The sequence below is a fragment of the Ruegeria sp. CK3 genome (assembly GCF_056536565.1).
Genome location: NZ_JBQFPV010000007.1, coordinates 1 through 57671, shown reverse-complemented (window position 1 = coordinate 57671; position 57671 = coordinate 1). Strand labels below are relative to the sequence as shown.

The window sequence follows — 57671 nt, the reverse complement described above, 5'->3', positions numbered from 1 at the left end:
CCGAATTTGAATAATCCCACTTCTTTGAATGTAATATGACGACAAATCAGAAGCGTATGACGGCAGTATCGATCCCTCCGGCAAAGGTTGAGGTACATGAGTGTCCGGATGCACCGACGCGTCTGGTCGTTCCCCAGAATGCAGAGCGAATAGCCCTAGGCGAGATAATACATAGTTTGTATCGGCGGGCGGAAAGACTCTCAAATTGCAACCATAAGAATAGTCCTTGAGGGACCAATGACGAGCACAACACATGCAGATCGGATTGGATTCTGCTTTACCAAAACACTTCGTGAGATCCTCACGGAGACCACAGAGCGCTTTCGAAAGATCGCCCACACTAAGGTTCGGAAACGATCGTGCTTGCTGTGTTGTGCAATGGCTCTGTTCCTGGCTGCCTGCGGTGGCAACATCGTTTCAAACAGCGGTGTCTACTATAACCAAGGTCTTGAAGGTTCATACAATAGCGTCCTGCTGACAAACATTGTGCGTTCGGCCAAAGGGCGGCCAACCTATTTCTCAGCGGTAGGTGACTATTCAAAAAGCGCCGACAACAGCCTCGGCCTATCGACTGATCTCGATGCCAGTATCAATGACCTCAACTCAACCGATGTGGGTCTGGGAATTGACGCGGGTCCCGATCAGTCTCGCAACGCAAACGTTTCTTCCCTTGAGACCGAGCAGTTTACGCAGGCCATCCTAACACCGCTTAGTCGCAAATTGTTTTTCTTGCTGGCTGAGGGGCAGGCGCGAGATCGGCTTGATCTACTCACGACGTTGACAGTCAAATGGATTGCAGTTCCCAGAAGCACCATTGCAAACCTGCAGAGACAGGCGTCGAACGAATGTGCAGGGAACACGGTAACCTTTCCCATCGCACTGAAAGCCATGTGCCAACAATTGCCTGTCGTGATCGCAAATGGGAACTGTGCAGGCTCGCTCACATCTGGTGGCGGCCAAATCGTGGTTCGAAGCGATCCTACGAACGCCTGCCAGCACGCACGCCTTCGCGCGCTGGTTGAGCCTATCACTATTTTGCAGCCTGCCTTGTTGCGTTCCAATTCAGGGAATTCTGTGACGTTGCTGGCCTTGGAACAATCCGCAGCTTCACCAATCTCAGCAAAGGAGGTGCGCAAAAAAGCAGCCTCCGATGCAAGCAAAAGCGGCGACGCAAAAACCCGATCGCCGACCCGCAATCAGGACCTCTTGATTTTTGGTAGCGGCAGCTCATTCGCGCTGCGCTCACCAAAAGAGATAATCCAATACTTGGGTGAGATCGTGAAAGCTGACTATCTGAATGAGGCGGTCCCCATGCTTACAGGGCCTAGGGGCGGTGACATCCCTGTTTTCGAGTTACTCCATGATGACCGCATCAGATCAGACGCAAAGATCTACGAAATTGATGGCGAACCATACGCCCTGGATGAACCAGAGCTTGGCAAACATTCGACTAGCTTTTCGTATCCTTCCCTAGCCATTTTGAAAGAAGTCATCAGTCTCAACACTTCGCAGAGCGTGCTACCCAAGAGCCCAAATATTTTGGTTCAATAGAGATTCCTACTCCCAGACAAAATTGCGGAATAGAAAGCCCATTTTTGTGCGATTGCAGCGAAAGCACAGTTTTCCGCAGAAGAGCGCAATATTCAGCACGAAAAGCTGTTCGCCGACTACAGGCGTGCGCTGTGTGGCGCCAGGCCTGAGAGGGTTTGCATACCGATGTGCGATTTCTATTAGCCGACCCCAATCCTCTGACTAACTGATGCGTTGCGATAAAAACTGGTGATGTTTGGCGAATGCACTGCCGCTGGAAGATCGCCGTTCGTCAGCGTAGCCCAGCCGAGAGCAAATCAATGCTCGCCGCCTGAGTCTTGAACGCCATAGTGCGACCGAGAATATGGGGCAGTGATTGCAGTGTTTATGAATGCCACATTCTGTATTTGTAAGAGAATGCTGGTCGGATAGGTCAGAGCTAATTGTCGCGATTCAATGACTTATTGAAATCTCGCGCATCAAGAGGGTCAAAGATTCGTGACGTTCCGGAAGGACTGACGCTGGGTTGGAGTGGCAAGAAGTGTGAGAAAACCGCACGTATACACGCGGGAGAAACCGCTTTGTTAAGCATGGAGACAACACGCTGTGCTAACCCCTTGACTGGCCCAACACGAGATGCGAGCGGGTCGGGATAATGGGAAGGGCATTCCGTTCACTGCAGCTTCTGAATTGGACAATGCCAGGGTCGGGTTGAGCGCGTTTTTTGCGCGTCGACCCCCAGCCCAACCCAATAGTCAATGCGAGCCACGTACCCCGCGCGGATCTTTCAAACCTATTGAAAATAGCGGGCCTACTCTTTGGGCCAAAGCAACAGTGTGTAGGCGACTCGTAGCCCCGGATTTTGGTAAGTGAGAATCTGCACTAAATTAACCATAGGGGAAAGGAACCGTAGCGTTACACCTCTACAGTTAACTAGCGGATTTCAAAGCGGATAGGGAACACGAGAAATGGAACCATACGCTTCAGAATAAAGGCAACTTTGGCGATCTGAGCTATCAGGAAGCATTGACAAGGTTTGATGCGGGATATGCTTCGACGAAGTCAAGTAACGATCTTGCCGACCTATGTATTGGCCAAACGGCCTCGGGCAATGTGAATACCTCCGACCCAAAGACTCTCCAGGGTAGATTTTGGACACCACCAACCGTTGAGCGAAGGCTACCGGTGCATCTCAGAATGAAGTGAGTGTGAAATGAGACACTTGGACATTGATGGCCGTTTCGCCCTCAATATCATCGCCATTCTATAGCTGGAGAATTCACGCATTTGGACGATGAAACCATGACCACAGACTATTACGACCTTATCGAGGCAGCAATTGTGGATGACGCTAACCAACTCGACAAGGTCCTATCACGAATTGATGTTAATGCGACCGATGATGATGGCTGGACAGCATTGCATATTGCCGCACGACAAGGCAGTTTGAATGCACTTAAGTGTTTGCTCAAGCAGCCAAATATCGACGTAAACTCCACGAACCGATGGAAAAGCACCCCCCTTATGCTTGCGGCGGGTGTTGGTAATGCAGCAACCGTTGAACATCTGCTGCGGCATCCATTGACGCAAATCAACCTGCAAGCTGAGTACTATAGGCGCACCGCTCTAATTGAAGCCTGCGCAAAGGGTTACCTAGCTGTCGTCAAATTGCTTATCACCCACGGTGCCGATGTGAACGTGATGGACAAAACCGGCCGAAACTCTGCGCTCATCGAAGCCATAAAGAACCGGCATATCCAATGCACAGTCTTTCTCCTGCGCACTGGCTTGATAGACTTTGCTGAGCGTGACCTGCGGGTTCAGGCACTAATCTGGGCGGGTAGCTTTCAAAGCACTGAGATCCGAACGGAGCTAAATACTGCTATTGAGCGGTTCTTCGCAAGGCGGTCACCGATGGGCTGACTCCCACGATGGGTCACTCGGGGATTCTGCCTCAAAGAATTGGCGATTGACGCGCTTGGGTTTAGCGCGTGGATGTCTTTCAACCCCGACAATGAGAAAACCAGCGCTCTGCGTGACTTTTATGGATTAACACTCCACGCGCACAAACTATTCCTTTATGGGAGCTTGTGGAACTGGAAGCACCTGCGGTCCGCTTAGCTAAGTAAGCCTTCTACGCCCCCGCACTGCTACCGGTTAGCCTGGTGTTCTTTCTGCAGCGTCGCCGGCAACCGAGAGAGGCTTTGGCGTGAAGTCCACTCTTACGCGATCAACCCAATGTGCTTGGTACGGGCCGATGTCAAACAGCCACCGCCCTAGCCAACACGCTCCTTGCAACGGCTCTACCTCGAACAAACAAGCCCCCACCGAGAGTTGCCGACGCAACAGCTTTCAGTTCACGATCTTGCACGGCATTCGCATCCCCGCCCCCGCATACGCCGGTCAGGGTAATCCCGGAAAAACTCTTTAGAAGGCCCACCTAAGTGCTGCACGAACGAAGGGGCCCTGAGCGTTGCTGCCGATCTCTTGCTCTGCTGCTAGCTCAAGCCGGACGCCTTGCGACAAGTTCTGCTCATAGCCAAGCCCTATGCTGGCGCCTGTGAAGTCCATCGAGGCGACGGTCAGGGATTGCGTATCTGAGAACAGCGTGACATCGGCCTCGGTGTCCCCGAGCCCCCTGCGCAGCACTCCGCTGAGTTGGCCTTTCAACACACCACCGTTGTTGAGAACCTTGTTTGCCTCCAGTCCCAAACGCGCTTCGATGACTTCTGTCGTTGTGTCTCCAACAGTTGCATTCGCGTCCGAACCGGTTTCCGTATAACCATCATTTTTCTGACGAGTATAGCGTGTTTCGCCAAATGCTAGCAGGTCAAAGCTGTTGCTGAGATTGAACTCTTTCTCGACCCCGATATGCGCTGTGACGACAGTGCTGTCGTAGTTGGCCTTTGCGTCTGAACTCCCAGAAATCTGGCGGGTGCTATCCGTGGAAAGCCAACCAAACCCGAAACCAGCATCGACTGTGAATGAGCCGAACCGGCGTTCGACCGCAGCATCAAGATAGAACCCATTGGTATCGAAGTCAGTTGAGTTACTGTCCCCATTCGCATAGAACACACCCATTCCGACAGCATAGGCAAGGCCGCTATCGCACCGTGTCGAAAACCCGGCGCTGCCATCAAACACCGTGAGATTGGTGTCATTGCCAGGCGCCGTCTCAAACTGGTTGTATTCGGCGTCGATCACGACAAAAGGTCTTAGCCCAAGGGTCGGCGCACCAGACCCTCCAATCTCCTGCGGCACGTCCAGAGGATCATTGCAGTCCAGTACAAGACGACTGTTGCCGATGGTGCTACCGTAAAAGGCTACAACATCATCAGGGGTAACGACATCACCAGCAAACACAGTCGCATAGATTGGAAATGCTCCGCCCTCATCTTCGACAAACCAGGACCAGCGCTCGTCAGATACCAATTTCGTGAACGTGCCGCCATCTGGATTTGCGTCTTCAAAATAGAAGATCGCGCTCTCGCCCTGCGCGTCCAGGTTGACATCGTGATCCTCAACACGGATCAGACCGGTCACCTTGTCTTTGGAGTCGATATTGAGCGTCCCGGATCCTCCGCCCAGGTAGATGGCATAGGCTGTGCCGGTACTGGAGAAGGCCGAGATCGTGCCGACATCGGTGATCACGCCATTAAAATCGGTGAAGAAGATACCAAAGGCATTTGCGGCCCCACCTCCTCCGGTAGCGGTTGCAGACGCGGTGATCACCCCCGTGTTCGAAAACGTTCCATCCATATCTCCAAGAACGACAACGCCGTAGGAAAGCGCAGTTCCAAAGATGCCGTCCGTTGTCGTAGCAACTTCAACCGTGCCGGAGTTAAGAAAATCTCCGGTCAAGTCTCCCGCGAAATAGTAGGGACTCGCAACCGCCGATGCATTTGCATTTGTCTGAGCACTCACACGCCCATGGTTGATGACAAGGCCCTCTACAGCTGTGAGAAAATAATGACCAAATGCCCCCCCACTTCGGGCGCGTGTTGCAGAAGTATTTTTTGCACTGATATCCCCAGCGTTTTCAATCACCGCTGTAGAGCTTACGAGAGAGTTAAATCGTATGCCGGCAGCACTGAGGTCACCGCCAAGATCGGGCTCGTTTCTTACTTCTGCGCTGATTGTGCCGGTGTTTCCCACAACTCCGGCAACTTCCCCAGCTAATTCAATGCCTGTCGAAGCTGAAAACGTAGTAAAACTCGGCGCTGACTTGTTGACACTAAGTATTGAAATGTTTCCTGTGTTCAGTATCTGACCAGTCTGCAACAGAGCACCATTCAGGAGCAAAGCCTTGGCTTCGATTCGCGAAAGTTCATCCGACTTCGAAATGATGCCGTTGTTGGTGAAAATGCTGGAATAGTCCGGGTCGATCTCAACTGCCGTGCTAGTGGTTGTGTCATCTACTTCACCTGTGTCGGTGATGGTCACGTCCTCATCCGTCATGATCACTAGCGGTGTCGTCTGAGGTGTATCAACAATCGTCTGAGCACCAGCCGCTCCAACAGCAATCGTTGTAAAGAACACTGAAGACAGAAATACCGACGGCGCAATACTGGCTACAGCCCCCTTCAATTTCACCAAACGCCCACCACGCACCGCATTCCTACGCGTGCGTCCTGCTTCACAAGTTACCAACTCTCAATACCTCAAACCTAGCTCTTGTTGGTTCGGCTTCGCTCCGAGGGAAGCGCATAGCCAAACGCGCGTGGCCTAAGTTACTGAGAGCAAGACACTAAAACGACCTTTGAGCGTCTCATGAGATTGGTCAAATGTCTCATTCGTTACCGCAGATCTATCAAAAGAGAGGCTCTGTCGGCGTGCCTCGCAAGCTTTGGGTCAAGGTTGATAGACCGGCGTGATCGGCTGCTTGTTGATTTTAAATGTTCAACGAGCAGGTTTCAGAACGGTCTCAAAGAAAGGCTATCCCTTCCCCAAGGACATCGTTCTATTTGCTGATTTCCTCTAGCTCCGACACGAGACGTCACGCGGGGCCCTGGAAGAGGTCATTGTTGGACGGGGCTTTGAACTCGATCACGCTGCCCTGAAAAAACTGGGCGAAACGCAAGCTTCGCATAAGCGCGGAAATCCAGTTCGGGATATCCTGTAGGTTGCACACTTCAAATCGGATCGATTGACCAGCCGAGACCTGTATGGGGTCAAAAGCCGGTAGCCAATCCCAGGCGACGCAGGCATCGGAAAGGATCGAGCTGAGGTGTTTGGCTTTGAAAGCCATATCCGTGATCCGCTTTGTTGAGACGTCAACGAAGTCTTTTTTGGGATGGGTCAAACATCGATTTCTTTCCTCCTTCCAGAATGGAAAACCGACTGAAAAGGAAAGCCACTATTGCCCTTGGTTGCGAGGATCGGGCCGTAGCCTATGGCGGCCTTCTGTGTTGGCTCCAGCGACGTCGTGTACGGAAATAATTACGAGCTCGTGGTTAGGATAGGCGTTGCGCACTCGCCGAACTGCCAGTTCCTCTGAAAGGGCGCGTACCACGTGCTTGCACCGCGCTAGGCCCTCAGCCTTGAAGGTAACTTCAAATAAAGATCTTGTGGAGCTCATAAAATTCAACTTTCAGAAGATTGAAGGCCCAAAAAGACGTTGGGCAAAAGGGGAATCATCTATGACACCGACGGAACCTGTTGACGGTTACAAGTCGCGATTCCCGGCGATAAAAGGAGGTTGAAAAAACACGCCATAGTTGAAATCAGACTAACAGCAAAGAACCTCCCCGAAGTAGAGAAGCTTTCTGTGCCTTCGTTTCATTTAGGGCTTTGTGTATCTCAATTCGAAGTACTGGGACGTCTCCAGCAGCGTCTTCGGCGATGAACGGAATATGCCAATCATTCTGAGACCAACATACCGCCCTCCTTTGTGACGTCTCCGGGGATCGGAGGTACCGAGAAGATTTCCTTCGGCGTTCGTTGGACCTGAGTAGCAAACAGGGGTCGAGTGCGGCTGAGTGCTAGATCCCCCGTTAAGCGTTTTTCACCTTCATTTGCCGCCAGCGATACTCCCCAGTGAGGATGATGTGAGCCCAGCCAAGAGGCGATATGTGCGATAAGAGATATCCTGGCGTTTTCAAACCGCCCTTTTTCCGCTGCGCAACCGCCATGCCAAGCTGTTTTGTGTTCCAGTAAATTATGATGGCGGTGAGCAGGTTGAGGCCAGCGATCCGAAAGTGTTGGCCTTCAGTTGTACGGTCCCGGATTTCTCCCTGCCGCCCGATCCGCAAGGCGCTTTTCAAAGCATGATGTGCCTCACCTTTGTTGAGACCGATCTGGGCACGGCGCTGCATGTCTGTGTCGAGCAGCCACTCGATGATGAACAGTGTACGTTCGATGCGTCCGATTTCGCGCAGCGCGACGGCCAGATCATGTTGCCGTGGCCGCGCCGCCAGTTTCTTCAGGAGTTGACTGGGTTGCATCCTGCCTGAGAGCATCGTCGCAATGCAGCGCAGCACATCTGGCCAGTTTGCGATAATCGTATTTTCTCGGATTGTGTCGCCCACCAAACCCCTTAGTTCAGTCGGAACACTGCGCCGGTCAAAGACATGCAGCCGTTTGGAGGGCAAATCCCTGATGCGCGGGATAAACAGATACCCGAGAAGCGAGGTTGCAGCAAAAACGAGATCTGTGAAGCCACCCGTGTCGGCATATTGTTCTTTGATCCGTTTGCCGGTCGGGTTCATCAACAAGCCGTCCAGAATATATGGGGCCTCGTTCACCGTGGCAGGGATAACCTGCGTGGCAAAGGGGCCGTATTGATCTGATACATGGGTATAGGCTTTCAAGCCCGGCTCATGGCCATACTTCGCATTGATCAGATTCATCGCTTCACCCTGTCGCGTGGTGGGGAAGAATTGCCCATCACTGGAAGCGGTTTCGCCGGCACCCCAGTATTTTGCCATTGGTAACTGTGCCTGAGCTTCGACTACGATGGCCAAGGCCCGATTGATGGCCTCGCTTTCGACATGGCAGTTCGAGAGCCGTGCCAACTGAGTAAAACTATGTGTGCTGCTGGCCCCGGCCATCTTGCTCAAGCCAAGATTCAGGCCCTCTGCCAAAATGACGTTAAGCAATCCGAGCCTGTCTTTGCACGGTGCCCCGGTGCGCAGATGGGTGAAGGCATCGGTGAACCCCGTGTCATTGTCTACGTCTATAAGGATATCCGTGATCCGTACCTCCGGCAGGCGGCGATAAAGATCAAGGATGAGGCTATCGGCTTCAGCAGGTACATCAGCTTCAAGCCGTTCGACGCGCAACCGGCCATCCTCAATAATGCCGCCGGGAAGGGTTCCGTTTTTGACTGCCACAGCAAGCCTATGCAGCCCGTCCTCAAGCCGTTGCTTACGATCTGAGATCCAGATTTTCGGCTCCAATGGCATCGACAAGCCCATAGTCTGCGCGGCCTCGACCGGAACCAAAGCCTGTTTCATATCAGAATAGCGGCGCGAGTGGGCAAGCCAGACATCCCCGGATCTGAAGGCGTCGCGCAGATGGAACAATACCGCAACGACCCACAAGCGGTCCCGGTTGGTTTCTGGATTCCTCAAGTGACTTCGCCATTTAGACTGTGGCTGAAGAAATGGCGCAGAGTGACTTGGAATAGCGCGTTTGTCACGGATCACACCGGTCGCCGCCAGAAGAGGCTCAGCCACACGGGCTCCCGTTATGTCCAACGCTTCCAGCATTCGCGGGGCATAGAGCTTGAACCGATGATATCCCTGCTCGACATAGGCCAGTGCATCCGCCTTGACGGTTTTGCCGAGTGCTCCGGCCGTCGCGACGAGTCGTTCCAGAACATCCCAGCCACAGGACGCATCTACGGCACTAGCGACAGCCATGTCATCGCCCTTGGCTACTAACAATGTCGCGCCCAAAGTCTCAAACCCGGCCAAGGTCGCCGCGATCTCCGATTGCGCCTCGGCAACACGGGCATCGCAAATCCTCTTTGCTTCCCGCCAGATCGAACCGACAATCCGGTCGTGGGTTTCGATGACGGTATCAGCGATGGCAGCTGACCATTCCACAACGCATGCGGCAAGAATGGCCAAACGGCGATCACTGGTGATGTCCCGCAGCCCATCTGTGAAATACCTTTCGCCCTGACGGCGCAATTGTGTGGCCCGATGCGCCGGAATGTCGTCCAGAACCGCAGATGACAAGGCAATTCCTTGCAGAAAATCTAACCGATCAAGCTGACGTTTCATATCGGCGGAGTTCTTACCGACCTCGAACTACCGCAACCAGATGAACCGGCTGACCCGACCGTCCACCTCTTCGGTCAGCAAGGCATCAAGGCGTGCGCGCATCTTGCTATCGAGACGCGCAACAATACGGGCATCGACCCGCCGCTCGGCATCAACCAGCGCATCCGCACAATGACGTTCTATTCTGGTTGGGCCGGGCAAGACGATCTGTCTCCGACGACATTCTTCCACAAACCCGCGCACCATGCCCTCACTGGATTGTGCGGCCTCGGCGTGTTGATCGAGCCAACGTTTCATCTTCTTTGCAGCTTTGCCCGTGAACATCTTGTACCCATAGATATTGCGCAAAACGTCAAGATGTTCGTAGCGGGTGTTTTCTCTGGCGGCGTAGGGAAGAAGATCGTCAGGCTTTAGGCCAATTTGGGCGGCAACAAAACGCAAGACAGGCTCAGGGATCACCTCACCTGCATTCAGCAAACGGCCCGGATACCGAAGAGCGCAGAGTTGGAGCGCAAAGCCAATCTGGTTTTTGGGCCGCCGCCGCGTGCGGATGTGCTCGATGTCTTCATCATCCAAGGTGTAGTGCTTCAACAGCGAAGCTTCATCGGTGGGAAGATCTAAAAGCGCCGCGCGTTGTCGCGCGGTCAGAACCGCTCGGTGTACCATTCAAAGCTATGTCCGTTAGAGGTCCGATGAACGGACGATTTTTCGTGACGCGCTCGTCCCAGCAAAACTGGCGCGGGAAGCGTCTCGTATAGATAGTACGATAAAAATTGCAATAAAGGGGCCATATTCGTACAGTTCGGCCATGAGCCCCACACTTATCGGATACGCCCGCTGCTCGACCAACGATCAGGATCTCACCGCCCAGAAACTGGCGTTGAATAATCTCGGCGTCGCTCCAGATCGCATCTACACCGACCACGGCCTGACCGGCACTAGCCGTGCCCGCCCCGGTTTGGATCAGGCAATAGCCGCCGTGCGTGAAGGCGACACGTTTGTCGTGCCCAAACTCGATCGGTTAGCCCGGTCCGTTCCTGATGCCCGCGCCATCGCAGATCAGCTCCAGGAGAAAGGTGTCAGGCTGGCGCTCGGCGCATCCGTCTATGATCCGACTGATCCTATGGGAAAGATGTTCTTCAACATCCTTGCTACCTTCGCCGAGTTCGAAGCCGATCTGATCCGCATGCGGACCCGTGAAGGCATGGCCATCGCGCGCGCCAAGGGCAAGCTGCGTGGAAAACAGCCCAAGCTGTCTGAGAAACAGCAAAAAGAACTCTGCCGGATGCATGGCACAGGGGAGTATTCTATAAGCGAACTGGCCGAGGTATTCTCTGTGTCACGGCCAACCGTATACAGGACCCTCAACCGGCACCAGACCTGACTTTCGCTGCGGGCTGTATGAACTCACCAGACGCGGACAGAACTGCCGTTCGCTGTGCTTGCCCGAATGTCTGCTTGCAACAGAACGATCGTTCTGTTACACTTTGAACATGCCACGCACGACGTCTTTCACTTCTGAACAGCTTTCCGACCGCGCACTCCAGCATTTCTGGGTAAACGGCTTCCATGCCTCGTCGATGGATGATCTGGTGAAAGCAACGGGGGTTAGCCGACACGGTATTTACAATAGTTTCGGCGGCAAAAAGGCGTTGTTTCTGGCTTGCTTTGACCGGTATCAGCAAAGCGTTGTGACCCCCGCCTTTGAAGTGGTGGAAGCGCCTGATGCGACCCTGCAAAGTGTGTCGGACTATTTCGAACGGCAAATCTCTTTGGGCGAAAGCGTAGGTCTGCCGGGACCGGGGTGCTTTGTCGCTAATTCGGCTACTGAAGTTGCCCCCAGCGATCCTGACGTCATGACAGAGGTTGCACGACACAATGGTCGTCTCCGGCAGGGGTTTGCGTCAGCACTGCAAAACACCGCACCTCACCATGAGCCGCAAAAAATCCACGAACTAGCTGATGTCATGGTCATCTTCACCAACGGACTTTGGATGACGTCGCGCACCGTCAGCGACGGCGATGTGTTGCGCAAAGCTGTCCAGAGCTTTCTCTCCCTGATTACGGACAACCTAAAATGAGCATGATCGCCGAAAACCCTGAAACGTCCCGCCGCCTAACGCCGCTCACCCTGGCGCTCATTGTCAACTTCATTTGGATCAATGCCTCTGAGGTTTTCCGCTATTTCGCATTCGTCATGCCCATGATGCGCGAGGCATTCCCCATGGTGCCGAACGTTGCTCCAATGAATCTTCCGGTGTTCATGATCTGGGGTGTTTGGGACACGATCCTGGTACTGACGGCGACGCTTCTGCCGTGGATGACAATGAAAGTCTTTGGAGCCTCAGCACTACGTGCGGTTTTGTACGGCACCGGGGTCTGGATGTCTGTCTTCGTGATACTTTGGCTAGGCCTCTACAACATGAACATGGCCACGGTAGGTGTGTTGGCCGTAGCACTTCCTATGGCGTGGGTCGAAACGGTCGTCGCCGCGCTGATCGTGTGGTGGTTTACTGCCCGCGATCAGGCATAAGCCCAATGAGCAAAGACCTTTCTGCCTTCGTGCCGATCCCGAATCACTCCGCGATTTGGTTAGCGCACAAGGGAGCTCTTCACTGCACGGCGCTGAGGTTGAGCGACGGATCACTTTGCCTCTACAGCCCGGTTCTGGGTCTGGGCGAAGCGGCCAAAGCCAGCCTCGCGGCCCTTGGTGAGGTTGCCTACTTGCTCGCACCGAACCACTACCATCACAAAGGTCTCAAGGAGTATGCAGACGCATTTCCAAATGCGAAGATTGTCTGTTCTGACGGTGCGCGGCCTCGCCTTGAAAAACAGGCGGGGTTGACCTTCGAAAGACTGGGACAGTTGGAAACTTTGCTCCCTGAGAGTTGCGACTTCGCCGAGCCGGTCGGGCTAAAAACCGGAGAAGTCTGGCTGGTCATCATGGCCGAGCAGGAACGCCTATGGATCGTTTGCGACAGCTTCAAAGGCCCCAAGGGAAAAGTGGGCCACGTCGGGCGGACGGTTGAAATGCTGGGCACGTTCCCCACCTATGGGATCAAAGACAAAGTTGCCTATGCCGCATGGCTACGGGATCGTTCTGCTGCGGATGAACCCACGATGATCATCCCGTGCCACGGATCGATGGTTCGAAGCGAGCACCTCGCGACTGATGTAGTATCTTTGTTGGCAACCTAACTCTTCCAGAGGATCAAGAGCTGACATTCGTGCGTCGCGCAGCATTACTAAGTTTGGCTCTCTCTTTGAATCCGCCGCGCAAAAAACGAACGGCGGCTTCACCGAAAAACTGCTTAAAGGGAAATCTAGCACTCAGCCGCACTCGACCCCAAACGGCTTTGATCTCGCGCTCAAAGACCTACGGTCTCCGCTAGGGCCGGAGAGGGGGTCGATCCGGCCCTAGCACGAGCGGGCGCCCGTGGTGAGTGAGTGGTGCCATAGCCGATCTTCCGAAGAAGTGCATGAGCAACGAAGTGAAATGTACCTTTCACCCCCCGCCCTGTCGCTAGCTCGCCGTCTCAGATGGCTAGTCAACTGTGTCATTCGGATCGTTAAATCAGCTAAGTTACGTTTTAGAGAGTTGCGGAGGGCAGGAAAAATAGAATTGCTGATCCAATTGACGGCTGATAGCGGGCGGGCTCAGCTCTTTCTAGCAACCCCTTGCACGAGAGAATAGCGAGACCATTATTGGTTTTGCTGACTGTCTTTATTTGAGCCAGCCGAAGCAATTTTGACATGAGTCACCTCTGGGAGAACCATTTTGACTACTAGCCTTGCCGTTGGGGTTTTCCCTATTGTGCTGTGTGGTCTTGCTTCGTTGCAGCATCAAAGTCATTCCTCTCTCATTTCGGGGATTTTTGCTAGCGGCAGAAACCAATGCGCATCTAGATATTCTGCTCTGAAATTGGAGTTAAGCGCTTCGATGAAGGGTTGTATGGACCCTCGTCAAGAGAGAAACATCACTCTATCTACTCAAACACTTCACAAATCTCGAAAAACTGCTGTCGCGCCATGCCCAAGTTGCAGATTTTTTTGTCGAAGACAGCAAAAAGCGCCGCATCACCTTTGCCCGTCCAGCCAACAAAAACGAAGTACTCGAAGAGCTCAATCTGTATCTGGGTCGTAGTAGATAGTTGGTCTCTAAAGAATGACTGATGGCTCAGCGTTTTCAGGGCATCTTTGGCAAACATTTTGACCGCAGAACAGATTTTTTTTTCTCCAAAAAATACTTCCCCTGAGCTTGAGGATTTAGGGTTCAGCAGACCCGCAGCGCAAATGGCTGGCAACGTCTCAAGTCGGCATTCGAGTTCCACGGCGCCAAGTTCTACAACCCTTTCAAATACGACGTTTTCAGCCCCAACTATGTTACCCGAAAGGTCCGGAAACACGCCATCCATCAGTGCGGACAAAAGAGCTGACCCGCCTGTGCTTTGCCACCCTTCTTCCTCATAGTGAGAGGAATCGATCAGGTCGCTGTTACCATAGATAAAATGAAAGTCCTCGAAATAGACCTGTGCTTCGGTCTGTAGGCGTTTGAGGATCTTTTTGCGGTCCGAATGCGATTTAAGCATATCGGTTCTGGAAACCACTACGAACCGACGCGGTGGGCAGTACTGCAGCAATTTTTGAACCGCATCCCGTTCGCTTAGCCGCCATGCTTGCGAAGCATTGGTGGTCCAAACCAGTGTATCTGCATTGCGTATGATCGCTTGAGCCTCGTTGCTTATTCTAGCACTTCTGTCCATCGGTATTTCGTAGACTTCAACATTCTTCATATGCTCCTTGGTGTGAAACACAGTCAGGCTGGCAATACCCTTCAGGTCCAGACACTGTGAAACACTTCTGAAAATAGCCTTTTTGCCAGATTTGAAATTCGCAAGAATGCCCGCCTGTTTTGCGTAGCGAAAAATGATGATCGGACGTTCTCCACTAACCAACCCATAAGTCAGCGTGGTTTCACGCAATAGCGTGTTGATGACAGTTGATTTTCCGGAACCAGCCTCACCGCATACAACAACCCTATGCGCCCAACTCATGATTTTCGGTTCTGGCATTTATCTCACCGTGTCAAAAGACGCTTCCGACCGCCTACCCACTCGGAAGCGTCGGGACGGACACCTTGTTTTCTATCGCGATCAGCGCGTCTAGCTTGCTCTGAGCAGTACACCGCTGCTTGCGTAGTATGCCGGACAGCAAAGAGAGCTTTTGGGGAGAATCCGCAAACTCCATGAGCGCTTTCTTGTCCCGTTCAAGCAGACCAATGTATTTTTCTATTTGGCTTTCAGCCAACCTTGAACTGGCTAGAACACTTTCTACTGCTGCGCTGAACCGCTCGGCCAGGGCCATTGCAAACGCATTTAGTAGATCAGCAAAACCACTGTACAGCTCATCCTTCATCAAGCTTTGAATGGCCAACATATATCGATCCACATCCACTTTGTTCTTCTTCCAGAATTCCCAGCTGTTGCACAAATAGACCGTTGTGCTAAGGGATTTCTTTTTTAACGCAAGCGAAGACGAAAAACCGTAGTTTGGTAAGTCTCCTATCGAGATCGCCTTTGCTTGCTCCTGCCCGCCGCTGATCGTACCTAGAGACACACGTTGATACTCGGCTGCGATTGAATCAATCTTCTCGCGAGTGTCGTCGTAGGCCTTAGAAGCCAGTTCGCGGATCGAAGTGCCAATAGGCAATATATCGATCTCGAACCCTGCAGGCTTGTTACCGAGCTCGCTGGCCACCATAAATAGATGTTGGACAACATTCCTCTGCGTTTCGGCAAAGACTTCAATTTCTTTTTGAACCTGGAAATCAAGAAGGTTCCGCGCGTCGAGAATTGTGGACTGCGCCCGACTTTCGGCACTTGATTTTAGCGCTTCAAACTTCGCCGCAGTTTCGCGAACCAGCTCAACTTCCTGATCAAGCTCATTGACCGCAGCCAGAATATTGTTCGATTTAACCTTATTCAGAAGCGCCTCGACCGCGTCATGTTCACACTGGGCGTTCACTTTGAGCGTGTTGACCTCGGCATCAATGTCTCGGGCGAGACGGTCGATGCGCTGTGTTCCTTGCTGGCTATCCATAAAATCGGAGATTTTCCGTTTCACTGCATCGAGTCCAACAAAACGCGCTATCTTTTCTTCGTCCGTCCGCAGCTCACCTGCCCCAAGCGCGTCAAGATACGCATCCAGCTGTTCCTGCACCAATACATTTTCGAGCTTGTGGCCATTGGATAGATGGCTCCCCAAATACGCGCTCCCAGCTATAACTGTGAAGTTTGATGTTGAAATCGCTTTAGACAATCGCGCGGTTACATCTTCAATGACTTCAGGCACTTCCGTTTCGTATCGGCTGAGCTCGTCTATCCGGTTCACGAAGATGATGAACTGCTTGTCATCCTGCGCTGACAGCGCGTTCAGCAACGCAAGATCTACATTGGTCAGCGCCTGATGTACCGACAGGACCATCAAGTAAATATCGGCTGAGTCGAGGTTCCGACAGGTGTACTCATCTCTCACTAGAAATGGGTCATTCACACCGGGTGTGTCCGAGATGACAATCGGCGCCAGGAATTCTGGCTTACGCATGTATAAATCAGCCTGCTTGGTCAAAGCAGAATAGCGGCCAGAGGACGGGGCCGTCTTGCTCCCGTCAGCCTCCTGCCCAACGCAGACATAGCGCACCATCAAGTCCGGGGTCAGAAAGCCGTATTCATGCTTCGATCCTAGGAGCGCAGCATAGTGCTTGCCCAATCGCTTTTTGGCGACCGATTGCAATTCAATACCTTGGTTCTTCAGCACTTCGCTGTCAAAACCGGGCAGCATCTCGGCCAGTTTTTGGAAGGCTTCTGGCGACTCATCGGTAATGCGCTTCCAGTCATGGTCATCAAAAAATTCAAAAGACGCGCCTTGTATCGGATCACCCGGCACATTGATGCGCAAATTGGTGATAGCGGATGTCCATGGATTAACATCGGTGGGAAAAAGGTTCATTTCACCAAGGAAAGCATTCAAAAAGGTGGATTTTCCAGATTTCACTTGCCCGATAATAGCGACCTTGGTCGCACAATTCTTGAAGCGAGTATTGAGATCGGCAAGCCTGGAATTTGATTCTAAATAGCTTTCTTTTTCCAGGTCAGACAAGACATCGCGGATTCTGTCGATTTTCTTCCTTTGTAGAGGCGCGATGTTCATGTGTTTACTGCCTTTTGATCATACTCACATACTGTTCCGAACAGGAGTCATACTTAGTACAGAATCTTTCTTCCAAAGGCCTAACTTCCACCATGGACGAGAGTACGTGATCACAGTTTCGGACACGGTGCGGCTGGGTGGCATGACGCCACCCAATACGCAGTCTAAAGGCTCAAGGTTTCTTCGACCTTACGTACGTTCAAACGCGCCATCGCAAGGTTTGCCTGCTTCCTATTTAGCGCAACGTAAATGAATACGCTGGGGTTCGACGACAATGGACGGATCAGGTGATATTGAGTGTCCAGAGTGATCAAGACGTCTTCGATCTTCTCTTTCAGACCCAGCGCTTCGATTGCGGCGTTCTTTGCCCGAACAACTTCAGTGTTGGCAGCGCCTGCTGCTTCCAAATCGAACTTTCCGGCACCTGCTTCAGCGGCCAGCATCATTCCGGACTCACTGTCTACGAGACAAGCGCCAACAAAACCTGCGATATCTTTGAGTGGTGATATGTCAATGGACATCTTTTGTCTTACTCCATTTTTGGTATACAACAAACCGAACTAACGATACCGATTGAGGTCGCTAGAGATCGAAAAAGGAATGCTGTCAGCTTACCGTTGAGTTTCGAACAGTGAGGTTGATCTTTAGAACGATACCTCTAGGCCAAAATCGACAGTTGTTCGGTCTTCGGAGTCATAACCGACCTCGAAATGTCCGAACTTGCTGTCATATCGAACAAAGGCCCGCGATGCGAAACCGTCGTCATATGGCGATGTTAGGTCCGCACCCATCAGCTCGAAGCTCATGTCATTGCCGTCTGACCAGATCGCATCCAAGCCGTAGGCAATCGTGCCAACGCCCGTGTTGTGTTCCATTTGAAAACGGGTTTCCACGAGATTGGAAAACCGGCTGTCCACAGACATTTCAGTGCCTCCATCCCAGTTGAAGTCGTGGTCTTGCTGCCAAAGACCAACATAGCGCAACCTGATCGAGCTGCCCTCTATAGGACCAGCATGAGTGATTGCTGGGGAAATGAAGACCGATGCGTAGTCTGAATCGGTGGTGTCGATCCCTCCCAAAACACCGTTATCGGCAACATCGCGGTCAGTGTGATTGTATGACACACCTGCCATAAGTGAGTAGTCCAGCTTGCTCGAAAACGTGCCAGACAAGCCACCATAAAGAGTAAATATGTCAGTGTCATACGAGACGTCTTCGTCTCCCGAAACGGTGGTATAGGCGAGACCCCCGAAGAAACCACGCGAATTGTGGGACTTGCCAGCCACAACACCGAAGGAAAAGGCATCGTATCCAGGCGACGTGCTATCTGAACCAGCGAACAAGCCACCACCAAATGCACGCGTCCAAACGCCTTCGTCATTTGCTGCAAAGGCGAAAGAGTTTTCTGGGGCCTCTGCTGAGCTGCCTGCCTCGACGGCGTCTTGCAGCATCTGCGTCATGTTAAAGAATGCTTGATCCTGCTGAGCGTAGGAATCGAGATCGGCAACATATACTGCATTGGTGCCAGGATCGAAGTAGTGCGAATTGTGGTAGGATCTGATTTCAGCTGGCAAGCTGGCTGGGGCACCGTCTCCGATGTGAGCACCTTCCGCAAAACGGACAGTTGCATTTAGCCCATCGTCAAGAATCACTGAAGTGTGGTCGGCACTAAGCTCGCCTACAAAGACACTTCCAAACAAAAGCGAACCGTCCAGAAGTCGAATGGTATTCCGATCACCTGTCTCAAGCGGTGTACTACCGGTTACTTCAATCGAGTAACCATTCCGCGAAAATACTGATCCTGAGTTTTCAAAAACGTGTCCAACATGACCACTTAGGGTCACACCATGGCTGTTTTCCCCCTCAACCGAAACAAGACCCGTGTTTGCTGTATAGCTGAGTTCCAAATCGTCAGGAAGCGTACTACCGTTTCGATAGTGCTCGATCCCATGAGAGTTGTCGCCATAGGAGAGAATGGTGCCGGTGTTCAAAATAGTCCCGTTCGCGCCATTGATATCAATCCCGAACCCTTCAGGATTGATTTCAATGAACCCATTGTTGATCAGAGTGTTGTCATGACCCTCGGCTCTCAAACCACTTACATCAAATGTGCCGGGTGCAGGCCTGGGATCAGTTTCAGCCAGCATCCTGATGGTGCCGTTGTTGATCGCAGTAGCATAGGTAGATAGGTAAAATGCGCCTCTAGCACCATCGAGATAAATTCCACGGCTTTGTAGAACTTCAGAAACGATTTCACCGTTGTTGATGGCCGTATTGCCTGAAAGTGCCTCAGCAGAGGTGACAAGTTCTGGGTCGTTCGGATCGTCAAAAAAGGCCCTAACCGAATTCACACGAATGCCGGCTGAGGCAAAGGACGTTAATCCGGTCTCCCCATTTTCTTCGGTAACCTCTTCCGCAGCTTCCTCCAGAATAACCAGTTTTCCAGTATTTATGAATGTTGAGTTACTGACCCTAGACGCCTGTATGGCGTTCGAAAAGTGATCCCCCACGTAGATTTCACCGTTGTTTAGCAGCCTGAAGTTGTCGGCTTCGCTTACGTAGATACCTTCCGCTGAGACCTTATCGGCATCGATCGGGCCACCAAATGCTTCGTCCCCGCTGGTTCGAATAGTGCCGTTAAATACGACGGTTACGCCGTTCAGGAACAGGTCGACGAGATCAATGCCTGCGTATTCGAAATCTTGGTCGAAGATTTCGATATCAATATCTTTGCCGAAGATAAGAGTGACACCTTCGCTTAAAGGCAAGTCAGACCCAATGATGTCATCGAAAATGGTTTGGTCATCAGGGTAGTTAGGAAAGATATCCTGTGGGGTATTATAGTTGAAAGTTTGCTGCGCTTGAAGGCCTACCGGTATCAAAATCGCGGTTGAGCACATCAATGCCGCGCAATGCAGGTTCCTTCTGGATTTGGTGAGTGAGTTTTTCATTTTTTCCTAACATTCCCCGGAATCTACGCCGGCTGCTCAACCTTTTGGGTCCGATTTGATTTACTTTTTAGGCCTGCTGTTCAGGCCGTCCTTTAGTGCGATGACCACACTTTCCGGACAGTCGCGTTTGACTTCGTTCGATTTCAGGAGGCGCGTTGAAACCTTCGAGCTAAAGCAAGGTTTCGGCCGGGTGTTTGCAGCGACCAGTGTTTGGGATGCCCAAAACAAGGCACCGTCGCGATACGCCGACATGACTTGAGAGCGTCCAAAAGCCATGTGTACTTCGTTGCAACGGATTGAACGAATTGCCCAATCGCTTGCGCTGCCCGCGCAAAATACAACTCGCCTGCCCATCACAGTCGCTTCCATTGCTACCCCCTTTTGTACCAATGCACTGGGGTCGTTCGTTGGTGAGTTGGTACGACTCCAGATCGGTTGTCAGGTTCGCATAGGGGTTAGTGATTTGACGATTTCCGGGTGTCTCAAGTGACAGATTGGTTGTCTCAAACACGTGCCCTGAAAGCGTATAGAGTTAAAAAGCTTAAAGCGCTTTCGACGCAACACGGTGACACAAACGCTCCACCTTTTGCGACGCTGAAGGAATTTCAGACACTTGATAGGATGTTCTAGCGGGCACGCAACGGGCAAATCGATCTTTTGCCCAATTGCTCGAACCACCTACCCAAGCCCCCCACCCGAGCGGGATGGGAGGTTTTTTCTATCTGAGATGAGAATTCGAACTGGGTTCGTGTGGCCAATCAGCGGTTAACGATCGCCAATTGACGCTTACGCCAGGCACCTGGTGGCATACCGAACTGTCGCTTAAACGACGCTGAAAAAGAGGCTTCAGACTGGTATCCAACTGACAGGGCGACATCAACAATAGCTGGCCCCGAAACATTGCCGAGCTGTTCGGCCGCAAGCACCATTCGCCATCGCGTCAGATACTTCAAAGGGGGTTCTCCAATCAGTTTCGAAAACTGAGCAGCAAACTTGGCCCGAGACATTCCAATCGCCTCTGCCAATTCTTGAATTGACCAATCCCGAGCGGGCTCATCATGCATTAGCTTCAATGACTTGGCGATGCTTGGATCCTGTAAACCTTTCAACCAGCCGTCATGTGCTTCGGGCGAAGATTCAAGCCAAGTGCGCATAAAATGAATGAACAGGACGTTAAGCATACCGTCCAATGCTGACAACGCGCCTGGCGAACTGCGGCTCGCTTCAAGCGCGATACTGCGCAGCAACGGCTCCATGAGCTCAGCTTTGTCGTTCGCCTCGCTTCGCAGAGTAATCCGATCCGGAAAACTCTTTGACAGGTGTGTCGCTGCCGCACTTCCAATATTGAACCTTGCGCATACGATCGACGTCTCAGGTCCATCTCCGCTCTTGTGGACATCGTGGACATCACCGTCCTCGACTGAGTGAACACGCACACGCGTATCCTCTTCGGCAAACGTCACGAACGGCGCATCCGGGGCGCTCCCTAGAACATGTGTTTGACCTTGAGTGAACAACACCATGTCACCCTCTCGCAGATGAATTTGCTCACCATTGGTCGTGACAACTACGGATCCATTTGAAATCAGATGAAACACGGCCTCTTCGTTCTTTGGAGATTCAAAAGCCCAATCACCGCGCAAGCTTAGCAAGCCTATCGTGCGACCCTTGACAGGTATATGGCTCAGCATTTCGCTCACTACATCCATTTGTCGCTTTCTCTCTGATAGTTGCCCGCATTTCCGATGGGTCAGCTCTTTCTATTGAACCACTCTTTGTCCTGATTTCGCTCCTCGGCATTTGGACGTGCTAAACTGGTTCTATGTGAAAGATACCAGGGCTGCCCTCCAACCGAACCATCAATACAATAAGTTACTACCGCCTGACACTAGGTCACCGCCCAGTCAATTCAATAGCGCACGCCCTCAGACCGATCACAATCGCCGAGTTTCAAATAGTTTTAAACAGGCATGTATAGTCGAAACGTCTCACGACAAACGCGCATCGTCTCACAGAAAGCCGCAAAAAGTGAACCCAAGTCACTACTGAAGCCGAGCATGGCGATCACGATCTATACCCAGATTGGCATGAAATACTTCTCGTTGAACGCGCCAGGGGTCATCCCAAATTTCTCTTTGAAACTACGACTGAACTGATTGGGGGATCGAAAACCACAGGAATAGGCGACATCTAAAATAAGGCCACGCGCAGGCAATCTTGTCCGCAGCATCTTGCGCGCAGCCTGAAGTCGAAGATCAGTGATCATTTCACGTACTCCGCCCACAGGCTCAAAAGCACGATAAAGTGTCGCGCGAGACGCATTTGCGTAGGCTGCGATGCTAGCGATATCGAGATCGGGCTCGTCTAGGTTTTCTACCACATAGGCCCTTGCTCGTTCCCTGATAAGTTCATGGCGACTTTTACTCGTGTCGCGAGACTCTGAACTCAGGATGTTATACACAAGCTCTTTGAAGACACCTGAAAGCCTCAGAATTTCGGTTCGGGGAACGTCTTTTTTTAGTTCCTCAACGCTGGAAATTGCCGCGTTCATAATGGTGTTCAATGGCGTGCCCCTAGGCAGTGCAACTACTTGAAAAGAATCGGTCAAAATGCCACTGAAGTAGTGGGCAGGAAGCATGACCTTTGACAGATTGCCGGGCCCAAAAATTGTATCGAATTGGTGGGTTTGGTGCAAATATATGTCACCGGCAGACAAACGGTGCTGGAGTCGCGGCGAAGCCAATTCCACACTTCCGTGATCGATCCGGCACACTGTGATCTTTTGCGACGTCGTATCCGATCTGCTATGCTCTTTAGCTTTTGCGATTCTGTAGCCTGAGGTCGCAACCTTCGCTAGCCAAAAATCTTCGACTATCTGACGCTGAACGGCATTGTAGTTTTCGTTACTTGCCGAGATTGCTTCGAACTTAGCGCTGCCCATCGACATCTTTGGTGCGCCCTGGACAAAGTTCTCGAGCGCATACAATCGATCGTCTCGATCAAAGTGGCGCGCGTCAAACGTAGTCCTATATTTGCCTGCATCCAACCTGTTTGTGCTGCCCATTCTATCCCCCGAATTGACAAGACCCCGTACTTAATGTTCGGGCAGCGAACTGGTGAAGTTTATGATTGGTTTAACCCCATTGCCGCCCAATAGCGGGAACTCAGATATCTAGAACCTGAGCAAGGCCCACACTCTAGGAATTCTATAGCTTGTCGACCGTTTCCCGCCTTCACGAAGCCCATTAGATCACGGGCACCAAAGTCGTTTAATCATCGGACGTCTTAGTTTATTGTCTATTCGTCTCTGATGCCTTGGAATAAGCTCAGTTGATCCTGGTGGAAGACGTAAAGGGAAATTACTGAGCCATGCTCGGCTGCGTGTCTGCACCAAGCTTATTCGCAACCAACTGAATGTTTCCGAGAGAGGCGCCCGCTTCGGGCTTGGACGATGCTCGTGCAAGCAACGGCGGGCCCCTAAGGATCGCTTGGGCGTAGCAGACCCCGAAATGCACGTTTTGTTTAGTAGCCTAGTGCGCGTATTGGGAACACTATTCCGAAAATGATCCTTCTTGTTCGCAAATATTAAATAAGTATCGATTACACTTAACTAAATGAACGTAGCCAACTAGGCAAGATCGTACTCTCCGCGGCGGCTCTCCACGTGACCGTAGGGAATGCACTCCGCGCAAATCAGCAAGGCGCAAACGGCGATAGGAGAGCAACTCCTATTGAAGAAACAGTTCGCTACTATCCAAATGGACAAACCCGGCTGCCGGGCTAGGCACGGCGCTAATTCACTAATCAAACTAAGATCTAAAACGCATAAAGGCTTCAAGCCAGTTTGCTCGGTTTTCAGACATCTCCCTTTGAATCCAATGAGGCGAGTTGACTTCGTAACTACACCCGGTGTTGCAATTGGTCGTGGTGATATATCAATTCAAAGCTTGGTTGAAGAACTCGGCATTTCGAACCAAATCTGAGTATCTCGAAGTCTATTTGCGGTCGGTTGTAGGTTAATGCCAACCCTATGATGAACAACGATTAGAATGCTCGGAAGCCTGAGCCATTTTGAATGTGCTTTAGGCATATCCCAAGGACCTAAGAAGCCTCCGAACACTAGTCTTAGCCGTTTACTGTGGCCTCACGCCACTTTCGGTAGCGTTTGGCCCACTTTTTGGACCGTATTTGATTGCGCATCAATGAAAAGAACGGGAAACGGCTCTTACGGGGGGCTTTCCCCAATGACATATTCTCCAACTGGTTGTATGCAAGCACCATCGACGCGAAACCGGCCAGTCTTTTGTTCTTCCACTTCACGTTAGGAACATCGACTGTAAGCGCCTCTCCGTTTTTCCATTTGTTGATCAGATCAGGTTCAAAAGCCAAAGCGCGCGCGATTCCCAGGACCGAGACGCCTATTCCCTGAGTTCGCTCGCCGATGGCACGCTCGGCAACCTCTTTGGATCGTATACCACCAGTTACCATGATTGGCATCGTTGCGACTTGGGCAACTTCACGCGCAAAATCAACAAAATATGCCTCCCGACGCGCAGTACTGGTGCCGTCTTCGCGGCGACCCTGCATGGCCGGGCTTTCGTAGGAACCACCGGAAACCTCTACAAGATCCACCCGAAGATCATTCAATTGCCTGACGACCCATTTAGCATCTTCTAGATCAAATCCACCCTTCTGAAAATCAGCTGAATTCAGTTTGACTGATACCACGAAGCCGGAAGACACGACATTCCGAACGGCGGTGACTGTCTCTAACAAAAGACGCGCACGGTTCTCCAACGTCCCTCCCCATTGATCTTCCCGGTGGTTGGTAAGCGGCGACAAGAACTGATTGATCAGGTACCCATGGGCCGCATGGATTTGAACTCCAGTAAAGCCTGCATTTTCAGCCAGAACTGCAGTAGTTGCAAAGCGGTCAATGATCTCCCTTATCTCGTCATCAAGAAGAGCTCTGGGTGAGCTAAATCTATTGGACATTCCCGGAATTTGCACGGCGATATCCGAGGCTGATACGGCTTTTTCACCGAGTAAAGCCATAACTTGTCGACCAGGATGATTGATCTGCATCCAAATCTCGCCACCGCCAGATCGACCGGCACGCGCCCATTCTTTGAAGGGCGCCAAGTCAGTCCCTTGTTGCAAGACCACGCTTGCTGGCCCTGATAGCGCGTCGGGTGAAATCATAACGTTGCCGGTGATCATAAGACCTGCGCCACCCTTTGCCCAGCGGCGGTAGAGTTGTATCAGACCGGCATCTGGAACCTGCCCATAGGCAGCGAGGCTTTCTTCCATCGCCGCTTTGGCTAGGCGGTTGGGCAATACCGTTCCGTTAGGTAGTGTCAGCGGCTCAAAAAGATCGGTTTGTGTCATTTTGGGATCCTTGTTTTCGTGATCCCAGCTGATATAAACCCTGGACAATGGTTCAAGGTCAAGAGCATGAAGATAGGCAAACTTGCAGATGCAACCGGAGTAACCGTTTCGAGCATTCGCTTCTATGAAAAGCACGGTTTAATCCCATCTCCGATGCGAAGAGAAAACGGTTATAGGGACTATCCTGACACAACGGTTGAGCGCCTAAGAACCATCACCATCAGTAAGTCGCTAGGCTTTTCTCTATCTGAAATCAAAAGGTTTTTGCCTGATGATCCCGAGAATTCAATTCCGCGCCCAGACGTCATCTTGAACCTTGAACAAAAGCTTCAAGATGTGGATCAAAAAATCCGTGAACTCAAAGAAGTAAAACGGAAGCTCATCGGAACAATCCAGCATATGAAAGACCCTGACAGCGACAGTTGCTGAACTGTTACTGAGTGATTTGAGACATTTTGCACTGAGATTGGGACATCCGCCCATCAGAAACTACACAAGAAGAACACGTGCATAGCAACGAAGTAGAGTAGAAAGTGATCCATCCATCCTATCGGAACGCATAAAAGCTGTGATCACCTCCTCGAAGGCACCCGTCAGATTATGATGCCCAACAGGATTCGGTTCTTGAATGTCGGGTGCCAGCGCGTGAACACGCTCTGATTCAACCGGAGCAGTATTAACAGCCATCGCAACCGAAACTGTGAAAGCTACATTTTTGGTTCAGAGAAGAGTTCCTTAGCAGAGCAACCTTCTAAAGCCCTCAAGAAGCGTGGATTTTGATCGAATATTGCAGGAACACCTACAACAAGAAAAGCCCGAACACTGCTGTGGCATGAAAACCGCAGACTTCGGAAACCATTGTACAGGTGTGCCAAAACCAGATCATTTGCTAACACTCAAAACATGCCACAAAAGTGGAACTCATCTTCAGGATTTGCTATAGTTCCCTTAGTGATGAGCAAGTAGACGAGCATATCATGCCGCGCCCTTGAAGTTTTTCTGTCGCCAAGATCCTGGTGGAACTCCATACTCACGCTTGAACGCCGCTGAGAACGAGGCTTCGTACTGATAGCCAACCGAAAGTGCTACATCTACAATTGATTTCTCTGGCATTGAGAGCAGTTGCTGGGCAGCTTGTGTCATCCGCAGTCTGTTTAGGTACTGAATAGGTGGTTCACCAATCAATTCAGAAAATTCCCTAGAGAACTTTGATCTCGACTGACCTATTTCCTTGGCAAGGTTTTCGACAGTCCAAGCCCTCTCAGGTGAACTATGTATCAGCGTCAGAGAACCTGCAATTTCTCGATTCCGAAGTCCTTTCAACCATCCAAATTGATCATCAGGAGCTTCGTCGATCAATTTACGAAGGAAGAAGACGAAAACAACATGTAAAACGCTGTCTAAGGAAGCAAATACTCCCGGTGAGCCTTCCATTGCCTCACCTACCAACGCAAGCAGCAGTTGATCAACGGACGAAGCGCTTTTGAATGCAGGCTTTCGGATAACTATGTGATCTGGAAAACTCCGAAGAAGAGGCGAGCGCGTTATGGGTCCAAGGTCTAAGGCGGCGCAAACAACTACAGTTTCTGGTCCAACGCCCTTCTTGACTATTTCATATACATGATCACCGTTCTTTGAATGAACACATGAGACTAAGGTCTCTTCGGATAGGTCCAATCTGGTGGTGTTCGCTGAGCTTCCGATAGTATGGAATTTCCCCGTAGGAAACATTATCATGTCGCCTTCACCAAGTTCTATTTCATCTCGATCAGTTTTGATCACAGCTGAGCCTGTCGAGATCAAATGAAATACGGGATCACCTTCCTTGGGAGAACTAAGCGCCCATTCTTCGTGCATGCTGAAAACACCAACCATTCGACCTTTGATTTGGAATTGGTTCAGTATTTCGCTTGCTACGTCCATCGTCTTAACTTGGATCCACTAACCTAGCTTTGCTATTCTTGATTGAATTTTCCCGCCCTGTTACGGCGAAATCGGCTGACAGGAAGATGACCAGTACCAGTGCTAATATGAGAATTTGGAAGTGTCGAAGCGTTCCATTCCCAAACCTCGTTTCCCTGCGAGAGCCTCACCGACTTAGGAACATGACGGTTAAACATTCTCTGCGTTTCCAAACGCCATTGGGCAAAGCTCTCATCAGATTCATTCTCACTTAATTGTCCGCCGCCCAGTACAGGTTTTGCGGCCAGAATTCATTCTGAATGTGCATTTCTGACCCGTGCAAATTGACCTTCGAAAAATTCGTTGTCGTCCGCCAGTAGGGTTGTATCACAACGCCCTCATTCCGCATGATTGTCACTATCCGTTCCATAATCTCGCGCCGAGCATCGACGTCCGGCGTTGCCATTGCTTTTTCGAGTTCCTGATCGAACTCTGCGTTCGAAAACCCGCTTTCGTTCCACGCTTCACCTGAGCGATAGGCCAGCGCAAGAACCTGCACACCCAGTGGCCGATGGTTCCAGTCTGTTGCGGAAAACGGATACTTATCCCAATCGTTCCAGAAGGTGCTGCCGGGCAGAACTGTACGTCGGATCTTGAGACCCGCGTCTCGGATCTGTGCTGCAGCTGCGTCGCAGGTATCCTTCCGATAGTCTGAATCGATCGAAATCAACTCGTGTTCAAAATCGGCCATTCCTGCTTCTTCCATGAGCGCTTTTGCACGTTCGGGAGAATGCGTTTCCGGACCAATATCGGCGTACTCGGGGTGCATAGGGCCAACATGGGTATTATTCGCGACAATACCGTTACCCGAGTCACCTAGTTCGAGCAACACCGCGTTGTCGACCGCAAGCTGAAGCGCTTTGCGAACACGAACATCCGCGTAGGGTACTAACCCATCGACTTCGGCCTTTTGATTGGTGCGAATGCAGATAGTCGCCCCAGTTGCCACGTCGTCCCGGCGCCAACCGTCGATGCTTTCAACGATCTCAATAAACTCGCCGATATTCTGATACATCGTATCGACTTCGTCAGATTCGATTGCAGCAACCCAATTTGCAGGGTCAGTGCCATAGTCGATGTATTCTATCCGATCGATCCAAGCCCCATTGCCTTGGTCCCACCATGTATGGTTCGGATTGCGGATCAGAACAGCTTTTACACCGACCTCAATCAACTCCGGAATATAGGGGCCCGTTCCAAGCGGCTTTTCAACGATGGTTTCATAGCTATAGTCCTTATGTGTAATCGCCGCCGGATAGTCTGCCATCGCAGCGATCAGAGTGATGTCCGGACGAGGCAGATTGAGTTTGACGGTGTGGCTATCGACAACTTCGATAGCGCCATCGATCGCCTGACCAGATTCAGGGTCAACCAATGTCGCAAAGCGACTCGCCATCGAGTTTCCTTCTACGCTTGTATCGCACCAGCCACGAATGTTGCGTGCCACATCATCGGCAGAAAACTCGCTGCCGTCGTTCCACTGAACACCCTCTCTCACGTTCAGAGTGTACGTCCTGGCGTCATCCGAGAGCTCCCAGCCCTCTAGCAACTTCGGCGTGAAAGTGGCATCGTTGTTGTATTTAACCAGATACTCGATTAACCCTCGTGTCAGGTTGCCCATCTGTACCCAGTCATAGGTACGAGGGTCCTTTAGCGGGTGCAGTGAGGTCTGATATCGCACTGTCCCGCCCTGCATCGGTTTTTGAATGGTTTTCGCCATTGCAGGCACCGCCATGCCAATCATCGAATATGCAGTGGCAGCTGACGCACCAAAAGTACTAGCCGTTACAATAAACTCTCTGCGACTAACTTTTTCACCGTGGGCTCTGACACGCTTGGCAGCCGCGATCAGGTGTTCGGGCATTGGTTTCCCATTGCTTTTTTGGAATGTCATATTTTGTCCCTCCTATGCCGTGAGTTTGCGCAAAGGGGTGATACCGACCAAAACATATCTGGTGCTGGTCGTAGTGAGCGCGTTCTTTGGTGAGCATATCATTTCGCAGGACAAATTCTTGGTCAAAGGAAAAACAGTAGTTCATTTGGTTCCGCTTAGTTATCGCAAACTGTCGATCTTTTGCCGTCAACCGGCTCGCTCTCATCGCGGAACTGAAACCCTTGACCAATCCCCTGCAACAAACTGCTTTGGGATATGCCAAAGTAGTGTTTTGGAGCTGTCGTTTATCAAAAACTATAGTTCGACGATGAGAACCCGACTTGGCTACAGGACGAGATCGGAACGCAGCGTTCCTTTTATCCAATTTATGAACTCATGTGCGGCAGGCTTGTTTTGTTTTGCCTTGCCCATCGATAGCCAGAAGTCAACTCGCCCAGGCAGCGAGCTTTTGCCTACTCTTGCTAGATGACCAGACGAGAGGGCATCGGCACACAACAGATCATCGCCAATTGCCAAACCCGCGCCTGCCATCGCCGCACGCAATGCAGTAGCGCCGCTTCCCAGGAAAATTCCATGGTTGTTCCTTACGATGTTTTCTGCACGCAATATGGCGTCCCACCAATAAGTATCTTCATCATGCAACAAGGGTAGATCAACAAGGGGCTCCTCGCAGCTAGCGATTAACTCAGGTGTAGCTACGGCAAATGCGCGAAATCGACAAAGACGTTCAGACCGGAAATCGCGATGACTAGGATGTCCAAACGTAATTGCGAGATCACAGTTTCGCTCTACGCGGCTAGTGGTCTCGGGTACAAAAACAACCTCAAGATTTGGCAAAGCATCCCGCATTTCGTTCAACTTGGGAACGACTACAAAGTTCAAGAACTCGTGGTCAATTACAACTTTCAGGACTTCTTGTTCGGATCGGGAAATTGCTTCACTGCTGCCAGCGACTAGTAATTCTACTATTCGTTCTGCGTAGGTTAAGTAGGCCTCGCCTGCTTCCGTCAAGACAACAGACCGATGGCGGCGGCGAAACAACTCAGCGCCAACACGTGCTTCCAAAGACGCTATTTGTTTACTGATCGCAGGCTGTGTGACGTTCAATGTTTCAGCGGCGCGCGCGAAACTGGACAGTTTCGATGCCTCAACGAACATCCGCAGAGCGGTAGGGGATGGGAGATGCTTCATACGCAAAAGATAACTAAATGGAACTTTCAGAGCAACTATTGCTCGTTTGACCCACCAAAAATGCCCATTTAACACTTTCGAGAAAGCTGTCAATTTTAGTTCGGAGAGCCGAGTGCAAGAAACCCGGAAGCTCGTCGCAAACACGGCCAAACCAAACAGCTGGATGAATCTCTTCGATCCTCCAAGCTACTCTTCCGATACCATTGGTGTTCTGCTCAGAGAACTATATGGTCTGAGTGTTGATTGTGTCCCCTTGACCGGTGAGCGCGACCAGAATCTTCTGCTTAGAGCCGATGGCAAGCCCTGGGCCGTTCTGAAAATCAGCCACCCAAACGAGACCGAAACTTACATCGATTATCAAGCAGAGCTATTGCAGCACTTGCTAGAGTTCGCTCCAGACTTGCCTGTGCCTCGAATTTTCCCAACAGCCAACGGCGCATACTACAGCTATTTTGAGTTTCCCGACGGTAGAAGCTGCGCGGTTAAGGTTGTTACCTTTTTGGAAGGTCTTCCACTTTTGAAGTCAAAGACAACTATTGAAACTTGGGCACATCGCGTCGGGAAGATGCAGGCTAAAATCTGTCTGGCACTGGAAGGGTTTGATCACCCTGGCGCTAATGATTTTTCTCCATGGAATGCGACATCTAGTGCCGTGCTCGACGATCAGATCCTGCCGCTGATGGAACCCGATTTTCTAGATCTTTTGGCACCCGAAATAGAGCGGCTAAGGTCCGTATCGCTGCCGCGAATCCGGCAAATGCGATCACAGATCATTCACAACGACTTCCACAACGGAAACATTCTTTTGGATGAAAAGCAGAACATTTCTGGCATCATAGATTTTGGAGACGCGGTTTTCGCCCCGATCATTCAGGACGTCGCTGTTGCCGCGGTTAGCTTAATAGAAATGGCACCGGACGCTCCCGTTGACGCCCTGTCGTATCTGGTTGCTGGGTTTCGCTCGGTGTACCCACTGTCCTCAGAAGAACTCTCCGCTTTGCATGACACAATGTTGTTGCGGAGCATGCTCAACGTGGCGCTGGGTCACTTGAAGGATCAAGGCGTACCAGCAGACCAACGCCCTCGCACGGCAACACAAGTATCCAGCAAAACACTACTTAAAATTTTATCACTGAAAGCAACTGAGTTTTTGGGTGCGTGGTAAACTGGATCTAAGGATGGACAAACTGAGCCCTTCCCGAACGCTTCTGCAACGCAGGCAGACTGTGCTTAGTCCGACTTACTTTCATCACTACGACACTCCTATTCATGCCGTTCGAGCTAGAGGCGTCACAATATGGGACGAAAGCGGCAGGGCGTATCTAGATTGCTACAACAATGTCCCATCGGTGGGGCATTGCCATCCACACGTTATTTCGGCTTTAACGCAGCAGGCGTCCTTAATTAATAGCCACAGCCGCTACCTAGACGACAATATCGTGCGCTATGCGGAACGCCTGGTCGCTACGCTCCCGGCCGCAATCGACACCTGCGCGTTTGTGTGCAGTGGTACCGAGGCTAACGCACTTGCCTATGACATGGCCCGCGCAGTGACGGGTAACAAAGGCGTACTGGTGTCTGATGGTTCTTACCACGGAAACGCACTCGCTGTTGCAGACTTCTCGCTCTTTGGTGGCCCTCCAAACGAAACCCCCGGTTTCGTGAGGTCAGTCCCTGTACCCAATCCACATGAAACCAACGACGAAACCGAGACTGGTAGTTTCGGAAAAAAGCTAGCGAACGGGGCCGCGCCCATTGTTCGCGAGTTGGCGAAATCACGCCACGGCTTGGCCATGTTCATTGTTGATCCGATTTTCGATGCGCCCGGCATTTTTACGACGCCTCCCAAGTACTTGGCCGAAATGTCACGGAACGTGCGTAGTATGGGCGGACTGGTCGTCGTAGACGAGGTGCAATCAGGGTTAACCCGCCTAGGTGACAGTGTCTGGGGCTTTATGGATTCCGGTGTAGTGCCCGACATCGTGACAATGGGTAAACCGATAGGTGCTGGGTATCCATTGGCGGTTGTCGCTTCGACCCGCGAGATATTTTCGACCTTTGCCAAGAAACGGCAATACTTCAACACCTTCGGCGGGACACCCGTTGCCGGGGCGGTTGGAAATGCTGTGATTGATGTAATCGAAGAAAACAACATTCTAGAAAATGTGAATTCCGTAGGCCGCTTTTTAAAATCCGAACTCGACACGATGTCCCGAGACTTTAACTTTATGGATTGCGTTCGAGGCAAAGGGCTGTTTTTAGGCATTCCGGTAGTTTCAGACAAGTCATCTCGCCGCCCTGATCCGAAAAGGGCTGCCGCACTCGTTAACCAAATGAAACGCAATGGCGTATTGGTCTCAGTCTGCGGTGCATCAAACAACATTGTTAAAATCAGGCCGCCATTGGTTTTTTCACATAACGATGCCCATCAGTTGTTAGGCACACTGCGTCACTGTCTGACTGTGATTGACCAGACCATGTAAGAGAGAGGTAAACTGTGAGTAAGCGCGATGGTGAGATGTTTAAGGGACCAATCACTGCCAACTCGTTCTCCGGCATTTCGACTTTTTTTAGGCGGCGCGTAAGCCAAGCCTACGATAAAGCAGATGTCGTAGTATATGGTTTGCCAAGTGATCTTGGAACCAGCAACAGATCCGGGGCACGGTTCGGGCCGAGAGCCATTCGGGAGGCCTCACTACAGCTTTCGTGGGGCGAAGTCTGGCCATGGGGATTTGATCCATTTAATCAGTTATCGGTTATCGATGCAGGGGATATTGAGTACACCTACGGTCAGCAGCAGGAGTTTTCGCGCGCGGCTCTGGACCGCGCCCGAGAGATTGCAACCACAGGAGCTATTCCGTTTTCGCTAGGGGGCGACCACAACGTGACCTATGGCTCGCTGACTGGGGTCAGCGAAATCGTAGGGCCGGTCGCATTGCTGCACTTCGACGCGCATTCTGATACGAGCGTGGGACCGGACAACCAGCACGGAACAATGTTCCGTCATGCCCTGGATGAAGGCCAAATCATCGCGGAAAATTCGCTACAAATTGGAATTCGAACCGCGTATCGCAACGACGACGCCTATTTGCGCTTGCACGCACCCGAGGTGATGCTGACATCGCCTGAGGATACCGCACGAAAAATAGTCGATAGGATTGGGCCTACCCCGTGCTATCTATCGTTCGACATCGATTGTTTGGATCCAGCATTCGCACCAGCGACTGGCACCCCGATCCCTGGCGGGCTCTCCACACTGCATGTTCTGGAGATATTTCGCGCTTTGCCGTCAATACCCGCGAAGAGCAGATTGAACTTTGTTGGTGTTGATATAGTGGAAGTTGCACCCGACTATGACCACGCTCAGATGACATCACTAGCTGCAGCACAAGTGGCGCATGAACTCCTATGTCTTATTGCAAGCTTGCGAACTGATTCTTAGGGTCAATATGCATGACCAATACTTGACCGTTGCCGCTATAGCGATGCATAGTAGGAAGACCTTGGGACGTCGACATTGTTGTATTACCACGCGCGCCCCAAAAGCTTCGATTGATAACCGGTTGAAGCCTATTGCACTACCAAGTACGACAGTAATCATTCCCATCATTGCCAAGGCTATCAACAGATCGAGCTGAGTGAGTCCTGCATTCAACCTTCGCTCAGTCATGGCTTGCCCCGTACTACAACCGTATGAAACGCGTTGGACGCAAAGGGAGGCTGTACTTGTCGAACTGCAATGGAGAGCTCAACAACCCTGAAGTGTGGGTCAAACGCAGACGCCGTAGCAGGCTTCACAAGCGTTTCATTGATTTCCCAGTTCCATTTAGCGAATAGTAGATATGAACCGAAACACCGAGATCGTTCATTCAAAGCATAAATTGAAACATCGCAACAATGAATTGATACGCCAGACACTATGAGGAAATCGGCCTGCCGCAATACAGTCTCTAAGCGGTTAACGGGTGTTTTCATGAGTCTAGGTCTTGTAATTGTTAGTTTGATTGTTGGTGGTTTGGCGTCGCTATCGGCCACACTTCTGGGCTGTCCAATTTGGCTTATAGTGACGTGCTACTTTGGCGCTAGCTATGCCTCTATCGCCGTTTGCACCTTGCTGATTTACTTGAAGAGTTACTCCTCTGACTGTGAGCGGAGTTGCTCCGGGGAGCTCGATCGTGTTTAGCCAGATGCGCTCAACTGGTTCCGAGTAATTGTCCCCGGTTAAGTTTACTGTCAGTTTTGCTATGCTGTGCATTCGTCTACGCACACCCAACAGACTTTCCAACCACTTCAGTCAGAACCATCCCCTCCCTAGCTCGGGCACGTATTGAAGCGGAGGTACGCAAAGAATGGCTCAAGGGCCTAGGAAATCACTCGGTAGACGTAAGAGTTGCAAGCGTAGGTTTCGGACGTATTGGCGCAAGTATCGTATGACACTACAACACCCTCTTGCGGGAGTGGTTGTGTCCGCTTGCTTGGCAATCCCGATTGCTGTTGTCATACTGATCCCTGCAGTCGTTGGCTACTTTGCGATCTCCTCTGAGAAAGCCCTATACGGCCTGCTTTCTGGAATCGCCTATGTGACACTCATGGGTCCTCTATTGGTGGGGGGTTTGCCCGTACTTGTACTTATTATTTTACTCCAAGTTCCAATCTTGAGACTGACAATCGTCATTGCGCTGGTCATCTCATTCGGGCTTTTACACTTGGGAAAACGCTTACCCTGGATTCAAACATTGATTTGGGTCACAGCATACCTAACCACTTTACTCTTCGGAATATCAATGGGAGTGCTCTCTGTTTGAGCGCCTCCTGTTAGCGGACTGAGCGGCTCTTGTGCCGCTAGCGATGTGCTATCTCCAGCGAGCCGACGGCAATCGGCAAAACGCTCTTCAAGCCAGTCGGCTTGATCGTTGCCGTGAGTTTGAGCCTAAAGAAAGCACTGGGAAGCTAATGATCCGTAACCTCGGTGCATTTCCCCTTGCCCCAACCGGACTTGCTGCCGGAGGTCGTGAAGTCAAACGTGCCCTTTTCCGGGTGAACATTGTAACTCAGCGTGTAATTCTCGCCGATGTAAAGATAGGTCAGTGTGTCCAACCCCGGGTACACCGCGACATCCTTGTCGATGTCACCTATCGTAATATGACCTTTTTGCTCACCATCATATTTAACAAGCTTGGCGGCCATTTCCGGATGCTCCGCATCCGGTGCCTCGCATTCAAACACGCGCTCTTCGGCAAAAGCTGGGAAAGGGAGTACGGTAAGAAGAAGAGCTGCTTTTTTCATGGGATTCCAATCTGGTTTTCATCTGTTTCGATGCCTTAGCGTAAGCGGATTCTGGGCGAAAGTTTGGCGAAACACGGGTTGTTGTGGGTTCGGGTACTAGGTTAAAAATGAGAGAGAACCGCACGCTTGAGCGTGGGAGGAATCGGTTTTTGACCCCGAGACCACTCGGGCCACGCGGCGTTTACCCCTTGACCAGCCCGACGCAGGATGACGGCGGATCGGGATGACGGGACCGGCCCGGAGCCAGAGCAAAGAAAAAGGCGACTTGCGCTGCCCTACCCTTCCCTCAGTTCTGTTCGTCGTCGTCTTTCCGTTTCGGGAATGCCACCATTCCAACGCTGGGGAACACTTCGTTTCAAACATTGATCGACTTGATTTCTCCGCTATCGTCATCCGTGGTTGCAAAGAGAACCTCGCAGCGGCTTCAAAAGTTCGTGCCATCTTTTTCACCGGCTTTCACGTTCTGTTTCAGAGTTTGAGTGCCATCGTTTGAGCCTCGCTTTTGAGTGTTTCGATGACCATGGAAAAAGCGAGAACTAAGCTGATTTCTTAGCTACCTGCTCCGCCAGAGTAGAAACAACTCTTTGGAGATGTTGGGTTAGATCGATTTTTCCCAGGACCTTTATGTTCTGTCCGGGGTATGCCCGGTAGATCCTGTCCATTTCACAGATACCAGGCGTGGATTTAACGATGTGTGTGACTGTTCCCGACACGCTTGTTTCGAAGGTGATTTGGTAAATACGCTCATCGGACATCGTGCGTTTCGCCTTGTGTTCTCTCCCAAGAGCACCGACATGCAATGTCATTGGGATCCATCCTATGTGAGAACTGGTAAGACCCAGCGCTCTATGCAATGTCGCTACTCTACAGGTGGGAAGCCGCCCCATGATATGGCGGCTCCGTGGGCTACTATCTCATTTTGCGGCAATTGATGTCTCAGCGACTGACTCCTGGTAAACCTCGACCTCTTCCGCCTCAATTGGATCATGAGTCATCAGGCTCGGTGCCCATCCATTCGTGCATCTGGTGACGTAGTCGCGACACGGCAACCACCAGAGACCAGGAAGGGCTTGAGATACTTGACCGGCGTGTTGGGATGAACAGGCAGTGACAGGCTTTATGATTTCCGGCTTTCTGTATGCGTTGTTTTTCCGTTTAACCACGGGTCAATACTACAGCGATTCATCCTGGAGTACTTCCCGACCACCTCTTCCGTGGTCGGGTTTTTTTGTAGGCATCCCTTCGCGGGCAGCAGCTCAGTTTTGATACGGGATGTAAAAGATCTGAGACGTGTAGATGTCGTCGAATCCAGACCTCCGTGGTTTAGTGTGATCAACTACCGTGAGTTTTCACTCACTCACGGATCTAAAACCCCTCGTAGACTACCCCCTCGAACCCCGATCGCTTATCAGGCGATCGGGGTTCTAAGTTTGCGGGTGTGTTCAAGGCGACCGCCTTACCCAAAGACAGGATCACTCCGAAGAAATGGAAGGCGCTCTTGCGCCGCGTCGGTGCCGCCGATAGCCTGTTCGAGCGCACAGGGCAGACAGTAGGTTGCCTGTAGGATAGGTTCTTCAAGGTCTGGTGTCATCGTTCGATCTTGCTCTGTGTCAGACGGTGGTTCGGGGTACTGCGAACGTGATCCATGCCCTGATCTTCTAGCGATCTCGTTAGTTCATCAGAGCTATGGCCGGCATGGCTACCGTAAGGTGGCGCAGTTGCTTCGGGTCAGCGTCGTTTGATCCACTGCAACGCCTCGCTCATGCATGATCTCTTCTAGATCGCGATATGACACACCGTATCGACATAAAAGAACACAGCGAAGAGGATCACATCTTTCGGATACTGCGCGCATTTGAAAGATATCATAAAAACAGAATTTCGAATTCAATACTTCGATATCCATTCACTCAAAGCACTTATGGGCGTCAACAGTCAAAAGTTTGCAACAGACTCGAGCAAACTCTACACTAGAACGAGGGAAGTTTCGGGGGGCAGGTCATGATCTGGAAACTCAAACTTGGATAAACAAAGCCGTTATCGAGTGACAACTTGTACACGAAAATTTTCGCTGTCGCGTAAGATGTTCGAGATCGCTACGGTGCGGGAAAGATCATGGTAATCTTCCAGTCTTAAAGCGTGTCCAAGCTCTTGTTAGTACCCGCAGGGTCTTTTGATCGCGTGGGAGATTTGGAAATAGCCGTGCCATCATTTCCTGAGTTGGATAGACACTCGGATCGCTTTTTATTTCGTCCAAAACATATTCGAGAGATGCTTTATTACCATTCGGATAGTAGTAGAGATTGGTGACACTGGCGATCACTTCTGGTTCCATCAAATAGTCGACAAACGCATGAGCGCCGCTCGGGTTAGGCGCATCAACAGGTATCGAAAGAAAGTCAAAGAACACCTCCGTACCCTCATCGGGTATTACAAAGGATATCTCCAAACCGTTATCAGCTTCCAGTGCATTTGCGTAGGCCAAACCCGCATCACCACTCCAACCAAGCACGAGGCACAAATCCCCCCGTGCCAATTCATTGATGATCGAACCAGTGTTGAAATGGCGGATATACGGCTGGATTGGTTTTAGCAGCGCCTCGACTTTTTCGAAGTCCCGACTGTCCTTGGTGAAAGGATCAAGACCAAGGTAGTTTAGTGCTATTGCAACGACTTCCTCAGGCGAGTCGATAAAAGCGATACCGCAATCCGCAAACTTCGACACCAAGTCGGGATCGAATAAGATATCAAGGCTACTAATCGGTGCGTCCTTCATGCGGTCAAAGATCAGCGCAGGATTGTAGATGACACCAGTCGTTCCCCAAAGATACGGAACCCCATACTGGTTTCCGTCATCATGTTGAGCAAGGAAACTCATGATTTCTGCATCGAGATTTCCGATATTGGGCAGCCTATTCTTATTCAGCTTTTGTAACGCACCTGCTTGTATCAATCGGTTTGCAACAAGTGCTGAGGGAAAAATTACGTCGTAACCGCTGTCACCGATTAGCATCTTCGTTTCAAGAGATGCCAGAGTGTCAAAATAGTTATAAACCACCTTGATCCCTGTCCTATCTTCGAAGCCTTCAATCACATCATCCGGTATGTAGTCTGCCCAAGCTGTAATCGTGACGACATTGTCTTGAGCGTGGGTTTGATTTGCTATCGCACCCAAAACTGACACCACCGAGGCTACAACTACTCGTTTTACCCGGACTCGGATTGACACACTGTGTGCTTTGCTCAAGTCACCGTTTCCAATCGGGCGCATCGGTCAGAGGCACCTTATTTCTAGTGATTTGGTGGAAGGTTGTATTGTATATCAAACCTAAAACGAGATCGGTTCTCAATAGGGCGAGACGAGAGCATCCCTGTTGCACCCTCGTAGTCGCCTGTTCCACCCGTTATGGTGATGCGGGATGTTCCAGGTTCTTGAGCCTGCACCCCCGAGAACGTCATCATGCCATGGCCATCGTGATCTTTAACAAAGTCACAGATGTAATGCCCGTCACGCGAAATTTGTTCATAGGACCCGGCGTTGCTTCCAATTCGATTGCCATCTTTGTCGGTAAGGTCCGATTGCCAAAGAATCCTGTTACCCAAACTCTCGGCATGGTACGAAGAGATATATGTATCCTCGGCTGAACCACTGAACACGATCAAAGTTTCTGCGTTTGCAGTCAGTGGGCCAAAAGCCAGAAAACATGTCAAAGCGGCTAATTGCATTGCGCGACTACTCATTCGGGTTATTCCGCGGCCACAGTGTTTTTCGATCCCTCCGTGCCCAAGAAGAAGACAAGGACTCGCACAGGACCCGGGCCATCGTTTCGGCCATAGTGCGGGACATCTATAGTTTCGAGTACCGCCTCTCCAGTAGAGTAGGCTTTTTCCCCATGTTCGCCATAGTCGACTGTAAGAGTTCCTTCTAGAACGTAGCCTACAAGCGGGACATCATGGTGATGCCATCCTGTTTCAGCACCAGCAGGGATCGTCACTAAAGTACCAGTGATGTGTGCGTCACCGGTAGGATAGATCACCCTTTGACCGAGGATGGTTTCATTGCTGGACAACAGGGTTAAGGCGCTTAGTTCCCTATGGTCGTGGGCAAAAGCCGCCACCGCAGGCAGACAAAGCAAAGCCAAAACCAATAGGCGGGACATCAACTTTATTCCAATCAGAAAAACAGGACGCGAGGCAGTTTTGACGCATATAGTCATGGCTCGCATCGCCAAGCTGTCTCATCTTACACAAACACTGTTTCAATTTCTGATTTCGTACTTTGTGCGTCTTCCAAGTCAGAATTTGGCACGCATTGTTGAAAAAGGCACAAAAGCAGGTCGTACCCTTTGCTACAAAATCCGCCAATTCGTTTGACCGGTGGCGTACCATACGAATTGAGGCGAGCTTAAACATAGAACCATCGTAAAGCGTGTTCACTCGCCCCAGCAGCATCTTCAACAGCGGTCCCCGAAATGGCAGGAATTCTCCGTTGATTTTCAAAAGCTATGTGACTGCTAGTTAGAGATATCGTTGTACGCATGCTCGTCAATCCAGTCTCAAAGTTTGCAACAAATCCCGAAGAAGAACTGCGCCACATCATTGATGATCTGACGCGGTAGAGATTCAGAAAACCCACCTAAGTGCTGCACGAACGAAGGGGCCCTGAGCGTTGCTGCCGATCTCTTGCTCTGCTGCTAGCTCAAGCCGGACGCCTTGCGACAAGTTCTGCTCATAGCCAAGCCCTATGCTGGCGCCTGTGAAGTCCATCGAGGCGACGGTCAGGGATTGCGTATCTGAGAACAGCGTGACATCGGCCTCGGTGTCCCCGAGCCCCCTGCGCAGCACTCCGCTGAGTTGGCCTTTCAACACACCATCGTTGTTGAGAACCTTGTTTGCCTCCAGTCCCAAACGAGCTTCGATGACTTCTGTCGTTGTGTCTCCAACAGTTGCATTCGCGTCCGAACCGGTTTCGGTATAGCCATCATTTTTCTGACGGGTATAGCGTGTTTCGCCAAATGCTAGCAGATCAAAGCTGTTGCTGAGATTGAATTCTTTCTCGACCCCGATATGCGCTGTGACGACAGTGCTGTCGTAGTTGGCCTTTGCGTCTGAACTCCCGGAAATCTGGCGGGTGCTATCCGTGGAAAGCCAACCAAACCCGAAACCAGCATCGACTGTGAATGAGCCGAACCGGCGTTCGACCGCAGCATCAAGATAGAACCCATTGGTATCGAAGTCAGTTGAGTTACTGTCCCCATTCGCATAGAACACACCCATTCCGACAGCATAGGCAAGGCCGCTATCGCACCGTGTCGAAAACCCGGCTCTGCCATCAAACACTGTGAGATTGGTGTCATTGCCAGGGGCCGTCTCAAACTGGTTGTATTCGGCGTCGATCACGGCAAAAGGTCTTAGCCCAAGGGTCGGCGCAGCAGACCCTCCAATCTCCTGCGGCACGTCCAGAGGATCATTACAGTCCAGTACAAGACGACTGTTGCCGATGGTGCTACCGTAAAAGGCTACAACATCATCAGGGGGCACGACATCACCAGCAAACACAGTCGCATAGATTGGAAATGCTCCGCCCTCATCTTCGACAAACCAAGCCGAGTGTGGGTCAGATACCAATTTCGTGAACGTGCCGTTATCTGGATTTGCGTCTTCAAAATAGAAGATCGCGCTCTCGCCCTGCGCGTCCAGGTTGACATCGTGATCCTCAACACGGATCAGACCGGTCACCTTGTCTTTGGAGTCGATATTGAGTGTCCCGGATCCTCCGCCCAGGTAGATGGCATAGGCTGTGCCGGTATTGGAGAAGGCCGAGATCGTGCCGACATCGGTGATCACGCCATCAAAACTGCCAAAGTAGACACCATAGGCATTTGCAATCCCCCCTCCGGTAGCGGTTGCAGACGCGGTGATCACCCCCGTGTTCGAAAACGTTCCATCCATGCCTCTATTAACAAAAAGACCATAGGCATCGGCAGTCGCCGTGGAACCGCTGGTTGTCGCAGTAACATTAATATTGCCGAAGTTGCGAAAATCACCGCCAATAACATCGTAGACAAGGTAACCGCCTGCTATCGCTTTAGAATTGGACGTAGCTTGAACGGTAACCGGGCCAAAGTTGGTAATGCTGCCGGTTATGGCGTCTTCCACATAAAGGCCAGAAGCCAACGCTAAATCGACTGCTCGGAGAGTTGTGGAAGTTGCAGCGACGTCCATTGAGCCGTAGCTTAGAAAACTGCCGTCGAAATTTCCATCGACAGTGTAGGCAGAAGCTCTCGTCGAACGAAAACCAGTCGCACGAGCCTTCACCCTGCCGCCGTGGGCAATACTCCCTGTATTGGATCCATCGACATATAAGCCATCCGCATACGTGCACCAAAAAAAACCGCAAGGTTCTGTCGACGTCGCAGCAACATCAATCGTTCCAAGGTTGATAACATCAATGTTTTGGGAATTAATAGAGTAATGACCTTGAGCTCTAGCCTCAGTAAGACCAGTAGCCCTAACTGTGATAGTACCGCTATTGGCAAGGGTGCCTGTCATTTCTCCGAAACTACCATAAGCACGTGCGCGACCATTTGTGGAAACCGCGGTAACCTCGATCGAGCCAAAGTTAAGGATATCACCGATTAGTTGAGGCCTATCTCTAAAATTTCCCTGAAAAAAGTAACCGGACGCGAGCGCTCTACCACCCCCAATTGCTTCAGCAAGAATACTCCCCTTGTTACTGACACTGGTATCTACACTTCTGCCAAAATTATACCCAAACGCGTCAGTTCCAATGTTTTCTTCGGAATTCGCTGTTGCCGTGATTTGCCCGGTGTTGTCGATCACCGCAGTAGACGTCACGGCATCGCTAAAATTCATGCCGATAGCTCGGGCAGCACCGCCGAACGCGTTGGTGGCGCTTGCGCTGATTGTGCCGGTATTTCTTACAACGCCAGAGACTGTGCCAGTTATCCGAATGCCTGCTACAGTTCCAGATGTATTCTCACTAGCCGCAGTGATGCTTCCATTGTTCAAGATCTGACCTGTCTGCAGCAGAGCTCCATTCAGTATCAAACCTCTGCGGTTAGATGTCGAAATAGCGCCATTGTTGGTGAAGATGCTGGAATAGTCGGAGCTTATCTCAACCGCTGGGTCAGTGTTCGATACATCTACCGCGCCGGTGTCTGTGATTGTCGCATCCTCATCCGTCGTGATCTCTAACGGTGTGGTCTGAGGTGTATCAACAATCGTTTGAGCTCTGGCCGCTCCGATAGAAATCGTTGTAGCGAACACCGCAAATAGAAGGACCGACGGCGCAATGCTGACCACCGATCCCTTCCACTTCACCAAACGGCCACCATTCACCGTATTCTCGCGCGTGGGCGCTGTTTCGCAGCTTACCAATCTAAGCCTCCAAACTCATCTCTTGATGGTTTGGGCTAAGTTACTGAGAGCAAGACACCAAAACGACCCTTGTTCGTCTCGCGTGGATGGTCACATGTCTCAATCAGGTCCGTCTGATCTATAGAGGGGTCGAGTCCGGCTAAGTGCAATTATAGGGCGGTAACGAATACTGGTTGGTGCGAAACTGAACATTCACCGTGCCACGTCCGAACAGGAAATACGCGGGACTTTTCTGCCGCTCGCTGGTCTTGCGCCAAGGTCTGCTTTTCCAACCACGGACGCGGATGCCCGTTAGTCAGGGTACAACAATTCGATTAGTAGCCTCTCAGGCGTGCCATGAACTCTTAGCCTGAGCGTACCAGTTGGCCCACAAAAGCTGCGTAGTCCAGTGTTGGAAAAAACAAGTTGGTCGGTAACAAAAGGCTGGTCGTATTCACGAAGAAGCTTCTTTTCGGGGTTGAATAGTGAGAACCGAATGGCGTTCTCCGGCACCCAAGAGATGTCGAGCTGATCAACCAGCGACGCAGAACTATCTTTCGGTAGCTGTGTTGGGTCAGAGTAGGGCGTGTTTATGCACACAAACCCGACATCATCCCGGAAAGCGGCCGTCAATGGCATGGATATTTCTTTCTCACGAAAGCTTTGAAGCTCTGCCCAGTTCCAGCGAACGCTTTGTCTTTGAGACGTGATCCAAACTCCAATGAGAACAAGCACGATGACAAGCGCGAGCATGATGGTTTTGAAGGCGGCTGATCTCAGCATTATCGCAGTATAGCAGTGGGCGGATAAAGCCAACACCAAAAAACAATGCTGGACGGCTGAGCGGACCTTAGCTGCCTTTGACCTTAACACAACGAATGGCTGCTTCACGCAAACCCGGGGTCAATCATTTGTTCGTGCGCCTGAAATACGTGCAAGTAGTGTTCTTCCGAGAAACGAGCAGGCCGACGGTATTTGTCGCAAACTTTTAGAACGACCATAGGCAGTCGACTGCTGGACACACCTATCCTGCGATCTCGGCAAACACCTGAAAACCGGAGGTCGTAGTGCTGGGGAATTGCTGTTTTCGGATCATGTTGGCCACCTCAATGCCATCCAATGTGGCTGAGGCGGATTCGAACGACTTAAACCCACACATGTGCCGAACACGCCGCTTTATGAACCGATGATCCGGTTCAATCATGTTGTTTAAAAATTTGGACCTGACCGTTTGGACTTTGGCTAGACAGCCGAACCGCTTCAGGATCCTGCTCACCTCTCGAATACCCGCTGCGTTGGCGCCACTTTTGTCGATGACGATTTTGTTTGGGACTCCGTTGGAAGCCAGCGCTTTGCTCAAGAGCCTGGCGGCTGCTGGACGGTTACTGCGCTCAGACAGCATGAAATCAAGAGTGTTTCCCGCTTTGTCGACTGCTCGTTAAAGATACATCCACTTGCCGCGAACACGAATATAGGTCTCGTCCATGCGCTATGAACTCAGCGTTGGACGCTTTTTTGATTGCGCACGAGCTGCAACGATCGGCGAGTATTTCACTACCCACCTATTCAATGTGGCATGGTCAACTCTGACACCGCGCTCAGCCATGATCTCATCCAAGTCACGATAGGACACCGTGTACCGCAGATAGAAGTAAACTGCGTACAAAACCGCACCCTTGGGGAAATGACAGCCCTTTAACGAGATCATGTTCAAACAACCTGTTCGAAAACTATTCGACCAATACAAACCTCAGATCACGCATTCTCGTCATTCCAGGCTCAAAGCTTGCGACACAACCAGAGATGTAGAGCACCGACAGGTGAAATATCTCGATAACATCTTCGACGCCGGCCATGGTAAGCTGAAACAGCTGATTAAGCCGGTGCGCGGATTTAAGACGATGAAAACAGCCTATGCGACGATCAAAGGTTTCGAGGTCATGAGAGCACTGCGAAAAGGGCAAGGCCGCGCCTTCAACCTTTCCAGAGATCCGGTTGGAGAAAAGCGCATGATCGAGCGGGCTTTCGGCGTCGGACCTTGCATCATGACAGAGGCTGTCGCACTGATCGAAAGTCAACTGGGTGCATAAGTGTGCCTAAAGGTTCGATAGCTGCCGGCAAATCGAAAATTTGCAACAGAGCCGGCGACCATCCACCGTCTGCAGTCGAGCGAGTCCATAGTTAAAGGTTCATTACAGAACTATCACGCGCACGGCATTTCATGCCTTGAGAGCCCACGTCAGGGCCTCGCGAAGCGCTTCTCCGCTCTAGGCTGCCACTTATACCCTGAGCTTACTTGGCATTCTTTTCAAGGTACTGCCAAAATTTTATCTTTTCATCCAAGGTCTTTTCCATCTGCTTCGGCTTCGCTTTCGGCACGGCCTGCTGCACCACATGCGTTGCTTCATGACCGATCAATTTCTTGGCCGCCGATGCAGTCTTGGCAGCTTTCGACACCTGAAGCAGAAGGTCTTTGTTCGCCTTTTCGTCGACGCATTTTTTCTTCTTGGCTGTCGAAATAGCCTTTTGCGCGACTTTACCCTGCTTCATTGCCACTGCAATCGCCTTCTTCACCGGTGCCAGTGCTTTTTTCGCGACAGGAGACGACTTTTCCGCCTGGTTTATGATTTTGGCCTGCTGGAAAATAGCCGCAGCGATTTTGTCCGCTTCTTTTTCAAGTTTACCCAGGCCCTTTTCATCAATTTTCATATTGTGTCTCCTCAATCTGAGACGCTTGGTCGATTCATCGGGTCGACATTTCCCATGCGGGTCACTTCTCCGCTAGGTCTTGGCTTGTTTTGGCCCGCTTCTCAATGTCGGCATGTCTCAAGATGGTGGCGTTGAGGGTTTTGTGGCAACATCCGTCCCACCTGTCGGCATTGCCAAGTTGTTTGCCAGCGGTTGCAAAAAACGGTTGCGGGCGCGGTCGGGCGTTTTACACCGAGGGCATAGCTATTCCAAAGATCGTGAGCATCCCATCGGGCGAGCCGTAGGAAACGGAGGAGAGGTGATAGCGCCGTCGTCGCCGGTGATGACGCGGACCGAGTTCAGCTGGTCTCGGTGCAGGTAGCTGGGCGCTCCATTGACGAGGCGGACATCGGGGTGGGGACAGGTGATGATCTCTTCTGTGGCGCCTTGTCCGTAGTTTCGGATTTCGACATCGCCGAATGCGACGGTGACGGTCTCGGTGGGCAGGCCGACATTGTCTATCTTCTTGAGCCGGGTGCCATCGGCGCCGTAGACATATTCGGTTTTGACCTCGCTATAGGTCACGCTGCGGGGGCGGTTCTCCCCGTCATAGGTCATGACCTTACCAAAGAGGCCCTGGGTCATGTTGCCGTTGGCATCATATGCAAAGACTTCTTCATTGACCGAGATGGGACGGTGCGTTCCAGCAGCGTAGGTGTAGTCCCCCACATGGCTGTTGGAGGTCATGTTGCCAGCCGCATCATAGGTGAAACTCTGATCGAAGCTGGTGATGCCGTCGCGGTTGCTGACTTCTGTCAAGCGCCCTGCGTAATCATGGGTGTAGTTCAGATTGCTCTGGTCTTGCGTCGTCCATTGCTGAATCACCCGACCGGTTGCCGTACGACCATACTCGGCTTTGGCCATAGTCAGGCTGGAGCTGTCGCGCAGCTTGGTCTTGTTCATCCAGCCGCGTGTAGGGGAATACTCGGTAGCAGAGAGTCCTTGTGCCCTTGAAGTCTTCCAAGGCTTGTGCACCCTTGCCCCAAATTTCAACGATCTGGCTCCAGTCTTGATAAAAAAGCGTCATGTGAAACCCGGTTTTCCGACTCTTGACCCTGACCGTCTTGAGTTGGTCGAAACTTCCGAAACCCTTGGCCCCATTAAAGATCTACAGGCGCCGGAATGATGGGTCGTCTGGCCGTACTGTCAGCTGAGACACCATCTGAAGTGCTCCCTTAAGTTTCTTAGCACGCGCTATCAAATGAACCCTCGACCCGACGGGTGGAGAACAAGTATGCGACAGAACCCAATCTACGGGCTTGTACAGTTACACCTGAGACGGTTGTCAACAGATGCAATAGGCGCTTACTGGGCGTTCAAAACTCAGCATGGGGAATCGGGCACTCTGGCTGTCGAAGCCACCGAAACTACCTTCAACATTCACCTTCGGCCTTAATGTCATCGAGGATACGAGGATGAGTAAAAACCATCGCATTCATAGTTGATCTATTTAACCCCGCTAGTGGAAGCCTGAACGGAGCTTTGTAACTGTTTTGCGCTTCGACTAAGACCAACTTAGCATTGTCCGCCATCTCTGGGAGCCGCTCTTTGATTAAGCCGATGTTACTATCCGTTCTTTTTTCATCAAACGCTATTCCGCGCGTGCATGACCAAGCAACGCGATGTTGGTCGTCCGCTTCATCAAAACGCAAAAAGGAAACTCTAATACTCAGATCAGATGCAGATGAAAGCATACTCTGTGAAACAGCGTGAACTGAATTTATATAGTTGGAGTTAATCGTCGATTCTTCCCGCGAAATAAGATCTGAAACAGTGTAGGTTGCTTTCAACAATCTCGAGCTCTCTCGATAACCATCGAAAAAAGTGTATGATGCCACGATAGACCATAGAAGTAAGGGAAACATCATAACAGCTTCGATCGCGATCGTCCCATGTTGAGATTTTCTGAAACGCGATAGGCGAAGCTGCGCAATTCTCCCGATTTTGAGATTAAAGGGGTTCATGGACAAACACCGTTGTAGCATAAAGTTCCACTTGGCCACTATTTCTAGTCGATGCGGCTTTCCCGACCCATGACCCTGACCACAATGGAGACACCTCGATACATGCTCGAACAATCATAAATTCATTTGATGTTCCTGGTGCGAAAACCCTGTCTTCCGGCAAATGAATGGTCTCCGGCGTATCTGCGCAAAAAGGTGTAGGGTCCAAATTCTCATCAGAAAATGCTGCAAACGGATCAATTGACTTCATTTCAAGAGCCAAGTCGGTCGAACAATCCTGGATAAACAATACCCGTTCACACATCATGCTTTTAAGAACATCGTGTGTCCAAACACTCTCTCCTACCGGCAAATTGTTCACACGAACTTCTCTAATCGCTTCATCCAAGGCTCTTTCAAGATCCGCGTAGCGCAATGACGTCAGACCCAAATCAATACCTGACGCGGTTAACAAAAAGAAAATGGGGAACCAAAAAACGAACTCTATTGACGCATTTCCTTTTTCGCAGCGACAAAAGAAGCGAGTATTTTTTGCAATGAAACGTTTCATCATTTGAGCTTAAGCAAAGAAATCGAAGAGGCAATTGATGCAAAAACATCCGAGATATCACTGCCAGTTGCTTCATAGTATGTAGCGTCTTCGCTCGCGCAGCTCTTCAGAAGTGCTTTGGAAATCTCAGGAGCATTAAAGGCGATAGAGAAGACAATAATCTTTTCCGAATAAGCCTCGTTGCATATAGCTTTTGTATTTTCGTCCTTTCCAGTATTTGAGTACGGGTACCTTAGTTTTGTCATAGAGTCTTCGTCGAATTCATCTTTCTTTTCTTCACCAAAACCATCGCCTATGAGCAACGAAATGAAACCGAATGTCGAGTATTCCCAAAGATCAGGCCAGGATAACTCGACGGCGGTTTCCCCTTCTGATTTCTCTCTTGTAGTGGAGTAATCAATAGTATCGCAATTTCCGTTGCTAGAACTGGCGCATCTGTATTGCATAAATGTGTCGGATGCACCGTAGGCATGGTCCTGGTTCTGTTCTCTAGCCCAATACCAACCGTTGTCGGCATCCCACTCCATCAGCTGGATGTAAGGCCAATAGAAACTATCAGTATCAGCGTCGTAGAAAGAATAGATATCTTCTGATTCATTCCACCAGATATCTGACGATCCGGAATGAAAAGGCGGGTTGACATACTCCTGCCTCGTGTTTCGTCCGTCAGTCATTAAAACGATAACCTTCAGAGTATCGCTCGACGCATTCTCCGAAGGGCGATCAGAAAACACCGCTGGAACATCCCCAGCTTCCGAAAGCCTTTTTATAACGGGTTTCATACTGTCATCTAAAAGCGCCACCCCCCATTTCATTCCAACATCAATTGACGTGTAGCCACTCGCCTCTAAGCCTTGGATATGTGACTTTAAGACATCGACGTCATTTTGAAAAACAGTGACTTCTCGGAGACCAGGAGAGGCATCGCTACTTGCTGAATTATCCGGTTTTTTGTTATTGCCCAGACATTCGTTGTTCGACACGGTTCGGCCATCTTTTCGGGTATCCTGGTCATGCCACTTCGAGTCAGCATGTAGAGTTTGTGGAATCGATGGCGTAGTTATCCTAAGACCCGAATCTGGATCGTAGGCTTTGATCGCCTTAAGCTCTGAAGTCCTAAAATCTTCTGGTCGAAAATCCAGGCAGTTCCCAAAACTGTTTCGCCCCACGGTATTCAATTCGTCGAAAAGGAAATCTGGGAGGGCCACTTGCTGATTGTAAGGCACAATGGAAATTGACGCATCATTTACATCGCCGTTGCTATAGATATCATCAACAAATTTTTCTGCTGCTGCTTTGAGGTCATCCAGTCTATCGCCCTCCATCGATTCAGAGATATCCAGCACCAGCGAAATTTCGACACTGCCCCTGGCTTCTTCGGCGGAACTGCTGGCCGTTGCGGTCAGCGTATCCACTCCGCTCCACCTCATGAAATGGGTTTTGACTCCCATTCTTGCGGTAGCGGATACAAGGCGCGCGTTCTCAGTACCGACTTCCACATCTCCGCAAACATCGGGCTCTACTGTCGGCTCTCCAACCAAATACTGATCAAGGCCATCTTTATTTAGATAGTCTTTAACTACATCCCTTGGGCAAAGAGTCTGATCCATATCTGCGGCCGCTAAAACGGCTCGATCGAGAGAATATTGTAACATTGCCCTTTCACGTTCGTACCTCATCATGTCGACTGCAAATCCAGCGGATATCAGGACGATCACCAAAAGAAACAACGTCAGAATTGTCATTGCGCCACATTCTGATTTCCAGAATAGACTATTGGCGAAACGACTCTTCGGTCCAACATTGAGGCCGGCCTCAAATGGTACTTTCAGATAGCCATCCTTAAAATAGAAAGATTTGAACACGTTCAGACACTTCAAATTCAAACTCCACAAGCGCGCAGACTGACTGGTAGGTCGCAGCCGATTCTCGTACTAGTTTGAACACAGTAAGTTCGTTTTACGATGCTCGCGGGTTGGCACCATGTCTCAATTGAGTGCTCAATAAGGTCACCAATCCGGAAGCACAGCCAATTTGTTTAAACGGATGTACTCCAGAGATCCGTTTTTCAACAGGAGCGGATTCAATATCGTGTGCTCTGATTTTACTTCGGACGATCAGCCACAATGCGCGTCTGGTGTACTCACCCAGAGCATTGAGACCTTCTCGTTTCGACCGATACCCAACTTGTCTTGCAAGAAGTCAATGGCTCATCCATCGTTTGGTTGTGTCAACCTGAGTCACCTAGTCGAGCTGTTCCGGCGATGGCGTAGTCTACGCTCCTTCTGGCGCTTTGGGAGTTGCGACCCGGCCTCGTACCGTAGTCGCTAGACCTCCTTATGATTGACCACCTAGCTCAAAAAACCAATCAGTTCGGTGGTCTTTCGGCAGACATACCGGCCGTACTACTTCGTTGACAAGATCAGAGGAGCGATTGCGGGAAATCATCTCGAATTGACGGATGGTATTGGAAAAAACTCTGCGCTGGTCTACTCACCCGCGGCGTCCACGCCCCGATGTCGCCTGCTCCTGAAGTGTATGAACGATAGTTTGACGAAGCCGCTATAGGGTCAGACCCAAAGGTTTTTTTTGTGGTTGAGGTTTTCATTGAAAACACTCCGATCCGATTCCACCTCTGCAATGACCTTCTTCAGCCGGGCCTCCTCTTTCTCATGGCTATTCCATTCAGCCACTGTGCCCGCCCCATCCCGCCGAGTGTAGAGGGTCGCGTCACTGATCCCCACATCACGACAAGCCTAGACAAAGTCATCAACAACCGCCAACTTTAACTCGATCCCACGCAACAGCTTCAAAGTGTCTTCGTCCGAGTATCGCTTCCGAGCCATCTCTTGTTCCCCCTCCTCGGCCAAAGTAGTGGCCCAATTTTAGGGGGCAAAGACAATGGGCGACCGCACGCTTGCGTCAAAAACATCGTCCCGGTAGATAGCAGACCAGTGATAAACTAGCGATCAAATTGGGCCAGACAAATAGGTAAGGTCTCGGTCTAGCCTCAAATCCCCCAATAACTCGTTCCTTACTTCCATCAGTAGTTTGTTAAGTGCAAATAAGTAGTGGAAAGAGATTCGCCGTTCTGGAACAAAATCTGGGACATGGCTTCTGATGGCAGAAGGACTTGGATAGCTTCGTCTGCACAGTAATGTTTGCTCAACCACTGGACCAGGTAGATAAGTAAAACCTATCTCCAATAAGTCTAGGCGTAGCGGTCCACCAATTTTGATTCGGTGTAAGGGTTCGACGTCAATCAAAAATGTCGTGTCACTATCTGAATCCAATGGTAGGTCATACCCTTCAAGCAATGAAAGCTGTGACCACAACACAATTCTAGGTACCGAGATCATTGTTTTACCCGAAACTGGTTTGGTTCGTGCCAAGGCAGAATTGTGTCATACACCACCGAAAAGAATGAAACAGTAAAAGCGCTGGTCGCTGACCTCACCGGAAGAAAGTCCTTTTTAACGTTAGCTCCGAAAGTACAATCTACTAGTGGTCTTGCATCTTCTAAGCTCACCGGTATTTCGAGGTTTGCAATACCTTGTTGTTCCGCTGATCTTTCTTCAACAGCAGTGACCGTTTCAGATATGACAATTATTGATCCAAAGGCTGCTTTGAACCGACTAAGTTTAATTCTTTGATCTTCCGTCATTTTCAATGAATGCCAAAGAGTAACGCAATTAGTTAAACCCATGATAAGCCTTCGAAGGTTAGCTTACCAAGTTTCCATGACACCCCAAGTAACGATAGCCAAGACCAAATGGCAAGAAACGCGACATAGTAGCGGCAACCTGAGACAAACGGCTAACAAAGGATTGTTTAATAAATCGATTAGGGCCTGATTGACACCGTCTAGAGTGGTCGGGTCATGCAACGTTGAACAACTGCACTGTGAACTGGTACTCTGCAATGACACACTGCTGTTTGCAATGGTAGTGGCCGCGTTTGATGGTCCGTGTTTTTTTCTGGCCTTTCAGAGTTGATTTGTCTGGTCGCAACGGTCAAATGCTGTGTCGGTATCCGAGCAATCGTTTTAGCGGCGCGTGATCACTCTTAATCAGATTGTTTCACCGCTTTCGATCGATGTGCTAAATACTGACGAAAAGCGGATCATATCGACCATTGATTTCGCAAACGACACGACGGTAGGTAGGAGCTTTGTCCGTAGCGATGTTCGCTGGCAGGCAAAGTCGCACACGTTTATTAGCGAAGTTGTAGAAGGCCTTGGCCGCTTTTGCATTCCGTCAGACTATCGGTCGGAAGTCTAGCATCCCAGCCGGGGGTGTCCGGTCCAGAACCTCCAGTTTCCAAATAAAGTGGTAGTTCTCAGAAACTACGGAAACAGCCAATTTGGCCGCAATCCATATGCGTAACCGCTAGTTTCGGTAAAAGTTGCGTTCTTGCCCGACAAAAAACGCGTTTCAATCCGGACAAGCTTTCATTCACACCGGACGACACATCTGGAAAAGGTGGCTGGGGTGGTAGGATTCGAACCTACGATACACGGTACCAAAAACCGCTGCCTTACCACTTGGCTACACCCCATCGGTGAGCGGCTGTCTACGATTGTTGCTGGCAGGGTTCAAGGGGATTCAGGTAAAAAAGTGGGCCCTCTACAAAAAATCTTGGCCGCGCTTGCCGCTGCGTCTGTGACGAGGTTCCTTTGACTTGTTTTCGATACCGATATTGCCACGCGTCTGTCTCGGGATGGACAAACCAAAGCACGAAGATCTCCAGGGCCTTAGACCCTTTGAGTGCGAATTCGGGCGGTCAATGTCTCCTTTACCGCCGTCGGCGGCCAGACGGCTTCCATTGAAACTGGGAGCCCGTGGGAGAACGAACACTTCGAAAGCTTCAATGGCCGGTTCAGGGCGAGCTACTCAACGGCGAAATCGTCTAAAGCCTGCGCGAAGTACAAATCCTGATCGAACAATGGAGGAGACGCTACAACACAAAGCGGCCTCACAGTGCTCTGGGCTATCGCCCGCCAGCGCCCGAAACCATCATCCCAATGGACTACAGGCCGATGATGCACTAACAATCAGGTTGGACCAGTTACATGAGGCTGCTCACTGAAAAACTGGGTCGTTCTTGACCGTCTCAAGGGTGATGCAACGTCAGACCCGGCTGGGTTGCGGATCTGGATTCGTGAACAGAATGTTAACGGCCTGTTTTCCGCGTGTTCAACCGTATTCATTAACAGTTGAATGCGCTTCCTAGCCTGAAAAGTCTGATGGCCGAGATACGCAATGAAATTCGGGGGATGAATGGATGTTGGACCTTGCTTTGACCTTTTCAGCTACTTCAGTTTGGGTTGCCGTTGGTTTCTTGTCAGGGTTTTCTTTTTTATTGACTTGAAGGAACCATTTGGCAGATGCACGAGCCCTCAACCCCTTACACCGCTGCAATGAACGCATTTCAGTTAGAAAGCGAAGACGCCGACGGCTACGCGGCTATGTGGGCCGCTTGTCAACTCATGGCTTTGCTTGAAGACAGGCCGGAACTAATGAAAGAATTTGCGGACTTGTGGGCGAAAAAGTGGAATCTAAATACACATTCGCACTTTGACGCAGACCCCATGTAGCACCTTATGCAGCGCGAAATCTGCGTTCAAGAGGCTGACTAGTACGCGAAAAATACCGGCCCGTCCAGCAAGGTCCTGTCCCACTCAATACACTGGATTTACAGCGGCTATTTGCTCCACCACGACACGAATACGGGAAGCCCACAATAGCCGCAGAGGCCCCAAATATACCTGTCAGCTAAGCGAACGGGGTTCGGACACCACAATCACCTCGGGATCTGCTGAGAATACTTAAGATCAGTATTGTGGCACTTTACTAGAAGCGCATTCGAGGCAATCTACTCGAAAAGATGCAAATATTCGTCGAAATTGGGCAGCTTTGGACGAAGAAAGAAAATCGACTAAGTGGCAAACGCTCCGACGTTCAACTTAGGGCGCTGTGTGGGTAAAACATGGCAAGGTTTATGGTGCTCACAACATACCTGAGTACAAACACTGTATTGAGAGAGATATTTGGTAGCGGAGGAGGGACTTGAACCCCCGACACGCGGATTATGATTCCGCTGCTCTAACCAACTGAGCTACTCCGCCATGAGTGAGAGGCGATTTAAGGGAGCGGTCAGGGGGGGTCAAGAGGGAAAACACCCCCAACTTACGGATTCTTTCAGTTCGTCGGCTGCCCCTCATGCGGAAGAGCGGCGCTCGCCGCAATGCCAGAGGCGACACCGGCGATGAAAGCGGCGCAGCGGTCAGGCTCGGTGATCAGGATCATGTGCCCTGCCCCGTCAATCACCTCATATCCCAGCCCAAAGCGCTCCATCGGCGGGCCGTGGTGAGGGGCGGACAGGATTGCATCCTCGGTGCCATAGAGGATGGCACCCGGTGTCCGGAGCGCATCATAACGGGCCACTTGCTCGGAGATACTGAGATCAACACCGATCACATCCTCGGACGCCGTGACAAAGGCCGAGGGGCGCAGGCCAAGGGCGCCGCCCGCGCGATCCAGAAAATCCGAAGGCGGCGTTTCCGGGTCGAACACGGCGCCCAATGTATGCGGTGCGGTTTTTGCTGCGATGGGAACGGCCAGCGTGTTGCCAATCAAGCGTCGCAGCCATTGCGTGCGAATCTCCAACGGTTTGAAAACCGCTGGCGTTCCCGGCAGTTTTTGGGTCAACGGGGCAAGCAGCGCCAGCCCGCCTACCCTTTCGGGAAAGTCGAGCGCCATCGCGAGCGAAACCGCCCCGCCCAGCGAATGCCCAACCAGAATCGCGCCAGAGACCTCTTTGGCCGCAAGAAACTCGGCAATCATCCGAGCCTGCTCTGACAGTCGGGCCAGATCTGCGCTGTCGCGTGTGGAGTACCCGCATCCCGGCCGATCAAGCGCGATTACGTGATACTCCTCGGCCAGTTTGTCGACCAGTGCGTAGGTATAGTGCTGCAATTGCCCTGCCAGCCCGTGAATCATCACGATGGTTTGCGCGTTCGGGTCGCCTTTTTCGACGTAGTGAATACGCCCACCGCGCACCGGAAGGATTTGCCCCATCTGCGGAACGGTTTTCAGCCCCTCCCGCATCAGGCTGCGAGTCCACAGGTTCATCGCCAGCAGAAACACCGCGAAGATGGCCAGTAGAATAAGAAGCGTCGTCATATCAAACCTCGCTGCCTGCGGTTGGAACCAGGGCGTATTGCTCTAACCCGGATTGTGCCATGCGTTTTTGAAATTCTGCAACTGTTCCGGGCCACAGAGTCGTGTTGCGCCCTTCGGCGTCTTGGTACCACGACGAACACCCTCCGACCTGCCAGACACTGTCAGTATGACGGTCCTGCATTTCCTTGGTGAACGCGGCTTGCCGTGCGGGGTCTGGAACAACAGCCTCCAGCCTTTGGCTATGCATCCCGTCCAGAACTCGACCGATATGACCGACCTGAGCCTCAATCATCAGCACGACTGAGTTGTGGCCGAGGCCCGTATGCGGCCCGAGCAGGATGAAGAAATTCGGAAATCCTGCGATGGCTGTGCCCAGATTGGCCTGCATCCCCCTCGCCCATGCATTGCGCAATGTCTGCCCACCTGTCCCAGTGATGTCGAGGCGTTCGACCATATCAGTGACGTGAAAACCAGTGCCCCAGATCAGGATGTCAGCCTGCGTTTCGCTGCCATCGGCTGCGATGATCCTGTCTCCTTCAATCGAACGGACTGCTTGCGATATGACGTCGACATTGTCGCGCGCAAGCGCCGGATACCAATCGTTCGAACTGAGGATCCGCTTGCAGCCAATCCGGTAATCTGGCGTCAACTTCTCGATTTCGGCAGGGTCTGAGATCGCGCGTTCAAGCTCTTTTCGCCATAACTTCATGGCGTATTGCACCATTTTCGGATCACCGCGGAACACTCGATGGCGATACTCGAAAACCGCGAAGATCAGCTTGCGCCGCAGTCGCGGCAACAGGGGAATCCGCGTGTAAAGCTTGCGAACCCAAGGCGCGATCGGGCCGTCAGGACGCGGCAGAACATAAGGCGCGCTGCGTTGGAAGATCGTGACATGGCGGGCCGTTTTGGCGATCTCTGGCACGAATTGCACCGCCGAAGCGCCGGTGCCGACCACCGCCACGCGCTTGCCCGCGACCGAGACGTTGTGATCCCACTGCGCAGAATGAAACGTCGGGCCCGGAAAACTGTCGGACCCCGGGATGTCCGGAATACTGGGATGATGCAGCGCACCGATGGCCGAGACCAGAAACTGCGCCGACCAGATCTGCCCCGACCGTGTTTCAACCTGCCAGCGCGCGCCATCCCATCTAGCCGACTTCAACTCCTGCTGAAAATGACAGAGGTCGTAGAGGCCTTCCTTGCGCGCAACATCCTGCAAATACGCCTGAATCTCGGCCCCTCCCGCATAGGCGCGGCTCCAATGCGGGTTTAGGTGCGTGGCCATCGAATAAAGGTGCGAGGGGATATCGCATGCAACACCGGGATAGGTATTCTCGCGCCATGTCCCGCCGACATCACCAGCCTTTTCCAGAATGGCAATGTTGCGGAGGCCACGATTGCGCGCCTCAAGCGCCATGGTCAGCCCGGAAAACCCGGCCCCGATAATCAGCATGTCGACATTGTGATCCACGCCCACCCCCTCTTCAAGACGACCAGAGTATATTGGCAAAGACTATAAGCGCAGGCGCAGCCCTGAACAGCGTCCCGTTGGGTAATACTTCCAAACTAGCACCGGTTTACGTTGAGCTTCACGTGTCTCTGTGTCGTTTTCGGTGAATGCGATCAGCCAAAACGCCCCTTTTCGGCAATGAGGCTCGCAGAATCCGTCGTCATTGCGACCGAAAAGGTCGGAATCCGGAGCACCACACACGCCAAGAGTGTCTAGCCTTTCCAACCAACCCACTTAACCAAAGACGCCTTTTCGGTGTCCGTTTAACATCGAAATCACAAGGAAAAATTCAAGGCGCGACAGAACCTGAGTGGGTCAGGATTTAAAGCCGCGCGCCTGAACGACCGGTGCGATCACCGCAAAAACATAAGAGAAGAGCCAGCAAACAGAACGGCCTTCCACCCTATCAAATCGGCAACACGGAGGAAATTGATGTCGATTAAAGAACCGTTTACGGATTTGGACATTAAGACCGCGGATAGTGGTTTTTATGAGAATAACAGCGTTCCGATTGCGCTGATCAGTAAGGGTGTAATGGTCGCCCTTGTGCTTTGGGCGCTGATTTTTCCGGCGAACGCGAACAGCACTCTGGGCAGCTGGAACTCTCAGATTCTGGAGGTTTTCAACAGCTTCTACGTGGTCATCGTAGGTCTGTTTTTCTTCTTTCTGGCCATCGTTGCGCTGCTGCCGGCT

General features: G+C 51.2%; 40 protein-coding genes, 2 tRNA genes and 7 pseudogenes. 15 read left to right on the top strand and 34 right to left on the bottom strand.

Annotated elements, in window-relative coordinates:
• Window positions 1-378 precede the first annotated feature (378 nt).
• Together ACR0C3_RS11340 and ACR0C3_RS11335 are read left to right on the top strand one after the other, a co-directional pair.
• Entirely contained in the window at window positions 379-1551 is a 1173-nt protein-coding gene (locus tag ACR0C3_RS11340; protein WP_480564026.1) for a hypothetical protein, read from the top strand.
• A 1281-nt stretch (window positions 1552-2832) separates the two neighbouring features.
• Window positions 2833-3453 carry an ankyrin repeat domain-containing protein gene (locus tag ACR0C3_RS11335; protein ID WP_480564024.1) on the top strand — a complete coding sequence of 207 codons (621 nt, stop codon included), beginning with the start codon at window positions 2833-2835 and terminating at the stop codon, window positions 3451-3453.
• Window positions 3454-3957: 504 nt separating this feature from the next.
• On the opposite strand, the gene ACR0C3_RS11330 is transcribed toward ACR0C3_RS11335, so the two are convergent.
• The 3 genes and pseudogenes from ACR0C3_RS11330 to ACR0C3_RS11320 form a co-directional block, all read right to left on the bottom strand.
• Complete coding sequence (locus ACR0C3_RS11330) at window positions 3958-6123, bottom strand: autotransporter outer membrane beta-barrel domain-containing protein (protein WP_480758513.1); 2166 nt, start codon at window positions 6121-6123, stop codon at window positions 3958-3960.
• A gap of 403 nt (window positions 6124-6526) precedes the next feature.
• On the bottom strand, window positions 6527-6832 hold the full coding sequence (locus tag ACR0C3_RS11325; protein WP_480758511.1) for a hypothetical protein: 306 nt from the start codon (window positions 6830-6832) through the stop codon (window positions 6527-6529).
• Between the two features lie 691 nt (window positions 6833-7523).
• Window positions 7524-10424, bottom strand: a pseudogene (locus tag ACR0C3_RS11320) (Tn3 family transposase).
• A 142-nt stretch (window positions 10425-10566) separates the two neighbouring features.
• Between ACR0C3_RS11320 and ACR0C3_RS11315 the strand changes: the two are divergent.
• The 4 genes from ACR0C3_RS11315 to ACR0C3_RS11300 all read left to right on the top strand — a co-directional run bounded on the left by ACR0C3_RS11315 (window position 10567) and on the right by ACR0C3_RS11300 (window position 12956).
• Window positions 10567-11142 carry a recombinase family protein gene (locus ACR0C3_RS11315; protein WP_480564016.1) on the top strand — a complete coding sequence of 192 codons (576 nt, stop codon included), beginning with the start codon at window positions 10567-10569 and terminating at the stop codon, window positions 11140-11142.
• Window positions 11143-11251: 109 nt separating this feature from the next.
• Window positions 11252-11839 carry a TetR/AcrR family transcriptional regulator gene (locus ACR0C3_RS11310; protein ID WP_480564014.1) on the top strand — a complete coding sequence of 196 codons (588 nt, stop codon included), beginning with the start codon at window positions 11252-11254 and terminating at the stop codon, window positions 11837-11839.
• Complete coding sequence (locus ACR0C3_RS11305; protein ID WP_480564012.1) at window positions 11836-12291, top strand: hypothetical protein; 456 nt, start codon at window positions 11836-11838, stop codon at window positions 12289-12291. The genes ACR0C3_RS11310 and ACR0C3_RS11305 overlap by 4 nt, the downstream gene beginning before the upstream one ends.
• Window positions 12292-12389: 98 nt before the next feature.
• Entirely contained in the window at window positions 12390-12956 is a 567-nt protein-coding gene (locus ACR0C3_RS11300; RefSeq protein ID WP_480758510.1) for a hypothetical protein, read from the top strand.
• A 788-nt stretch (window positions 12957-13744) separates the two neighbouring features.
• Here the strand turns inward: ACR0C3_RS11300 and ACR0C3_RS11295 are convergent.
• The 8 genes from ACR0C3_RS11295 to ACR0C3_RS11260 all read right to left on the bottom strand — a co-directional run bounded on the left by ACR0C3_RS11295 (window position 13745) and on the right by ACR0C3_RS11260 (window position 25306).
• Window positions 13745-14830, bottom strand: coding sequence for a P-loop NTPase family protein (locus ACR0C3_RS11295; RefSeq protein WP_480758508.1), 1086 nt, complete (start codon window positions 14828-14830; stop codon window positions 13745-13747).
• Window positions 14831-14864: 34 nt separating this feature from the next.
• The gene (locus tag ACR0C3_RS11290) at window positions 14865-16967 is read right to left on the bottom strand and encodes a dynamin family protein (protein ID WP_480564006.1); all 2103 of its coding nucleotides are present in this window, start codon (window positions 16965-16967) and stop codon (window positions 14865-14867) included.
• Between the two features lie 164 nt (window positions 16968-17131).
• Window positions 17132-17488 (bottom strand): roadblock/LC7 domain-containing protein, encoded by a 357-nt coding sequence (locus ACR0C3_RS11285; protein WP_480564004.1) that lies wholly within the window; start codon window positions 17486-17488, stop codon window positions 17132-17134.
• 123 nt (window positions 17489-17611) lie between these two features.
• Window positions 17612-19918 (bottom strand): hypothetical protein, encoded by a 2307-nt coding sequence (locus tag ACR0C3_RS11280; protein ID WP_480564002.1) that lies wholly within the window; start codon window positions 19916-19918, stop codon window positions 17612-17614.
• 60 nt (window positions 19919-19978) lie between these two features.
• Window positions 19979-20287, bottom strand: a complete 309-nt coding sequence (locus ACR0C3_RS11275; protein ID WP_480566917.1) for a hypothetical protein — start codon at window positions 20285-20287, stop codon at window positions 19979-19981.
• A 389-nt stretch (window positions 20288-20676) separates the two neighbouring features.
• Window positions 20677-21627, bottom strand: a complete 951-nt coding sequence (locus tag ACR0C3_RS11270; RefSeq protein ID WP_480564000.1) for an AraC family transcriptional regulator — start codon at window positions 21625-21627, stop codon at window positions 20677-20679.
• 362 nt (window positions 21628-21989) lie between these two features.
• Entirely contained in the window at window positions 21990-22982 is a 993-nt protein-coding gene (locus ACR0C3_RS11265) for a helix-turn-helix transcriptional regulator (RefSeq protein ID WP_480563998.1), read from the bottom strand.
• 1061 nt (window positions 22983-24043) lie between these two features.
• Window positions 24044-25306 (bottom strand): NADH:flavin oxidoreductase/NADH oxidase family protein, encoded by a 1263-nt coding sequence (locus tag ACR0C3_RS11260; RefSeq protein ID WP_480563996.1) that lies wholly within the window; start codon window positions 25304-25306, stop codon window positions 24044-24046.
• A 66-nt stretch (window positions 25307-25372) separates the two neighbouring features.
• Between ACR0C3_RS11260 and ACR0C3_RS11255 the strand changes: the two genes are divergently transcribed.
• Window positions 25373-25735 (top strand): MerR family transcriptional regulator, encoded by a 363-nt coding sequence (locus tag ACR0C3_RS11255; RefSeq protein ID WP_480563994.1) that lies wholly within the window; start codon window positions 25373-25375, stop codon window positions 25733-25735.
• A 546-nt stretch (window positions 25736-26281) separates the two neighbouring features.
• On the opposite strand, the gene ACR0C3_RS11250 is transcribed toward ACR0C3_RS11255, so the two are convergent.
• The 3 genes from ACR0C3_RS11250 to ACR0C3_RS11240 all read right to left on the bottom strand — a co-directional run bounded on the left by ACR0C3_RS11250 (window position 26282) and on the right by ACR0C3_RS11240 (window position 30320).
• Entirely contained in the window at window positions 26282-27229 is a 948-nt protein-coding gene (locus ACR0C3_RS11250) for an AraC family transcriptional regulator (protein ID WP_480563992.1), read from the bottom strand.
• Between the two features lie 250 nt (window positions 27230-27479).
• On the bottom strand, window positions 27480-29162 hold the full coding sequence (locus tag ACR0C3_RS11245; protein WP_480563990.1) for an ABC transporter substrate-binding protein: 1683 nt from the start codon (window positions 29160-29162) through the stop codon (window positions 27480-27482).
• A gap of 324 nt (window positions 29163-29486) precedes the next feature.
• Window positions 29487-30320, bottom strand: a complete 834-nt coding sequence (locus ACR0C3_RS11240; protein ID WP_480566916.1) for a LysR family transcriptional regulator — start codon at window positions 30318-30320, stop codon at window positions 29487-29489.
• Window positions 30321-30465: 145 nt separating this feature from the next.
• On the opposite strand from ACR0C3_RS11240, the gene ACR0C3_RS11235 reads away from it, so the two are divergent.
• The 3 genes from ACR0C3_RS11235 to speB are packed head-to-tail and all read left to right on the top strand — an operon-like array spanning window position 30466 to window position 33795.
• Window positions 30466-31518 (top strand): phosphotransferase, encoded by a 1053-nt coding sequence (locus ACR0C3_RS11235; RefSeq protein ID WP_480563986.1) that lies wholly within the window; start codon window positions 30466-30468, stop codon window positions 31516-31518.
• Window positions 31519-31531: 13 nt separating this feature from the next.
• The gene (locus ACR0C3_RS11230; protein ID WP_480758504.1) at window positions 31532-32836 is read left to right on the top strand and encodes an aminotransferase class III-fold pyridoxal phosphate-dependent enzyme; all 1305 of its coding nucleotides are present in this window, start codon (window positions 31532-31534) and stop codon (window positions 32834-32836) included.
• 14 nt (window positions 32837-32850) lie between these two features.
• Window positions 32851-33795: an agmatinase gene (gene speB, locus ACR0C3_RS11225; RefSeq protein WP_480563982.1), complete on the top strand. Its 945-nt coding sequence runs from the start codon at window positions 32851-32853 to the stop codon at window positions 33793-33795.
• A gap of 1508 nt (window positions 33796-35303) precedes the next feature.
• On the opposite strand, the gene ACR0C3_RS11220 is transcribed toward speB, so the two are convergent.
• Window positions 35304-35639 (bottom strand): hypothetical protein, encoded by a 336-nt coding sequence (locus ACR0C3_RS11220; RefSeq protein ID WP_480563980.1) that lies wholly within the window; start codon window positions 35637-35639, stop codon window positions 35304-35306.
• Window positions 35640-35862: 223 nt separating this feature from the next.
• Here ACR0C3_RS11220 and ACR0C3_RS11215 point away from each other — a divergent pair, with 223 nt between their 5' ends.
• Window positions 35863-36132, top strand: coding sequence for a hypothetical protein (locus ACR0C3_RS11215; protein ID WP_480563978.1), 270 nt, complete (start codon window positions 35863-35865; stop codon window positions 36130-36132).
• A 963-nt stretch (window positions 36133-37095) separates the two neighbouring features.
• On the opposite strand, the gene ACR0C3_RS11210 is transcribed toward ACR0C3_RS11215, so the two are convergent.
• The 5 genes and pseudogenes from ACR0C3_RS11210 to ACR0C3_RS11190 form a co-directional block, all read right to left on the bottom strand.
• Window positions 37096-37230, bottom strand: coding sequence for a hypothetical protein (locus ACR0C3_RS11210; protein WP_480566915.1), 135 nt, complete (start codon window positions 37228-37230; stop codon window positions 37096-37098).
• Window positions 37231-37362: 132 nt separating this feature from the next.
• Window positions 37363-37508, bottom strand: a pseudogene (locus tag ACR0C3_RS11205) (IS6 family transposase); the annotation flags it as partial.
• Window positions 37509-37752: 244 nt separating this feature from the next.
• On the bottom strand, window positions 37753-38886 hold the full coding sequence (locus ACR0C3_RS11200) for an extracellular solute-binding protein (RefSeq protein WP_480563976.1): 1134 nt from the start codon (window positions 38884-38886) through the stop codon (window positions 37753-37755).
• A gap of 44 nt (window positions 38887-38930) precedes the next feature.
• Window positions 38931-39380 (bottom strand): allene oxide cyclase barrel-like domain-containing protein, encoded by a 450-nt coding sequence (locus ACR0C3_RS11195; RefSeq protein WP_480563974.1) that lies wholly within the window; start codon window positions 39378-39380, stop codon window positions 38931-38933.
• Window positions 39381-39385: 5 nt separating this feature from the next.
• Window positions 39386-39799 carry a cupin domain-containing protein gene (locus ACR0C3_RS11190; RefSeq protein WP_480563972.1) on the bottom strand — a complete coding sequence of 138 codons (414 nt, stop codon included), beginning with the start codon at window positions 39797-39799 and terminating at the stop codon, window positions 39386-39388.
• Here ACR0C3_RS11190 and ACR0C3_RS11185 point away from each other — a divergent pair.
• Window positions 39699-40013, top strand: coding sequence for a hypothetical protein (locus ACR0C3_RS11185; RefSeq protein WP_480566503.1), 315 nt, complete (start codon window positions 39699-39701; stop codon window positions 40011-40013). The genes ACR0C3_RS11190 and ACR0C3_RS11185 overlap by 101 nt on opposite strands.
• A 249-nt stretch (window positions 40014-40262) precedes the next feature.
• Here ACR0C3_RS11185 and ACR0C3_RS11180 read toward each other — a convergent pair whose 3' ends face one another.
• The 3 genes and pseudogenes from ACR0C3_RS11180 to ACR0C3_RS11170 form a co-directional block, all read right to left on the bottom strand.
• The gene (locus ACR0C3_RS11180) at window positions 40263-43040 is read right to left on the bottom strand and encodes an autotransporter family protein (RefSeq protein WP_480758501.1); all 2778 of its coding nucleotides are present in this window, start codon (window positions 43038-43040) and stop codon (window positions 40263-40265) included.
• A gap of 291 nt (window positions 43041-43331) precedes the next feature.
• Window positions 43332-43772, bottom strand: coding sequence for a hypothetical protein (locus ACR0C3_RS11175; RefSeq protein ID WP_480593182.1), 441 nt, complete (start codon window positions 43770-43772; stop codon window positions 43332-43334).
• Between the two features lie 271 nt (window positions 43773-44043).
• Window positions 44044-44727 (bottom strand): annotated as a pseudogene (locus ACR0C3_RS11170) (IS6 family transposase).
• Between the two features lie 91 nt (window positions 44728-44818).
• Between ACR0C3_RS11170 and ACR0C3_RS11165 the strand changes: the two are divergent.
• Window positions 44819-45109: pseudogene (locus tag ACR0C3_RS11165) on the top strand (DDE-type integrase/transposase/recombinase); the annotation flags it as partial.
• A 202-nt stretch (window positions 45110-45311) separates the two neighbouring features.
• Here the strand turns inward: ACR0C3_RS11165 and ACR0C3_RS11160 are convergent.
• The 8 genes and pseudogenes from ACR0C3_RS11160 to ACR0C3_RS11125 all read right to left on the bottom strand — a co-directional run bounded on the left by ACR0C3_RS11160 (window position 45312) and on the right by ACR0C3_RS11125 (window position 52838).
• Entirely contained in the window at window positions 45312-45728 is a 417-nt protein-coding gene (locus tag ACR0C3_RS11160; protein ID WP_480563966.1) for an eCIS core domain-containing protein, read from the bottom strand.
• A 243-nt stretch (window positions 45729-45971) separates the two neighbouring features.
• The gene (locus ACR0C3_RS11155) at window positions 45972-46670 is read right to left on the bottom strand and encodes a hypothetical protein (RefSeq protein ID WP_480563964.1); all 699 of its coding nucleotides are present in this window, start codon (window positions 46668-46670) and stop codon (window positions 45972-45974) included.
• Window positions 46671-46740: 70 nt separating this feature from the next.
• Window positions 46741-46875: pseudogene (locus ACR0C3_RS11150) on the bottom strand (TraM recognition domain-containing protein); the annotation flags it as partial.
• A 265-nt stretch (window positions 46876-47140) separates the two neighbouring features.
• A complete protein-coding gene (locus tag ACR0C3_RS11145; RefSeq protein WP_480758500.1) occupies window positions 47141-47731 on the bottom strand; it encodes a TadE/TadG family type IV pilus assembly protein in 591 nt (196 codons plus the stop codon).
• Window positions 47718-48281: a TadE/TadG family type IV pilus assembly protein gene (locus ACR0C3_RS11140; RefSeq protein ID WP_480563960.1), complete on the bottom strand. Its 564-nt coding sequence runs from the start codon at window positions 48279-48281 to the stop codon at window positions 47718-47720. Before ACR0C3_RS11140 ends, ACR0C3_RS11145 begins: the two co-directional genes overlap by 14 nt.
• Window positions 48281-50146 (bottom strand): Tad domain-containing protein, encoded by a 1866-nt coding sequence (locus ACR0C3_RS11135; protein WP_480563959.1) that lies wholly within the window; start codon window positions 50144-50146, stop codon window positions 48281-48283. The genes ACR0C3_RS11140 and ACR0C3_RS11135 overlap by 1 nt, the downstream gene beginning before the upstream one ends.
• A 1490-nt stretch (window positions 50147-51636) precedes the next feature.
• Complete coding sequence (locus ACR0C3_RS11130; protein WP_480563957.1) at window positions 51637-51987, bottom strand: hypothetical protein; 351 nt, start codon at window positions 51985-51987, stop codon at window positions 51637-51639.
• A 776-nt stretch (window positions 51988-52763) separates the two neighbouring features.
• Window positions 52764-52838: transfer RNA gene (locus ACR0C3_RS11125), tRNA-Gln, on the bottom strand.
• A 239-nt stretch (window positions 52839-53077) separates the two neighbouring features.
• Between ACR0C3_RS11125 and ACR0C3_RS11120 the strand changes: the two are divergent.
• Window positions 53078-53331, top strand: a pseudogene (locus ACR0C3_RS11120) (integrase core domain-containing protein); the annotation flags it as partial.
• Window positions 53332-54331: 1000 nt separating this feature from the next.
• Here the strand turns inward: ACR0C3_RS11120 and ACR0C3_RS11115 are convergent.
• The 3 genes from ACR0C3_RS11115 to ACR0C3_RS11105 all read right to left on the bottom strand — a co-directional run bounded on the left by ACR0C3_RS11115 (window position 54332) and on the right by ACR0C3_RS11105 (window position 56939).
• Window positions 54332-54408: transfer RNA gene (locus ACR0C3_RS11115), tRNA-Met, on the bottom strand.
• Between the two features lie 73 nt (window positions 54409-54481).
• The gene (locus tag ACR0C3_RS11110) at window positions 54482-55465 is read right to left on the bottom strand and encodes an alpha/beta fold hydrolase (RefSeq protein WP_480758498.1); all 984 of its coding nucleotides are present in this window, start codon (window positions 55463-55465) and stop codon (window positions 54482-54484) included.
• 1 nt (window position 55466) lies between these two features.
• Entirely contained in the window at window positions 55467-56939 is a 1473-nt protein-coding gene (locus ACR0C3_RS11105; RefSeq protein WP_480758497.1) for a flavin-containing monooxygenase, read from the bottom strand.
• 471 nt (window positions 56940-57410) lie between these two features.
• Here ACR0C3_RS11105 and ACR0C3_RS11100 point away from each other — a divergent pair.
• Window positions 57411-57671: pseudogene (locus tag ACR0C3_RS11100) on the top strand (BCCT family transporter); the annotation flags it as partial.

What these genes read in the sequence shown, in the direction of transcription:
- ACR0C3_RS11340 (WP_480564026.1), top strand. Translation starts at nt 379, where the DNA reads ATGGCTCTGTTCCTGGCTGCCTGCGGTGGCAACATCGTTTCAAACAGC.
- ACR0C3_RS11335 (WP_480564024.1), top strand. Translation starts at nt 2,833, where the DNA reads ATGACCACAGACTATTACGACCTTATCGAGGCAGCAATTGTGGATGAC.
- ACR0C3_RS11315 (WP_480564016.1), top strand. Translation starts at nt 10,567, where the DNA reads ATGAGCCCCACACTTATCGGATACGCCCGCTGCTCGACCAACGATCAG.
- ACR0C3_RS11310 (WP_480564014.1), top strand. Translation starts at nt 11,252, where the DNA reads ATGCCACGCACGACGTCTTTCACTTCTGAACAGCTTTCCGACCGCGCA.
- ACR0C3_RS11305 (WP_480564012.1), top strand. Translation starts at nt 11,836, where the DNA reads ATGAGCATGATCGCCGAAAACCCTGAAACGTCCCGCCGCCTAACGCCG.
- ACR0C3_RS11295 (WP_480758508.1), bottom strand. Translation starts at nt 14,830, where the DNA reads ATGCCAGAACCGAAAATCATGAGTTGGGCGCATAGGGTTGTTGTATGC.
- ACR0C3_RS11290 (WP_480564006.1), bottom strand. Translation starts at nt 16,967, where the DNA reads ATGAACATCGCGCCTCTACAAAGGAAGAAAATCGACAGAATCCGCGAT.
- ACR0C3_RS11285 (WP_480564004.1), bottom strand. Translation starts at nt 17,488, where the DNA reads ATGTCCATTGACATATCACCACTCAAAGATATCGCAGGTTTTGTTGGC.
- ACR0C3_RS11280 (WP_480564002.1), bottom strand. Translation starts at nt 19,918, where the DNA reads ATGAAAAACTCACTCACCAAATCCAGAAGGAACCTGCATTGCGCGGCA.
- ACR0C3_RS11275 (WP_480566917.1), bottom strand. Translation starts at nt 20,287, where the DNA reads ATGGAAGCGACTGTGATGGGCAGGCGAGTTGTATTTTGCGCGGGCAGC.
- ACR0C3_RS11270 (WP_480564000.1), bottom strand. Translation starts at nt 21,627, where the DNA reads ATGGATGTAGTGAGCGAAATGCTGAGCCATATACCTGTCAAGGGTCGC.
- ACR0C3_RS11265 (WP_480563998.1), bottom strand. Translation starts at nt 22,982, where the DNA reads ATGGGCAGCACAAACAGGTTGGATGCAGGCAAATATAGGACTACGTTT.
- ACR0C3_RS11260 (WP_480563996.1), bottom strand. Translation starts at nt 25,306, where the DNA reads ATGACACAAACCGATCTTTTTGAGCCGCTGACACTACCTAACGGAACG.
- ACR0C3_RS11255 (WP_480563994.1), top strand. Translation starts at nt 25,373, where the DNA reads ATGAAGATAGGCAAACTTGCAGATGCAACCGGAGTAACCGTTTCGAGC.
- ACR0C3_RS11250 (WP_480563992.1), bottom strand. Translation starts at nt 27,229, where the DNA reads ATGGACGTAGCAAGCGAAATACTGAACCAATTCCAAATCAAAGGTCGA.
- ACR0C3_RS11245 (WP_480563990.1), bottom strand. Translation starts at nt 29,162, where the DNA reads ATGACATTCCAAAAAAGCAATGGGAAACCAATGCCCGAACACCTGATC.
- ACR0C3_RS11240 (WP_480566916.1), bottom strand. Translation starts at nt 30,320, where the DNA reads ATGTTCGTTGAGGCATCGAAACTGTCCAGTTTCGCGCGCGCCGCTGAA.
- ACR0C3_RS11230 (WP_480758504.1), top strand. Translation starts at nt 31,532, where the DNA reads ATGGACAAACTGAGCCCTTCCCGAACGCTTCTGCAACGCAGGCAGACT.
- ACR0C3_RS11220 (WP_480563980.1), bottom strand. Translation starts at nt 35,639, where the DNA reads ATGAAAAAAGCAGCTCTTCTTCTTACCGTACTCCCTTTCCCAGCTTTT.
- ACR0C3_RS11215 (WP_480563978.1), top strand. Translation starts at nt 35,863, where the DNA reads ATGACGGGACCGGCCCGGAGCCAGAGCAAAGAAAAAGGCGACTTGCGC.
- ACR0C3_RS11210 (WP_480566915.1), bottom strand. Translation starts at nt 37,230, where the DNA reads ATGACACCAGACCTTGAAGAACCTATCCTACAGGCAACCTACTGTCTG.
- ACR0C3_RS11195 (WP_480563974.1), bottom strand. Translation starts at nt 39,380, where the DNA reads ATGAGTAGTCGCGCAATGCAATTAGCCGCTTTGACATGTTTTCTGGCT.
- ACR0C3_RS11190 (WP_480563972.1), bottom strand. Translation starts at nt 39,799, where the DNA reads ATGTCCCGCCTATTGGTTTTGGCTTTGCTTTGTCTGCCTGCGGTGGCG.
- ACR0C3_RS11175 (WP_480593182.1), bottom strand. Translation starts at nt 43,772, where the DNA reads ATGCTCGCGCTTGTCATCGTGCTTGTTCTCATTGGAGTTTGGATCACG.
- ACR0C3_RS11160 (WP_480563966.1), bottom strand. Translation starts at nt 45,728, where the DNA reads ATGAAAATTGATGAAAAGGGCCTGGGTAAACTTGAAAAAGAAGCGGAC.
- ACR0C3_RS11155 (WP_480563964.1), bottom strand. Translation starts at nt 46,670, where the DNA reads ATGAACAAGACCAAGCTGCGCGACAGCTCCAGCCTGACTATGGCCAAA.
- ACR0C3_RS11145 (WP_480758500.1), bottom strand. Translation starts at nt 47,731, where the DNA reads ATGAACCCCTTTAATCTCAAAATCGGGAGAATTGCGCAGCTTCGCCTA.
- ACR0C3_RS11140 (WP_480563960.1), bottom strand. Translation starts at nt 48,281, where the DNA reads ATGAAACGTTTCATTGCAAAAAATACTCGCTTCTTTTGTCGCTGCGAA.
- ACR0C3_RS11130 (WP_480563957.1), bottom strand. Translation starts at nt 51,987, where the DNA reads ATGGGTTTAACTAATTGCGTTACTCTTTGGCATTCATTGAAAATGACG.
- ACR0C3_RS11110 (WP_480758498.1), bottom strand. Translation starts at nt 55,465, where the DNA reads ATGACGACGCTTCTTATTCTACTGGCCATCTTCGCGGTGTTTCTGCTG.